The sequence below is a fragment of the Streptomyces sp. NPDC058758 genome (assembly GCF_042746075.1).
In the GTDB taxonomy this organism is placed as follows: Bacteria; Actinomycetota; Actinomycetes; order Streptomycetales; family Streptomycetaceae; genus Streptomyces.
Genome location: NZ_JBHYPS010000006.1, coordinates 1 through 55,549, shown reverse-complemented (window position 1 = coordinate 55,549; position 55,549 = coordinate 1). Strand labels below are relative to the sequence as shown.

The 55,549-nt window shown below is 74.1% G+C and carries 51 protein-coding genes (1 of these 51 cut by a window edge); 19 read left to right on the top strand and 32 right to left on the bottom strand.

Annotated elements, in window-relative coordinates; all coding sequences use genetic code 11:
* A protein-coding gene (locus tag ACFW6A_RS10040) for a hypothetical protein (protein ID WP_386639757.1) crosses the window boundary here: on the top strand, positions 1–494 show its 3' portion. 106 nt of this gene lie to the left of the window's left edge; only the last 494 of its 600 coding nucleotides appear in the window; the start codon falls outside the window, past its left edge; its stop codon occupies positions 492–494.
* Positions 495–580: 86 nt separating this feature from the next.
* Here the strand turns inward: ACFW6A_RS10040 and ACFW6A_RS10035 are convergent, their stop codons facing one another.
* The 8 genes from ACFW6A_RS10035 to ACFW6A_RS10000 all read right to left on the bottom strand — a co-directional run bounded on the left by ACFW6A_RS10035 (position 581) and on the right by ACFW6A_RS10000 (position 7,904).
* On the bottom strand, positions 581–1,930 hold the full coding sequence (locus tag ACFW6A_RS10035) for a nucleobase:cation symporter-2 family protein (RefSeq protein WP_351850738.1): 1,350 nt from the start codon (positions 1,928–1,930) through the stop codon (positions 581–583).
* A gap of 392 nt (positions 1,931–2,322) precedes the next feature.
* Entirely contained in the window at positions 2,323–3,714 is a 1,392-nt protein-coding gene (locus tag ACFW6A_RS10030) for an 8-oxoguanine deaminase (protein WP_351850165.1), read from the bottom strand.
* Positions 3,715–3,762: 48 nt separating this feature from the next.
* The gene (locus ACFW6A_RS10025; protein ID WP_386639752.1) at positions 3,763–5,181 is read right to left on the bottom strand and encodes a nucleobase:cation symporter-2 family protein; all 1,419 of its coding nucleotides are present in this window, start codon (positions 5,179–5,181) and stop codon (positions 3,763–3,765) included.
* Between the two features lie 93 nt (positions 5,182–5,274).
* Positions 5,275–6,198 (bottom strand): factor-independent urate hydroxylase, encoded by a 924-nt coding sequence (gene pucL / locus ACFW6A_RS10020; protein ID WP_351850160.1) that lies wholly within the window; start codon positions 6,196–6,198, stop codon positions 5,275–5,277.
* Between the two features lie 5 nt (positions 6,199–6,203).
* A complete protein-coding gene (gene uraH, locus ACFW6A_RS10015; protein WP_351850158.1) occupies positions 6,204–6,611 on the bottom strand; it encodes a hydroxyisourate hydrolase in 408 nt (135 codons plus the stop codon).
* Positions 6,608–7,123 carry a 2-oxo-4-hydroxy-4-carboxy-5-ureidoimidazoline decarboxylase gene (gene uraD, locus ACFW6A_RS10010; protein WP_351850156.1) on the bottom strand — a complete coding sequence of 172 codons (516 nt, stop codon included), beginning with the start codon at positions 7,121–7,123 and terminating at the stop codon, positions 6,608–6,610. The genes uraH and uraD overlap by 4 nt, the downstream gene beginning before the upstream one ends.
* 155 nt (positions 7,124–7,278) lie before the next feature.
* Complete coding sequence (locus tag ACFW6A_RS10005) at positions 7,279–7,599, bottom strand: helix-turn-helix domain-containing protein (protein WP_386485271.1); 321 nt, start codon at positions 7,597–7,599, stop codon at positions 7,279–7,281.
* Between the two features lie 44 nt (positions 7,600–7,643).
* On the bottom strand, positions 7,644–7,904 hold the full coding sequence (locus ACFW6A_RS10000; protein ID WP_351850168.1) for a hypothetical protein: 261 nt from the start codon (positions 7,902–7,904) through the stop codon (positions 7,644–7,646).
* Between the two features lie 140 nt (positions 7,905–8,044).
* Between ACFW6A_RS10000 and ACFW6A_RS09995 the strand changes: the two genes are divergently transcribed.
* From ACFW6A_RS09995 to ACFW6A_RS09980, 4 genes are all read left to right on the top strand, one after another.
* Positions 8,045–8,878: a TIM barrel protein gene (locus ACFW6A_RS09995; RefSeq protein WP_386639749.1), complete on the top strand. Its 834-nt coding sequence runs from the start codon at positions 8,045–8,047 to the stop codon at positions 8,876–8,878.
* Positions 8,879–8,922: 44 nt separating this feature from the next.
* A complete protein-coding gene (locus ACFW6A_RS09990) occupies positions 8,923–9,813 on the top strand; it encodes a 2-hydroxy-3-oxopropionate reductase (RefSeq protein WP_386639746.1) in 891 nt (296 codons plus the stop codon).
* Positions 9,814–10,002: 189 nt separating this feature from the next.
* Positions 10,003–11,460, top strand: a complete 1,458-nt coding sequence (locus tag ACFW6A_RS09985; protein ID WP_351850152.1) for a catalase — start codon at positions 10,003–10,005, stop codon at positions 11,458–11,460.
* 521 nt (positions 11,461–11,981) lie between these two features.
* A complete protein-coding gene (locus ACFW6A_RS09980) occupies positions 11,982–12,641 on the top strand; it encodes an HNH endonuclease (RefSeq protein WP_386639742.1) in 660 nt (219 codons plus the stop codon).
* Here ACFW6A_RS09980 and ACFW6A_RS09975 read toward each other — a convergent pair.
* Positions 12,577–13,779, bottom strand: a complete 1,203-nt coding sequence (locus tag ACFW6A_RS09975) for an MFS transporter (RefSeq protein WP_386639997.1) — start codon at positions 13,777–13,779, stop codon at positions 12,577–12,579. The two genes, ACFW6A_RS09980 and ACFW6A_RS09975, sit on opposite strands and share 65 nt — an antisense overlap.
* Before the next feature lie 213 nt (positions 13,780–13,992).
* Between ACFW6A_RS09975 and ACFW6A_RS09970 the strand changes: the two genes are divergently transcribed.
* A complete protein-coding gene (locus tag ACFW6A_RS09970; protein ID WP_351850148.1) occupies positions 13,993–14,985 on the top strand; it encodes an ArsR family transcriptional regulator in 993 nt (330 codons plus the stop codon).
* Here ACFW6A_RS09970 and ACFW6A_RS09965 read toward each other — a convergent pair.
* Both ACFW6A_RS09965 and gcl read right to left on the bottom strand, forming a co-directional pair.
* A complete protein-coding gene (locus tag ACFW6A_RS09965; protein ID WP_351850147.1) occupies positions 14,982–15,386 on the bottom strand; it encodes a hypothetical protein in 405 nt (134 codons plus the stop codon). The two genes, ACFW6A_RS09970 and ACFW6A_RS09965, sit on opposite strands and share 4 nt — an antisense overlap.
* 112 nt (positions 15,387–15,498) lie before the next feature.
* Entirely contained in the window at positions 15,499–17,286 is a 1,788-nt protein-coding gene (gcl, locus tag ACFW6A_RS09960; RefSeq protein WP_386478772.1) for a glyoxylate carboligase, read from the bottom strand.
* 254 nt (positions 17,287–17,540) lie between these two features.
* Here gcl and ACFW6A_RS09955 point away from each other — a divergent pair, with 254 nt between their 5' ends.
* From ACFW6A_RS09955 to ACFW6A_RS09945, 3 genes are all read left to right on the top strand, one after another.
* Positions 17,541–18,632: a hypothetical protein gene (locus tag ACFW6A_RS09955; protein WP_386639738.1), complete on the top strand. Its 1,092-nt coding sequence runs from the start codon at positions 17,541–17,543 to the stop codon at positions 18,630–18,632.
* Between the two features lie 91 nt (positions 18,633–18,723).
* Positions 18,724–19,485: a TIGR04222 domain-containing membrane protein gene (locus ACFW6A_RS09950; RefSeq protein ID WP_386639735.1), complete on the top strand. Its 762-nt coding sequence runs from the start codon at positions 18,724–18,726 to the stop codon at positions 19,483–19,485.
* A gap of 18 nt (positions 19,486–19,503) precedes the next feature.
* On the top strand, positions 19,504–20,097 hold the full coding sequence (locus tag ACFW6A_RS09945; protein WP_386639732.1) for a GNAT family N-acetyltransferase: 594 nt from the start codon (positions 19,504–19,506) through the stop codon (positions 20,095–20,097).
* On the opposite strand, the gene ACFW6A_RS09940 is transcribed toward ACFW6A_RS09945, so the two are convergent.
* Positions 20,094–21,689: an AMP-binding protein gene (locus tag ACFW6A_RS09940; protein WP_351850137.1), complete on the bottom strand. Its 1,596-nt coding sequence runs from the start codon at positions 21,687–21,689 to the stop codon at positions 20,094–20,096. The two genes, ACFW6A_RS09945 and ACFW6A_RS09940, sit on opposite strands and share 4 nt — an antisense overlap.
* Positions 21,686–23,368 carry an AMP-binding protein gene (locus ACFW6A_RS09935; RefSeq protein WP_351850136.1) on the bottom strand — a complete coding sequence of 561 codons (1,683 nt, stop codon included), beginning with the start codon at positions 23,366–23,368 and terminating at the stop codon, positions 21,686–21,688. Before ACFW6A_RS09935 ends, ACFW6A_RS09940 begins: the two co-directional genes overlap by 4 nt.
* 96 nt (positions 23,369–23,464) lie before the next feature.
* On the opposite strand from ACFW6A_RS09935, the gene ACFW6A_RS09930 reads away from it, so the two are divergent.
* A complete protein-coding gene (locus ACFW6A_RS09930; protein WP_351850134.1) occupies positions 23,465–24,286 on the top strand; it encodes a LuxR C-terminal-related transcriptional regulator in 822 nt (273 codons plus the stop codon).
* A gap of 32 nt (positions 24,287–24,318) precedes the next feature.
* On the opposite strand, the gene ACFW6A_RS09925 is transcribed toward ACFW6A_RS09930, so the two are convergent.
* From ACFW6A_RS09925 to ACFW6A_RS09895, 7 genes are all read right to left on the bottom strand, one after another.
* Positions 24,319–25,431 (bottom strand): winged helix DNA-binding domain-containing protein, encoded by a 1,113-nt coding sequence (locus tag ACFW6A_RS09925; protein ID WP_351850132.1) that lies wholly within the window; start codon positions 25,429–25,431, stop codon positions 24,319–24,321.
* Positions 25,432–25,502: 71 nt separating this feature from the next.
* A complete protein-coding gene (locus ACFW6A_RS09920) occupies positions 25,503–26,153 on the bottom strand; it encodes a potassium-transporting ATPase subunit C (protein ID WP_351850130.1) in 651 nt (216 codons plus the stop codon).
* 5 nt (positions 26,154–26,158) lie between these two features.
* Positions 26,159–28,264, bottom strand: a complete 2,106-nt coding sequence (gene kdpB, locus ACFW6A_RS09915) for a potassium-transporting ATPase subunit KdpB (protein ID WP_351850129.1) — start codon at positions 28,262–28,264, stop codon at positions 26,159–26,161.
* Positions 28,261–29,925 (bottom strand): potassium-transporting ATPase subunit KdpA, encoded by a 1,665-nt coding sequence (kdpA, locus tag ACFW6A_RS09910; protein ID WP_351850127.1) that lies wholly within the window; start codon positions 29,923–29,925, stop codon positions 28,261–28,263. The genes kdpB and kdpA overlap by 4 nt, the downstream gene beginning before the upstream one ends.
* 8 nt (positions 29,926–29,933) lie before the next feature.
* Positions 29,934–30,023 carry a K(+)-transporting ATPase subunit F gene (gene kdpF / locus ACFW6A_RS09905; RefSeq protein ID WP_123452475.1) on the bottom strand — a complete coding sequence of 30 codons (90 nt, stop codon included), beginning with the start codon at positions 30,021–30,023 and terminating at the stop codon, positions 29,934–29,936.
* A 327-nt stretch (positions 30,024–30,350) separates the two neighbouring features.
* On the bottom strand, positions 30,351–31,634 hold the full coding sequence (locus ACFW6A_RS09900; protein ID WP_386639728.1) for an NAD(P)/FAD-dependent oxidoreductase: 1,284 nt from the start codon (positions 31,632–31,634) through the stop codon (positions 30,351–30,353).
* A gap of 158 nt (positions 31,635–31,792) precedes the next feature.
* Entirely contained in the window at positions 31,793–32,941 is a 1,149-nt protein-coding gene (locus tag ACFW6A_RS09895; protein WP_351850123.1) for a helix-turn-helix domain-containing protein, read from the bottom strand.
* Between the two features lie 277 nt (positions 32,942–33,218).
* On the opposite strand from ACFW6A_RS09895, the gene ACFW6A_RS09890 reads away from it, so the two are divergent.
* From ACFW6A_RS09890 to ACFW6A_RS09880, 3 genes are all read left to right on the top strand, one after another.
* Entirely contained in the window at positions 33,219–33,611 is a 393-nt protein-coding gene (locus ACFW6A_RS09890; protein ID WP_386478755.1) for a molybdopterin-binding protein, read from the top strand.
* A gap of 41 nt (positions 33,612–33,652) precedes the next feature.
* Positions 33,653–34,438 carry a molybdate ABC transporter substrate-binding protein gene (gene modA / locus ACFW6A_RS09885; protein WP_351850120.1) on the top strand — a complete coding sequence of 262 codons (786 nt, stop codon included), beginning with the start codon at positions 33,653–33,655 and terminating at the stop codon, positions 34,436–34,438.
* A gap of 110 nt (positions 34,439–34,548) precedes the next feature.
* On the top strand, positions 34,549–36,480 hold the full coding sequence (locus tag ACFW6A_RS09880; protein ID WP_386639723.1) for an ABC transporter permease: 1,932 nt from the start codon (positions 34,549–34,551) through the stop codon (positions 36,478–36,480).
* A gap of 9 nt (positions 36,481–36,489) precedes the next feature.
* On the opposite strand, the gene ACFW6A_RS09875 is transcribed toward ACFW6A_RS09880, so the two are convergent.
* Complete coding sequence (locus ACFW6A_RS09875) at positions 36,490–38,688, bottom strand: RICIN domain-containing protein (RefSeq protein ID WP_386639720.1); 2,199 nt, start codon at positions 38,686–38,688, stop codon at positions 36,490–36,492.
* Between the two features lie 251 nt (positions 38,689–38,939).
* On the opposite strand from ACFW6A_RS09875, the gene ACFW6A_RS09870 reads away from it, so the two are divergent.
* Positions 38,940–39,944 (top strand): LacI family DNA-binding transcriptional regulator, encoded by a 1,005-nt coding sequence (locus tag ACFW6A_RS09870; RefSeq protein WP_386639717.1) that lies wholly within the window; start codon positions 38,940–38,942, stop codon positions 39,942–39,944.
* A 2-nt stretch (positions 39,945–39,946) separates the two neighbouring features.
* On the opposite strand, the gene ACFW6A_RS09865 is transcribed toward ACFW6A_RS09870, so the two are convergent.
* From ACFW6A_RS09865 to ACFW6A_RS09845, 5 genes are all read right to left on the bottom strand, one after another.
* The gene (locus ACFW6A_RS09865; protein ID WP_351850116.1) at positions 39,947–40,831 is read right to left on the bottom strand and encodes a YhjD/YihY/BrkB family envelope integrity protein; all 885 of its coding nucleotides are present in this window, start codon (positions 40,829–40,831) and stop codon (positions 39,947–39,949) included.
* A gap of 129 nt (positions 40,832–40,960) precedes the next feature.
* Entirely contained in the window at positions 40,961–41,752 is a 792-nt protein-coding gene (locus ACFW6A_RS09860) for a DUF4239 domain-containing protein (protein WP_351850115.1), read from the bottom strand.
* Positions 41,753–41,938: 186 nt separating this feature from the next.
* The gene (locus tag ACFW6A_RS09855) at positions 41,939–42,814 is read right to left on the bottom strand and encodes an alpha/beta fold hydrolase (RefSeq protein ID WP_351850114.1); all 876 of its coding nucleotides are present in this window, start codon (positions 42,812–42,814) and stop codon (positions 41,939–41,941) included.
* 314 nt (positions 42,815–43,128) lie between these two features.
* The gene (locus tag ACFW6A_RS09850; RefSeq protein WP_351850112.1) at positions 43,129–44,073 is read right to left on the bottom strand and encodes a M56 family metallopeptidase; all 945 of its coding nucleotides are present in this window, start codon (positions 44,071–44,073) and stop codon (positions 43,129–43,131) included.
* Positions 44,074–44,077: 4 nt separating this feature from the next.
* Positions 44,078–44,515 carry a BlaI/MecI/CopY family transcriptional regulator gene (locus ACFW6A_RS09845; RefSeq protein ID WP_351850111.1) on the bottom strand — a complete coding sequence of 146 codons (438 nt, stop codon included), beginning with the start codon at positions 44,513–44,515 and terminating at the stop codon, positions 44,078–44,080.
* Between the two features lie 169 nt (positions 44,516–44,684).
* On the opposite strand from ACFW6A_RS09845, the gene ACFW6A_RS09840 reads away from it, so the two are divergent.
* A complete protein-coding gene (locus tag ACFW6A_RS09840; protein ID WP_351850110.1) occupies positions 44,685–44,894 on the top strand; it encodes a twin-arginine translocase TatA/TatE family subunit in 210 nt (69 codons plus the stop codon).
* A gap of 79 nt (positions 44,895–44,973) precedes the next feature.
* Here ACFW6A_RS09840 and ACFW6A_RS09835 read toward each other — a convergent pair whose 3' ends face one another.
* Positions 44,974–45,594, bottom strand: coding sequence for a TetR/AcrR family transcriptional regulator (locus ACFW6A_RS09835; RefSeq protein ID WP_386478735.1), 621 nt, complete (start codon positions 45,592–45,594; stop codon positions 44,974–44,976).
* A 113-nt stretch (positions 45,595–45,707) separates the two neighbouring features.
* Positions 45,708–46,958, bottom strand: coding sequence for an amino acid deaminase/aldolase (locus ACFW6A_RS09830; RefSeq protein ID WP_351850108.1), 1,251 nt, complete (start codon positions 46,956–46,958; stop codon positions 45,708–45,710).
* A gap of 205 nt (positions 46,959–47,163) precedes the next feature.
* Between ACFW6A_RS09830 and ACFW6A_RS09825 the strand changes: the two genes are divergently transcribed.
* The 3 genes from ACFW6A_RS09825 (at position 47,164) to ACFW6A_RS09815 (ending at position 50,985) form a co-directional block, all read left to right on the top strand.
* The gene (locus tag ACFW6A_RS09825) at positions 47,164–48,501 is read left to right on the top strand and encodes a D-arabinono-1,4-lactone oxidase (protein ID WP_351850106.1); all 1,338 of its coding nucleotides are present in this window, start codon (positions 47,164–47,166) and stop codon (positions 48,499–48,501) included.
* Positions 48,502–48,556: 55 nt separating this feature from the next.
* On the top strand, positions 48,557–49,648 hold the full coding sequence (gene corA / locus ACFW6A_RS09820; protein WP_351850104.1) for a magnesium/cobalt transporter CorA: 1,092 nt from the start codon (positions 48,557–48,559) through the stop codon (positions 49,646–49,648).
* Positions 49,649–49,770: 122 nt separating this feature from the next.
* On the top strand, positions 49,771–50,985 hold the full coding sequence (locus tag ACFW6A_RS09815) for a sensor histidine kinase (protein WP_351850103.1): 1,215 nt from the start codon (positions 49,771–49,773) through the stop codon (positions 50,983–50,985).
* On the opposite strand, the gene ACFW6A_RS09810 is transcribed toward ACFW6A_RS09815, so the two are convergent.
* The 4 genes from ACFW6A_RS09810 to ACFW6A_RS09795 all read right to left on the bottom strand — a co-directional run bounded on the left by ACFW6A_RS09810 (position 50,986) and on the right by ACFW6A_RS09795 (position 54,442).
* Positions 50,986–51,591 (bottom strand): TetR/AcrR family transcriptional regulator, encoded by a 606-nt coding sequence (locus tag ACFW6A_RS09810; protein ID WP_351850101.1) that lies wholly within the window; start codon positions 51,589–51,591, stop codon positions 50,986–50,988. It lies immediately after the preceding gene.
* A gap of 44 nt (positions 51,592–51,635) precedes the next feature.
* Positions 51,636–52,400, bottom strand: coding sequence for an SDR family NAD(P)-dependent oxidoreductase (locus ACFW6A_RS09805; RefSeq protein WP_386639708.1), 765 nt, complete (start codon positions 52,398–52,400; stop codon positions 51,636–51,638).
* Positions 52,401–52,477: 77 nt separating this feature from the next.
* Positions 52,478–53,449 (bottom strand): NAD-dependent epimerase/dehydratase family protein, encoded by a 972-nt coding sequence (locus ACFW6A_RS09800; protein ID WP_386639705.1) that lies wholly within the window; start codon positions 53,447–53,449, stop codon positions 52,478–52,480.
* A gap of 45 nt (positions 53,450–53,494) precedes the next feature.
* Entirely contained in the window at positions 53,495–54,442 is a 948-nt protein-coding gene (locus ACFW6A_RS09795; RefSeq protein WP_386639702.1) for a ScbA/BarX family gamma-butyrolactone biosynthesis protein, read from the bottom strand.
* A gap of 127 nt (positions 54,443–54,569) precedes the next feature.
* Between ACFW6A_RS09795 and ACFW6A_RS09790 the strand changes: the two genes are divergently transcribed.
* Positions 54,570–55,250, top strand: a complete 681-nt coding sequence (locus ACFW6A_RS09790; protein ID WP_351850094.1) for a ScbR family autoregulator-binding transcription factor — start codon at positions 54,570–54,572, stop codon at positions 55,248–55,250.
* Positions 55,251–55,549 lie beyond the last annotated feature (299 nt).

The window sequence follows — 55,549 nt, the reverse complement described above, 5'->3', positions numbered from 1 at the left end:
ATCCGCGGCGGTACGCGCCCGCGCCGCTGCGGCTGTACCTGCTGGCACGGGTGGAGTCGGTGGAGCGGACGCCGGAGTTCGCGGCGGCCTCCTCGGCCCTGGCCCGGACGCACAGGACCGCCGCCGTCGGGGTGCTCGCCGAGGGGCGGCGGGCCGCCGTGCTCGCGGCGATCCGGGCCGAGCCGATCCTGGTGCCGCGGCTGCCCGCGGCCGAGCTGGAGCGGCGGGCGGCCCGCCACCGGCACCTGCTGACCGCCCGCGGCCCGGGCGGAGGGGACGCGCCGGCACCGGCCAGCTCGCTCGTGCGCTGGCAGGTGGGCTATCTGCGGCAGGCGCTGGTCCGGTACGAGACGCTGCTCGACGGGCTGTACGGCGACACCGGCCGCCGGGAGGCCGAACGGCTGCTGCGGCGCAGGCTGTACGAGGCGATCGCCGCCGCCTATCCGGCGCTGGCCCGCGAGTGCGCCCGGCGGATCGCGCTGGAGTGGCGGTGAGGGCGCGGGCGCCCCGGGGGACGGCGGTGCCCCGGGCCCCGCGCGGTGCGCGGGGCCCGGGGCGGGCGGGGCGGGTGCGGCGGGTCCTAGTGGACGTGGGCCGCCTTGGCGCCGCGGGTCTCCGAGATCTCGTCGCCCGGCTCCATCGGCGCGGTCACCTCGTCGTCGTCCGCGCGGCGGCCGAAGTGGTTGAAGACCACGTTGAGCAGGACGGCGGCCACGCAGCCGGTGGAGATGCCGGAGTCCAGGATGATCTGGGCGGTCTCCGGGAAGGCGTGGTAGAAGTCCGGCTTGGTGATCGGGATGATGCCGACCGCGATCGAGACGGCCACGATGAGGACGTTGTTGTCCTTCTCCAGGCCGGCCTTGACCAGGGTCTGGATGCCGCTGGCCGCGACCGAGCCGAAGAGGACGACGCCGGCGCCGCCGAGGACCGGGCGGGGCACGACCGAGATCAGCGAGGCCATCACCGGCGACAGGCCCATCAGGACCAGCAGGCCGCCGCCGCAGGCGACGACGAAGCGGCTGCGGATCCGGGTCATGGCGACCAGGCCGACGTTCTGGGCGAAGGCGCTGCACATGAAGCCGTTGAAGAGCGGGCTGAGCGCCGAGCCGAGGGTGTCGGCGCGCAGGCCGGCCGCGATGGTCTTCTCGTCCGCGGGCCGCTCGACGATCTCGCCCAGCGCCAGCATGTCGGCGGTGGACTCGGTCATCGAGACCAGCATGACCACGCACATCGAGACGATCGCGGCGAGGGCGAACTGCGGGGCGCCGAAGTGGAAGGGGCTCGGGAAGCCGACGATGTCCGCCTCGGTCACCGGGGAGAAGTCGGTGACGCCGAAGGGTATGGCGATCAGCGTGCCGAGGACCAGGCCGACGAGGACCGCGATCTGCTTGAGGAAGCCGCGGGTGAAGCGGCGCAGCAGCAGGACGACGGCCAGGGTGACGGCGGCCAGGGCGAGGAACTTGCCCGAACCGTAGTCGTCCGCCGCCGGGTTGGGGCCCTGGGCCCAGCCGAAGGCGACCGGCAGCAGCGAGATGCCGATGAGGGTGATCACGGTGCCGGTGACGACCGGCGGGAAGAACCGCACCAGCCGGGAGAACCACGGCGCGGCGAGGAAGCCGAGGAGACCGGCGACGATGATCGCGCCGAAGATGATCGGCAGGGCGTCGGCCTTGTCCTCCGTCGTGTCGACGATGGCGAGCATCGGGGCCACGCCCGCGAAGGTGACGCCGTTGACGAAGGGGAGCTTGGCGCCGATCTTCCAGACGCCGAGGGTCTGGAGGAAGGTCGCGAGGCCGGCGGTGAAGAGGCTGGCGCCGGTCAGGAAGGTCAGCTCGGTGCCGGAGAGGCCGACGGCCGCTCCGACGATCAGCGGCGGGGCCACCACGCCCGCGTACATCGCGGCCACGTGCTGGAGGCCGCTGGTGAACATCTTCAGTGGGGGCAGGGTCTCGTCGACCGGATGCTTGGTCCGGCCTTCCGGGGCGGTGCCTGCGTCTTGTGCATTGCGAACCTGGGGCTCGTCGGCCACGGCGGTTCCTCCGGTCGGGTACACGTCGGCGGTGACGCGGGTGTCAGGGAGGTGGTGCGATGCGGTGCGAAGTGCAGGAGGTGCGGCTCGGAACGGGGTGGTGCGGTGCGCCGGAGGAAGGGGTGCGGCGCGGGGGCGGGGCGCCCGGTGGGGGTGCGGGAACGCCTCGCCGTCCCGGGGGCGCCGTGCGACTGGTGCGCACGGCGCCTCCCGGTCGGGCTGCCGCGGACCCCGCTCGGGTCCGCGGCGACCGGTCGAGGGCCGTCCCCCTCGACCGGACTCCGGGGGGAGGGTCAGCCCTGGGCCGCGATGCGGGCCAGGCGCTGCGCCTCCGCGCGCGCGTCACGCGCGATCTGCTCCTCGTCGGCGAAGAGCAGTCGGTTGTTCTCGACGATCTGCTTGCCGTTGACGAAGGAGGCGGTGACCGGGGCCGCCGCGCCGAAGACGATGGCGGTGACCGGGTCGGCGATGGACGAGTGGCCGAGGCCGTCGATCTTCCAGAGGACGAAGTCGGCGAGCTTGCCGGCCTCCAGGGAGCCGATGTTGTCGGCGCGGCCGAGGACCTGCGCGCCGCCGTAGGTGCCGAGGCGCAGGGCCTGGCGGGCGTTGAGCGCGGCCTCGCGGTGGGCGCCGAGGCGGTTGACGAGCAGGGCGTTGCGCAGTTCGGTGTGGAGCTCGCCGGACTCGTTGGAGGCGGTGCCGTCGACGCCGAGGCCGACCGGGACGCCCGCCCGCAGCATGTCGGGGACGCGGGCGATGCCGGCGGCGAGGCGGGCGTTCGACGACGGGCAGTGCGCGACGCCGGTCTTGGTGCGGGCGAAGGCGGCGATGTCGGAGTCGTTCATGTGGACGCAGTGCGCCATCCACACGTCCTCGCCGAGGAAGCCGGTCGACTCGAAGTAGTCGGTCGGGCCCATGCCGAAGAGCTCGTGGCAGAACTTCTCCTCCTCCACGGTCTCCGAGCCGTGGGTGTGCATGCGCACGCCGAGGCGGCGGCCGAGGGCGGCGCCCTCGCGGAGCAGCTCGGTGGAGATGGAGAAGGGCGAACAGGGGGCGACGGCGACCTGCGTCATCGAGTCGAAGGAGGCGTCGTGGTGCTTCTTCACCGTCTCCTCGGTCGCGGCGAGCGCGCCCTCGGTGGTCTCGACGGCGAAGTCCGGCGGCAGGCCGCCGTCCTTCTCGCTGCGGTCCATGGAGCCGCGGGCCAGCGTGAAGCGCACGCCCATGTCGGAGGCGGCGCCGATGATGGCACCGGACAGGTCGCCGGAGCCCTTCGGGAAGACGTAGTGGTGGTCCATGGCGGTGGTGACGCCGCCGCGGGCCATCATGGCGAGCGAGCCCTGGGCGGCGACGCGGACCATGGCCTCGTCGATCCGCGCCCACGTGGGGTAGAGCGCGACCAGCCAGTTGAACAGGTTGTGGTCGGTCGCGAGGCCCCGGGTGATCCACTGGTAGAAGTGGTGGTGGGTGTTGACCAGGCCCGGGGTGATCAGGTGGCCGGTGGCGTCGATCCGCCGGACCACGTTCTCCAGGTTCTCGGGGGCCTTGCCGGCGCCGAGGGACTCGATCTTGTTGTCGGCGACGACGAGGTGGCCGGAGGCGTACTCGGTGTCGTGCGCGTCGACGGTCGCGATCGCCGCGTTCTCGATGACGATGCGCTGGGGGGCTGCCGAAGGTGCTGCCATGGCGGTGCTTCCTTCATTCCTCATGGGTGGGGTGGGCACGGCAGGACCCTAGGAGGATTTGAGTGCCGGGGCCGCGTGACGGCTCCGGGTGCCGAGATGGTGGAAGAACAGGTTCAGCAGGACGGCGACGAGCGCGCCCGCGCTGATGCCGGAGCCGAGCACCGTCTGCGCCCAGGCGGGGAACCCGGCGTAGAAGGTGGGCGCGGCGAGCGGGATGATGCCCGCGCCGAGCGCGACGGCCACCAGGATGATGTTGGAGCTGTCGTCGAGTCCGGCCTCGGAGAGGGTCCGGATGCCGCTGACCGCGATGGAGCCGAAGAGGACGATGCCGGCGCCGCCAAGGACGGGCATCGGGACCATGGAGACGACCGCTCCGAGGACCGGGAAGGCGCCGAGCACCAGGAGGGCGCCGCCGGCGACGGCGACCACGTAGCGGGAGCGGACCCGGGTGAGCGAGACGACGCCGACGTTCTGCGCGAAGGCGGAGGTGGGGAAGCCGCCGAAGACGGGGCCGAGCAGGGTGGCGATGCCGTCGGTGCGCAGGCCCCGGGTGATGGTCTTCCCGTCGCTGGGTCGCTCGCAGATCTCGCCGAGGGCGAGCATCCCGGCGCTGGACTCGGTCATGAGGACCAGCATCACGATGCACAGGGAGAGGATCGCGGCGGGCTGGAACTCGGGGGTGCCGAAGGCGAAGGGGGACGGGAGGGCGGCGACGGGCGCCTCGCGCAGGGCGGAGAAGTCCGCCATGCCGAAGGGGATCGCGGCGAGGGTGCCGATGAGCAGGCCGAGGAGCAGCGCGATCTGCTTGACGAAGCCGCGGCCGAAGCGCTGGAAGAGCAGGACGACGACCAGGGTGAAGCCGGCGAGCGCGAGGTACTTCATGGCGCCGAAGTCGGCGGCGGTCTTGTCGCCGCCCTGGGCCCAGCCGACGGGCACGGGCATCAGGGTGACGCCGATCAGGGTGATGACGACGCCGGTGACGAGCGGCGGGAAGAAGCGCAGCAGCCGGCCGAAGAAGGGGCCGACGGCGAGGCAGAAGGCGCCGGCGACCATGACCGCGCCGTAGATGGCGGGGAGCTGGTGGCCGGGGGCGCTCGTCTCGGCGATGGCCAGCATGGGGGCGATGCCCGCGGAGGAGGCGGCGTTGACGAACGGGAGCCGGTTGCCGGCGAGGTTCCGGACGCCGAGGGTCTGCAGGATGGTGGCGAGACCGGCGATCAGGAGGCTGGCGGCGATGAGCCGGGTCATCCCGGCCGCGTCCAGGCCGACGGCCTGGCCGATGATGAGCGGAGGGGTGACGACGCCGGCGTACATGGCGGCGATGTGCTGGAGCGCCGCGGGGACGAGCCGCGAGGCGGGGAGTTTCTCGTCCACCGGATGGCAGGCGGCCTGGGACGGGGCCGCGGTGGACGACGGGGTGGAACACGGGCCTTCGGCGGATGCCGGCCCCTTTGCGGGCAGTGCCATGCTGGGTTCCCTCCGGTCTGGTGCCGGGTCCCCGCCCGACTGCGGGCGGGCGGGGACCGGGTCACTCAGTGCCGCTCAGAGATGTGGTGCCACTCAGAGGTTGGTCATGTCGACCGGGATCAGCGCCTCGGCGCCGTCACGCAGGACCGTGGCCTCGATGAGGCCGTACATGCGGTCCGCGGCGTAGTAGACCTCGTTGTCGTTCTTCAGCCCGAAGGGCTCCAGGTCCACCAGGAAGTGGTGCTTGTTCGGGAGCGAGAAGCGCACCTCGTCGATCTCCGCGCGGTGGTTGATGATCCGCGTGGCCATCTGGTAGAGGGTCTGCTGGAGGGAGTACGAGTACGTCTCCGCGAAGGCTTCCAGCATGTGCTTCTTGGTCTGCTCGTAGGACCGCTCCCAGTTGGGCATGCGCTGGTCGTCGTCGGTCCAGTTGAACCGCCAGCGGCCGGACACCTGGGTGGCCAGGATGCGGTCGTACGCCTCCTGGAGGGTGGTGTACTGGTCCTTGATGTAGCCCCAGAACTCCGAGTTGGTGGAGTTCATGACGACGAGGTCCTTGAGGCCGGAGATGACCTCCCACTTCGCGCCGTCGTAGGTGATCTGGGTGACCCGGGTCTCCTGGCCCTTGCGGGCGAAGGAGTGGTTGACCTCGTCGGCGCCGATGAACTTGGAGTTGGCGTCCGAGGAGGCGATGCGCTCCCAGGCGTACTCCTCGATCCGGATCCGGGCGCGCTTGATCGGCTCCTGGCTCGTCACGAAGTGGCGGGCGAGGTGGATGCCGAACTGCTCGGCGGACTCGATGCCGTACTCCTTGGCGAACGCGAAGACGGTGTTCTTCGTCGTGTCGGTGGGGAGGCAGTTGGCGTTGGAGCCGGTGAGGTGGACGTCGCTGAGGTCGCCGGAGAGGGCGACGGAGACGTTCAGGTCCTTGATGTGGTGGGTGGCGCCGTCCCGCGTGATCTTGACGACGCGGTTCTCTGCTTTGCCGTACTGGTTCTGGCCGAGAATCGTGGGCATGTCTGCTAGCTCCCTCGGTAAACGGAGTAGCCGAACGGGTTGAGCAGCAGCGGTACGTGGTAGTGCTGGCCCGGGACGACGGCGAACGTGATCGCCACCTCCGGGAAGAAAGCACCGGCCGTACCGCTGTCCCGATTCGCGGGGGCGTCCTGCTGCGCCTCGGCTTGCTGGTTCTGCTTGCTCAGGAAGTACGCCTCGGTCTCGAAGTCGAGGCGTACGTGGGTGGTGCCGACCGGCAGGGCCGGAAGGTCCTTGCACCGTCCGTCGGCGTCGGTGGCCGAGCCGCCGAGCGTGACCCAGGCGGCGTCGGAGCCGGCGCGGGCGGCGAGGGTGATCGCCACGCCCTCCGCGGGGCGTCCGATGCTGGTGTCCAGGATGTGGGTGGACACCGAGGCCGTGGTGTCGGTGCTCATGCGGCGCTCTCTTCCTCTGCGAGACGGGTGAGCCGGATGCGGTTGATCTTGCCCAGTTCGGTGCGGACGATCTCGCGCTCCCGTTCGGGCGTGTTGCCGATCCGCTCCCGGACCGCGTCGCGCATCTGCTCGCCGGTCCTGCCGGTGGCGCAGATGAGGAACACGTGGCCGAACTTCTCCTGGTAGGCCAGGTTCAGTTCGAGCATCTCGGCCTTGAGTTCGGCGGAGGAGCCGGCCATCCCGCTCTGCTCGCGGGTGGAGGTGGCGTCCCCTTCCTTCGGGCGACCGATCGGCGGGTGGCCCGCCATCGCCTCGGCCAGGTCCTCGGCGGTCAGTTCGGCCATGGCGGCGTCGCTGGCGAGGAAGAGGGCTTCGGCGGTGGCGTACGGGCGCTGGGCGAGGACCTTGCTCCCCCACGCCGAACTGGTGCACACCTCGTGGAGCGCGGCGAGAGCCTCGCTGTCCGCCGAGGTGTTGAACCGGGCGAGGCCCGGTGTCGTACCTGAAGTCACGGGAAGCCTCCGTGGCTGTTTTTCGCTGTGCGTCGGACGGGCTGCGGATAGCTAACGCCCTCGGCAACACCACGTCAACACTTTGTTGAAAACTCGGTGACACAAAAGCCGTCGTCCCGACATGCGGACGACGGCTTGTGGCAATTCTTGATCAACTAGGCGTTCTTGGAGGCGTTTTCCCTGTTCAGGTAGTTGTAGACGGTGAAGCGGCTGACACCCAGCGCACCCGCCACCGTCTCCACTCCGTGGCGCACGGAGAAGGCCCCGCGCGCCTCCAGGAGCCGCACGACCTCCTGTTTGGCCTTGCGGTCGAGTGCGGACAGCGGCACCCCGTGCCGCCGCTCCATCGCCGCGAGGATGTGGTCCAGGGAGTCCGACAGCTGCGGCAGCCGCACGGCGAGGATGTCCTCGCCCTCCCAGGACAGGACGACGTCGTCCGCCGCCGCCTGCGCAGGCTCCAGCACTTCCGCGCCCATCGCGTCGACCAGCGGCTTCACCGCCGCCGCCAAGGGGTGCTCGGTCACTTCGCGTCCTCCCCGCCCTCACCGATCACGTTGACCTGGAGCGAGACCCGGGTGGCACCGGCGTCGAGCGCCTTGCGCAGCAGCTCGTCGACGGCGGTGAGGACGGCGTCGGCGCCGCCTTCCGCGGTGTTGCCGAAGGGGCCGACGTCGACGGCGTCCAGTTCGGCCGACTGGATGACCTCACGGGCCACGACCGCGTGCGCCGGCGCCTCGTCGAGGTCGAACGGCTCGGTCGTGAACTCCACTCTCAAACGCACCATGCCCCCACGCTACGGCCCTGACCGGGCCCTGGGGAGCCCCGGAGTGGGAGGGAGCCCTTGACAAGCGGCGCCACGGACTTGCAACATTCCGTCAGACAGAAAACGACTTCCGCAATACGGAAGGAGCGCCGCCCCTCATGGGATACTCGGACCAGCGCTTCGATGTGAACCTGTCGATCCTCTTCACGGAACTCCCGCTCCTGGAGCGCCCCGCGGCCGCCGCCGCGGCCGGCTTCACCGCGGTCGAGCTGTGGTGGCCCTGGATCGACACCGCCACCCCCGAGCAGAGTGAGCTCGACGCCCTCAGGAAGGCCCTCGAGGACGCCGGCACCCAGCTGGTGGGCCTGAACTTCTACGCCGGACAGCTCCCCGGCCCGGACCGCGGTGCGGTCTCGGTCCCGGGCGAGGAGTCCGACCGCTTCAAGGCCAACATCGACATCGCCGCGGACTTCGCCGCCTCGGTCGGCTGCAAGGCGCTCAACGCGCTCTACGGCAACCGCGTCGAGGGCGTCGACCCGGAGGCCCAGGACGCCCTCGCCCTGGAGAACCTGGTCCTGGCCGCCCGCGCCGCCGACCGCGTCGGCGCGATCCTGCTGATCGAGACCCTGAACAAGCCGGAGTCGCCGCTCTACCCGCTGGTGAGCGCCCCCTCCGCGATCGAGGTCGTCGACAAGGTGAACGAGGCCACCGGGCTCGGCAACGCCAAGTTCCTCCTCGACATCTACCACCTGGCCATGAACGGCGAGGACGTCAGCGCGGTGATCGCCGAGTACGCGGCGAAGACCGGTCACGTCCAGATCGCGGACATGCCGGGCCGCGGCGCCCCGGGCACCGGCGAGCTCCCCCTGGAGCAGCTCCTCGACGAGCTGAGGAAGGCCGGTTACGACGGCTGGGTCGGCCTGGAGTACAAGGCCGCCGACGCCGCCGCGTCCTTCGAGTGGCTCGCCGCAGAGGCCCGCCCGGCCCGCTGACGCAGGCTCCCTCCCCGTATCACCTTGTTTTGAGAGGCACCCTCATGAGCAACCTCCCCAAGATCGCGTGGATCGGCCTCGGCATCATGGGCTCCCCCATGTCCGAGAACCTGATCAAGGCCGGCTACTCGGTCACCGGCTTCACCCTGGAGCAGGACAAGCTGGAGCGCCTGGCCGCCGCCGGCGGCACCGCGGCCGGCTCGATCGCCGAGGCCGTCAAGGACGCCGACGTGGTCATCACGATGGTGCCCGCCTCCCCGCAGGTCGAGGCCATCTCCTACGGCCCCGAGGGCATCCTGGAGAACGCCAATCAGGGCGCGCTGATCATCGACATGTCGTCGATCACCCCGCAGACCTCCGTCGACCTGGCCAAGAACGCCAAGGAGAAGGGCATCCGCGTCATCGACGCGCCCGTCTCCGGCGGCGAGGCCGGCGCCATCGAGGCCGTGCTCTCCATCATGGTCGGCGGCGAGCAGGCCGACTTCGACGAGGCCCTCCCGATCCTGGAGGCCCTCGGCAAGGTCATCGTCCTCTGCGGCCCGCACGGCTCCGGCCAGACGGTCAAGGCGGCCAACCAGCTCATCGTCGCCGTGAACATCCAGGCGTGCGCCGAGGCCGTGGTCTTCCTGGAGAAGTCCGGCGTGGACCTGAACGCCGCCCTGGACGTCCTCAACGGCGGTCTGGCCGGCTCGACCGTGCTGACCCGCAAGAAGGACAACTTCCTGAACCGGGACTTCAAGCCCGGCTTCCGGATCGACCTGCACCACAAGGACATGGGCATCGTGACCGACGCCGCCCGCAACGTCGGCGCGGCCCTCCCGGTCGGCGCCGTGGTCGCCCAGCTCGTCGCCTCGCTGCGCGCGCAGGGTGACGGCGGCCTGGACCACTCGGCCCTGCTCCGCGCCGTCGAGCGTCTCTCCGGCGCGCAGGTCTGACCTGCCGCCCCGCCTCGGCGGGGCCCCAGATTTCCGGTCGGCGGCGGTGCTGACACCTGTCCTGTCGCGCCCAGGCGCCGCCGCCGACCGGAACACCACACTTCAATTTCAACAAACTGTTGACGTCGTGTTCCGAGCGAACCTACGCTCCACGGCATCGTCAGCAGCATCATGTAGGGAAAGGCCACCATGTCGAAGCGCGTGCTTACGACCGAGTCCGGCGCCCCCGTCGCCGACAACCAGAACTCCGCCACCGCCGGCGTCGGTGGCCCGCTCCTCCTCCAGGACCAGCACCTCCTGGAGAAGCTCGCGCGCTTCAACCGTGAGCGGATCCCGGAGCGCGTGGTGCACGCCCGCGGCTCCGGCGCGTACGGCTACTTCGAGGTGACCGACGACGTCACCGCCTACACCAAGGCGAACTTCCTCGGCGAGGTGGGCAAGAAGACGGAGCTGTTCATCCGCTTCTCCACCGTGGCCGACTCGCTGGGCGGCGCGGACGCGGTCCGCGACCCGCGCGGCTTCGCGGTGAAGTTCTACACCGAGGAGGGCAACTACGACCTCGTCGGCAACAACACCCCGGTGTTCTTCATCAAGGACCCGATCAAGTTCCCCGACTTCATCCACTCCCAGAAGCGCGACCCCTTCACGGGCAAGCAGGAGCCGGACAACGTCTGGGACTTCTGGGCGCACGCCCCCGAGGCCACCCACCAGATCACCTGGCTCATGGGCGACCGCGGCATCCCGGCCTCGTACCGTCACATGAACGGCTACGGCTCGCACACCTACCAGTGGACCAACGAGGCGGGCGAGGCCTTCTTCGTCAAGTACCACTTCAAGACGAACCAGGGCGTCCGCTCCCTCTCCTCCGACCAGGCCGCCGAGCTCGTCGGCAAGGACGCCAACTCGCACCAGACCGACCTGCTCCAGGCCATCGAGCGCGGCGTGAACCCCTCCTGGACCCTGTACGTGCAGGTCATGCCGGCCGCCGAGGCCGCCGAGTACCGCTTCAACCCGTTCGACCTCACCAAGGTGTGGCCGCACGCCGACTACCCGCTCCAGCGCGTGGGCCGCATGGTCCTCGACCGGAACCCGGACAACGTCTTCGCCGAGGTCGAGCAGGCCGCGTTCTCCCCGAACAACTTCGTCCCGGGCATCGGCCCCTCGCCGGACAAGATGCTCCAGGGCCGCCTCTTCGCCTACGCGGACGCCCACCGCTACCGCCTCGGCGTCAACCACACCCAGCTCCCGGTGAACGCCCCCAGGGCGACGGTCGCCGAGAACTACGGCCGCGACGGCGCCATGGCGACCCGCAACGGCTCGCGGTACGACAAGAACTACGAGCCCAACTCGTACCAGGGCCCGGCCCAGACCGACACGCCGCTCTCCGCGCCGCTCGCGATCCACGGCTGGACCGGCACCCACGCAGCCCCGCAGCACACCAAGGACGACGACTTCTTCCAGGCCGGCGAGCTGTACCGCCTGATGTCGGAGGAGGAGAAGGGCCGTCTGATCGCCAACATCGCCGGCGGTCTGTCCCAGGTGTCCCGCGAGGACGTCATCGAGAAGAACCTCGCCCACTTCGCCGCGGCCGACGCCGAGTACGGCAAGCGGGTGGAGGAGGCCGTCCGCGCCCTGCGCGAGGACTAGTCTCCCCGGATCCTCCACGGATCCCCAGACCGCGTACGGCATCTGACGGGAGGTCAATGCCGTACGCCGTCCGGAACACCGGCCCGGATGAGGGGTGGCCGGTGTTCATGGACAGCGTGAGACCGCGGCGGCTGCGAGCCAGTGCGGTGGCCAGGACGCCCGGCCCCCCTTCCAGACCTGAAGGAAGGGACCGGCCGAAGCGTCCGCCGCAGCCGCCGCGGTCCCCACGCCCTCCCCGCACGCGGGAGGCACCACAGACCCCGCCCGGCGGCGCGAACGTCCTGTCGCGCCAGCCTCGTGCCGCCGGGCGGACACCAGACGAGAGCGCGGAACCAGGTTTACGGTCCCTGGTTCCGCGCTCTTTTCCATGCCCCGGCACCCCCGGCACCTCTCCCCCGGCGCCCCGGCACCCCGGCACCCCGGCAGCGCATCGTTTCTGCGGTGAAGATCCGCACCCGCTCGGCGGAGCGCACCGCGATGCGGGCCCCGTGCGCCCCGGGCACGGCGCTATGCAGCGGTACGTGATCAAGAACCTGATGCGCGGGCTGGTCCCGCTCGCCCTCGTCCTGTCCCCGCTCGCCGCCCCCGCCGCCTCCGCAGGCGTCCAGCTCTTCCCCGACGCGCTCGCCGAACTGACCGAGGCCGCAGAGGACCCGGCCGGATACCGGGAGGCGGCGTTCCCGCACTGGGACGAGGGCCTCGACGCGGCCGACGGCTGCGACACCCGCGCCGAGGTGCTGCTCGCGGAGGCCGTCGAGGCGCCCGCCACCGGCGGCGGCTGCGCGCTCACGGGCGGCCGGTGGACCTCGTACTACGACGGCCAGAGCGTCACCGACCCGGCGCTGCTCCGCGTCGACCACCTCGTCCCCCTGGCGGAGGCGTGGGCCTCGGGGGCGTCCGGCTGGACCGCGGCCCGGCGGGCGAAGTACGCCAACGACCAGGGGGCGGCCGCCACCCTGACCGCCGTCACCGCCCGCAGCCTGCGGGCCAAGGCCGGTCAGGACCCGGCGGAATGGGTGCCCGACGGCAACGCCGCCTACTGCCGCTACGTCGGCGAGTGGGTGGGCACCAAGCTGCGCTGGGGGCTCACGGTGGACAAGGACGAGATGGAGGCGCTCAAGCTGTTCGCCGACGGGCCGTGCGAGGAGACCGTGGTGCAGCGCTCGACAGCCCCGCGGTGAGGGCGGCGGTTACGGCGAGCGAGGCCGCCGCGAGGAGGGCCATCGCCGTCGCCGGCGAGGTGAGCTGGGCGAGTCCGCCCGCCAGGGCCGCGGCCAGGCCCTGGCAGGCGAGCATCCCGGAGCCGTGCAGGCCGAGCGCGTGCCCGCTCGACTCCTCCGGGACGAGCGCGAGCAGCCGCTCCTGGTACAGCAGGCTCGCGCCGTAACCGACCGCGGAGACGGCCACGGCCGCCGCCGCTGCCGCCGGCGGCAGCCCCGTGCCGAACGCGAAGAGCAGGTACGGGGCCGCCAGCAGGGCCTGGAGGGGCGCGGCGAGCCGCGCCCGCAGCCGCTCCGGCACGAACCGGCCGACGGCGGTGTCCCCCGCCAGCATGCCCACGGCGGCGCAGGCGAAGAGCAGGCCGGCGCGGTCGGGGGCGTACGCGACGAAGAGCGCCTCGCAGCCGACGACCAGCCCGTTCGGCACCCACAGCGCGAGGTACAGCAGCCGGCGGGGGCGGTCGGCGAGCAGCCGGGCGTTGGTGCGCCAGGTCTCGGCGGGCGAGGGGCGCCCGGCGGCGCGGGGCGGGCGGGCGGTGAGCCCGAAGCGGTAGAGGAGCGCGGCGAGCAGGTAGAGGGCGGCGCCGGCGAGGAGGGTGCCGCGCGGGGAGAGCACGGCCAGGAGCACGCCGCCGGCGGCGAAGCCGGCGATCTGGCAGAGGCCGACGGCCATGTTCATCACCGCGCGCCCGAGCAGGTACCGCTCGCGGGGCACGATCTCGCCGAGCAGCCCGAGCCGCACTCCCCCGCCGAGCGAGCCGACGACCCCGAGCACGGCGAGGAGCCCGAAGGCGGCGCCGAGCGGCATCCCGGGGACGGCCTGGAAGGCCGTGCCCGCCGCGAAGACGACCGCGACGACGGCGAGCGCGGTACGGGGCGGCAGCCGGTCGGCCGCGGACAGCAGCGTGGTGGCGCCGAGCAGTTGCGCCAGCGAGGGACCGAACATCGCGAGCGCGCTGAGCAGCGGGGACCCGGTGGACCGGAACACGAGCGTGGCCAGCCCGAGCCCGGCCACGGTCTGCGCGGCGACCTGCGCGGAACCGGCGAGGAAGAGCGGCGCGAACTCGGGCGTCCGGAGCAGGTCGCGGTAGCGGGGCACGGCGAAGCCCCCGGACAGGGGCGGGGAAAGGGACATGCCGGAAGTCTGGGGACCCCCCGCCCCCGCCGGTACTGTTTCGCCCGAGGGCGAAAGGTCACGGGCACGGGCACGGGCGCGCACGCGCGTGGACGCGGAAGGGCCGGGCACGGAAGGGCGTGCAGGCCAGGGGCCTTGAGGCGAGCGGGCTTGGGGTGAGAGGCGGGAGGGCGGGGCATGGGGTGGTGGCGGATCGGGGCGGACACGCTCGCCGGGGGGAGGTTCGTCGTCTCGCCGCTCGCCGAGACCGTCGCGGCGCTGAAGGCGCTGCGCGCGGAGCGGGCCGGGCATCCGGGTGAGCGCGGGTGGCTGGCGGAGCACCTGCCGGCGTACCGGGCGCGGATCGCGGCGGAGCCGCTGGACGGGCTGCTGCTGCGGGCGGCGATCAGCCCCACCTGGAACGCGGACTTCCTGACGCCCACCCCGCCGGGCGACGGCGAGCGGTGCTTCGAGGAGGAGGTGGCGGTGGTCCGCGCGACCGCACCGGCCGTCGCCCTCGCCGACCTGGAGGTGTCGCTCGCCGGTCCCGTACCGGAGCCGCTGGCGTCGGCGCGCGATCTGCCGGGGCGGCTCGCGGAGCTCCTGGAGTGGGTGTGGCGGGAGACGGTGCTGCCGGAGTGGCCGCGCCGGCGGCGGGTGATGGAGGCCGACGTGACGGCCAGGACCGCGCGGCTGGCGCGGGACGGCTGGGCGGCGACGCTGGACGAGCTGTGCCCGGGCAGGACCCGCTGGCTGGGCGACGGCCGGATCCAGGTCAACGCCCGTGACTATCCGCCGCGTTCGGTCGACGGCGGCCGGCTGCTGCTGGTGCCGGTGACGCCGGCGACGGGCTGGGTGTCCTGGGACGTGTCGCGGGAGGGGGACGAGCGGTACGCGATCGTCTATCCCTGCGCGGGAGTTCTGGCGGACGGGGCGGGCCCGGCGGTGCCCCGGGCGCTGGCCGCGCTCCTGGGAACGGCCCGGGCGGGCGTGCTGACGCGTCTCGAAACGCCTCTGTCCACCAGTCAGCTGGTCGCGCTGACCGGGCAGGGCCTGGGTTCGGTGGGACGCCACCTGAAGGTGCTGCACGACGCCGGCCTGGTGCGGCGCGCGCGGGCGGGGCGCTCGGTGCTGTACGAGTGGACGGAGGCGGGGGCCGTTCTCGTGCGGGCGCGGGCGGACGGGTCCTAGAAGCCGGCCCAGGCGCGGAGGCGTTCGCCGGGGACGACGTCGTGCGGGAGGGCCGCGAGGGCGGCGGCGTCGACGCGCACGCCCCGGCGGGCGAGGAGTCCGGCGAGGGCTCCCCAGTGGGCGGCCTCGGCCTGCTCGCGGGTCTCGCCGTCGCGGGGCTCGTCGGGGCCGACGACCGTGCGGGCGGTCTCCGCCACGGATTCCACCGTGAGGAAGTCCCTGATCGCGGCGTCGCCCACGACGCTCTCGGCCCAGCCCCGGTCGTCGAGGAGGACGAGGGTGCGGCCGTCGGGGAGTTCGGCCTCCAGGCGGGCCGACACGTCCAGCTGCCGGTCGGTGGTGCGGGCCGGGTTCAGCTCGACGTGGGTGACCAGGCGGGTCACGGCGGGGGCGGTGGTCATGGCGGGGCTCCTCACCCGGGCGGGGGCTCCAGCCTAACGACGGGCCCGCCCGCCCCCGTCACGTGGACGACGGGGGCGGGCGGGAGCCGGGTGGGCCCGGAGGGGCCGGGGGTCAGACCGCGAGCGGCCTGATCGCGGTGGGCGCGTGGCCCGGCTCGGTGGCCAGGTCCTCGAACTCGGTGACGTCGCTCATGTCGACGGTCTTGCTCATCGCGATGTTGGTGATGCGCTCCAGGATCGCCTCGACGACGACCGGGACCTGGAACTCGACGGCCATCTTCTTGGCCTGCTCCAGGGCCTCGCCCAGCTTGGCCGGGTCCTCGACGCGGATCGCCTTGACGCCGAGGCCCTCGGCGACCTTGACGTGGTCGACGCCGTAGACGCCGATCTCGGGGGTGTTGATGTTCTCGAACTCCAGGTTGACCTCGAAGTTGATGCCGAGGCCGCCCTGCGCCTGCCGGATGAGGCCGAGGTAGGCGTTGTTCACGAGGACGTGGACGTAGGGGACCTTGTGCTGGGCGGCGACCGCCAGCTCCTCGATCATGAACTGGAAGTCGTAGTCGCCGGAGAGCGCGACGACCGGGGTCTCCGGGTCGGCGGTGGCGGCGCCGATGGCGGCGGGGATGGTCCAGCCGAGCGGGCCGGCCTGGCCGCAGTTGATCCAGTGGCGCGGCTTGTAGACGTGCAGGAACTGCGCGGCGGCGATCTGGGAGAGGCCGATGGTGGTGACGTACCGGGTCTCCGGGCCGAAGGCCTTGTTCATCTCCTCGTAGACGCGCTGCGGCTTGATCGGCACGTTGTCGAAGTGCGTGCGGCGCTGGAGGGTGGCCTTGCGCTCCTGCGCGGAGGCGGCCCAGGCGGTGAAGTCGGGGAGCCTGCCCTCGGCCTTCCACTCCTTGGCGATGGCGACGAAGAGCTCCAGGGCGGCCTTGGCGTCGGAGGCGACGCCGTAGTCCGGGGCGAAGATCTTGCCGAGCTGGGTGGGCTCGATGTCGACGTGGACGAACTTCCGGCCCTTGGTGTACGCCTCCAGGTTGTACCCGGTGTGGCGGTTGGCCCAGCGGTTGCCGATGCCGATGACGGTGTCGGACTCCAGGAAGGTCGCGTTGCCGTAGCGGTGCGCGGTCTGGACGCCGACCATGCCGGCGGCGAGCTCGTGGTCGTCGGGGATGGCGCCCCAGCCCATGAGGGTGGAGATGACCGGGATGTTCGTCAGCTCGGCGAACTCGACGAGGAGGTCGGTGGCGTCGGCGTTGATGATGCCGCCGCCGGCGACGATCAGCGGGCGCTCGGCCTCCAGGAGGAAGCTCAGCGCCTTCTCGGCCTGGGCGCGGGTGGCCGCCGGCTTGTAGACCGGCAGCGGCTCGTAGGTCTCGGGGTCGAACTCGATCTCGGTGAGCTGGACGTCGATCGGCAGGTCGATGAGGACCGGGCCGGGACGGCCGGAGCGCATCAGGTGGAAGGCCTGCTGGAAGACGCCGGGGACCTGCGCGGCCTCCAGGACGGTGGTGGCCGCCTTGGTGACGGGCTTGGCGATCGCGGCGATGTCGACGGCCTGGAAGTCCTCCTTGTGGAGCTTCGAGACCGGGGCCTGGCCGGTGATGCACAGGATCGGGATGGAGTCGGCGATCGCCGAGTACAGGCCGGTGATCATGTCGGTGCCGGCGGGGCCGGAGGTGCCGATGCAGACACCGATGTTGCCGGCCTTGGCCCGGGTGTAGCCCTCGGCCATGTGGGAGGCGCCCTCGACGTGGCGGGCCAGCGTGTGGCTGATGCCGCCGACGTTCTTGAGCTCGCGGTAGAAGGGGTTGATCGCCGCGCCGGGCACGCCGAACGCGTTGGTGACGCCTTCGCGCTTGAGGATCTCAACGGCCGCTGCGGCGGCGGTCATACGAGGCATGGGAGTGCTCCTGCTTCGGCCGGTCGGTCGCAGGAACCGGGCGGGCCGCCCGATCCTGTTTCCGTAATGCGGAAGAACTGTTCTGCTATACGGAAGCAATGTAGGTCGGGGCCGGGAAGCCGTCAAGGGACCGCCCGCCAGACGGGCACCGGCGACCCCCTGAGAACCCCTGCGCGCCCCTCCCGATGGCCGAAGTCGCACCCCCGCGCGGCCGGATTGGTGGACGATGGGCGGACGGGAAGAGGGGGTTCGGTGTGGGTGAGTCGGTCTCGGTGCGCTGCCCGGAGTGCCGCCGGAGTCATACGTACGCGGCCCCCGTCTTCCCCTGCGCCTGCGGCAGCCCGGTCGCCGCACCGCTGCTCCCGGACGCGCCCGCCGAACCGATCCGGCACCGGACCTGGCGGGACGGCTGGGTCACCGTGCGCTGCGCCGCCTGCGGCCGCGAGGACGAGTGGCCCCAGCCGGAGCTGGGCTGCGCCTGCGGGGCGGTGCTGCGGATCGCGGTCGCCCCGGCCGGGGACCCGCCGGGGCTGCGGACCGCGGTCCCCGGGCCGGCCGCCGCGCCCGAGGAGGGGTACGGCTCCGAGGGGCACGGCCCCGCGGCGTACGCACCGGACGGCTCCGCCGGCCCCGGGCCCCTCGCCGACCCGGCCGTCCCCCTCACCGCCCCGGCGGACCCGGCCCCCGAGGAGGAACGCGGCGGACCCGGCGTCGCCGGAGACGGTGACGGCCACCCACCCGGCGACCGGAGCCCCGGCGGCCGGCCGGAGGACGGGGGCACCGAGGGGCGGCCCGGCGACGGAAGCACCGGTGCACGGCCCGGCGACGGAGGCTTCGGTGAGCGGCCCGCCGCGCCCGCCGCGCCCGTCTCGGACTGGTTCGGGGCGTCGCCGCGGTCCTTCGCCGAGCGCTACCCCGCGCACATCCCGCTGCCGCCGACCGCGCCGCGGCCCGCCCCGGCGCGGGGCGCGTTCCGGCCGGTGACGATCAGGACGGCGCGGGACGCGGTCGCCGCGGCGGCGTCGTACCTGCACTGGCTCGGCTTCCGGGAGATCGTGCAGCCGGAGGACCGGCACTCCTCCGGGGTGGACCTGCGCGGGCCCGGGCTCGTCGCCCAGGTCGACCCCAGCACCCGGCCCGCCGGGCTGCGGGCCGTGGAGTGCCTGTGGCTGAACGGCCTCAGCGCCTCCGCCGTCGGCATCTTCTTCTCGCTCGCCGGATACACCCCCGAGGCCCGGTCCCGCGCCGCCGAGATAGGGCTGCCGCTCTTCGTCCTCGACCTCACCGGCACACCGCAGCCCGTGAACAACGCGGCCGACGAACTGACCTCGGGCGGCGCCGTCTGACCCGCACCGGACCGTCCGTGCGAACGGATCCGGCCATCCACGCGTGATGATCACGCTCCCCCGGGCAGAAACACCCTGGGGGGTGGACGGCATGGGGACGGGGACGTGGTGGTGCGCGGCGGCGGCCTGCGCCGCCTGGGCCGAACTGCTGCTGGCGGCGGCGCTGCTGCGCGCCCGCGGCGCCGTCACGGGCTCCGCGGACGCGGCGACCGGGCCGGAGGCGCTGGCCCTGCTGCGGGGCGGACCGCGGGCCGCGGTGACGGTCGCGCTGGTCGCGCTGCACCAGCGCGGGGCGGTCGCGGCGGGACGCAAGCACACGATTCGGGCCAACGGCGGACCGGGCAGGACCCGGGACCCCGTCCAGCTCGGCGTCCACCGCTCGCTGCGCAACGCCCTGGCGCTGCGGGCGCTCGTCCTGCGCCCCGAGGCGCGCCGCGCGGTCGACGGCCTGCGGGCCGAGCTGGGGCGGGCGGGGCTGCTGCGCCCGCCGGGGCGCCGCCGCGCCGCCCGGCTGCTGCTGGCCGCGGCTCCCGTCACGCTCGCCGCCGGGCTCCTCGCGGGCGCCGCCGCGGGGGACGGGCCGGGGCCCGCGCTCGTCCTGGCCGCCGGGGTGCCGGTCCTCCCGGCCGCCGTCGCGCTGTGGCGGCTGCCGCCCGCCACCCGGGCCGCCCGGCGGCTCCTGTCCGAGCTGCGGGACCGGCACCCGCTGCCCGCGCACCGGTGCGAGGTGACGGACGGCCGCCTGGTCCGGCTGTACGTGGCGCTGTACGGGGACCCCGCGCTGGCCCTGTTCCTGCCGCGCTTCTCCCGCGACGGAGGCCTGTTCGACCGCCGGCCGCCCGACGGGCACTGAGCCGGGGCATACTGGCGTATGCGCATCAGAGTGGCCGCACCGGCCGAACTCCCGCTGCTCCGGTCCATCGAACGCGCGGCGGGCGAACCCTTCCGCGCCCTCGGGATGACGGCGATCGCCGACGACGAGCCCCTGCCGCTGGACGTGCTGGAGGGGTACCGCTCGGCGGGCCGGGCGTGGGTGGCGGTCGACGGGGCCGACCGGCCCGTCGGGTACCTGCTCGCGGACACCGTCGACGGCGCCGCCCACATCGAGCAGGTCTCCGTCCACCCGGACGCGGCCCGCCGGGGCGTCGGCCGGGCGCTGATCGAGCACCTGGCCGAGACCGCCCGGGAGCAGGGCCTGACGGCCCTGACCCTGACGACCTTCGCCCGGGTCCCGTGGAACGCCCCCTACTACGCCCGGCTCGGCTTCCGCCCCCTCGCCGACACCGACCCGGCCCTGACCGACGGCCTGCGCGCCATCAGCCGCGCCGAGGCCGCCCACGGCCTGGCCGCCTGGCCCCGCGTCTGCATGCGCCGCGAGCTGGAACGGCCGGCCGAGCCGGTGGAGCCCGCCGCGCCCGTGGAGGCCGCCGGGCCCGCCGCGGTCACCGAGCCGGCCGCGCCCTAGGAGCCGTACCGCTCGCGCAGTTCCACCTTGCGGACCTTGCCGCTGACCGTCATGGGGAACTCGGTGAGGATCTCCACGCGGCGGGGGACCTTGTAGTGGGCGAGGCGGTCGCGGCAGAAGGCGGTGAGTTCGTCGAGGGTGGGCGGGTCGGCCGGGTCGCGCGGGATCACGCAGGCCAGGATCTCCTCGCCGTACCGCTCGTCGGGGACGCCGACGACCTGCACGTCGGCGATCTTGGGGTGGCCGTACAGGAACTCCTCGATCTCGCGCGGGTACACGTTCTCGCCGCCCCTGATGATCATGTCCTTGATGCGGCCGACGATCTGGACGTAACCGTCCTCGCGGAGCACGGCCAGGTCGCCGGTGTGCATCCAGCGGCCCGCGTCGACGACCTCGGCGGTCCTGGCGGGCTCGTCCCAGTAGCCGAGCATCACGCTGTAGCCGCGGGTGCACAGCTCGCCCGCGGTGCCGCGCGGCACGGTCAGGCCGGTGGCCGGGTCGACCACCTTCACCTCGATGTGCGGCAGGGCCCGGCCGACGGTGCCGGTGCGCCGTTCCAGGTCGTCGTCGCGGCGGGTCTGGGTGGAGACCGGCGAGGTCTCCGTCATGCCGTAGCAGATCGACACCTCCGCCATGTTCATCTCGGCGACCACCCGCTTCATCACCTCCACCGGACACGGCGAGCCCGCCATGATGCCGGTGCGCAGCGTGGAGAGGTCGTAGGCGGCGAAGTCGGGGAGGTTCAGCTCCGCGATGAACATGGTCGGGACGCCGTAGAGGGAGGTGCAGCGCTCCTCCTGGACGGCCCGGAGGGTCGCGGCCGGGTCGAAGGACGGGGCCGGGATGACGATGCAGGCGCCGTGCGAGGTGGCCGCCAGATTGCCCATGACCATGCCGAAGCAGTGGTAGAAGGGCACCGGCACGCAGATCCGGTCCCGCTCGGTGTAGGCGATCATCTCGCCCACGAAGTAGCCGTTGTTGAGGATGTTGTGGTGGGAGAGGGTGGCGCCCTTCGGGAAGCCGGTGGTGCCCGAGGTGTACTGGATGTTGACCGGTTCGTCGGCGGAGAGGGGTTCGGGGACGTGTCCGCCGGAGGGGCGGGCCGTGAAGGCGTCCCAGCTCGCGTCGCCGAAGTACACCGCCTCCCTCAGCTCCGGGCACTCCCCGCGCACCTCCTCGACCATCGCGCGGTAGTCGCTGGTCTTGTGCGCGAGCGAGGCGAAGAGCATCGAGATCCCCGACTGGCGCAGCACGAAGGCGAGTTCGTGGGCGCGGTAGGCGGGGTTGATGGTGACCATGACGGCGCCGACGCGGGCGGTGGCGTACTGGACGAGGACCCACTCGGCCCGGTTCACCGCCCAGATGCCGACCCGGTCGCCCTTGCGGACGCCGCTGCCGAGGAGCGCGTCCGCGATCCGGTCGACGTCGGCGCCGAACTCGGCGTAGGTCCAGCGGCGTCCGGCGGCCACGTCGACCAGGGCCTCGCGGTCGGGCCAGGCGGCGACGGCCCGGTCGAGGTTGGCGCCGATGGTGTCGCCGAGGAGCGGGGTGTCCGCCGCCCCGTGGGCGTACGAGGGTTCCGTGCCGGTCACGAGAGGTCTCCTTCGGTGAACTCCGGCCCCGTGGAGGCCCCTTCGGCGGTGAGGCGGCGCAGCTCGACCCGCCGGATCTTGCCGGACACGGTCTTGGGCAGCTCGGCGAACTCGATGCGGCGGACCCGCTTGTACGGGGCGAGCACGGCCCGCGAGTGGGCGAAGAGGGCCCGCGCGGTCTCCGCGTCCGGCTTGAAGCCCTCGGCGAGGACGACGTACGCCTTCGGGACGGCGAGCCGCAGCGGGTCGGGCGCGGGGACGACGGCGGCCTCGGCGACGGCCTCGTGCTCCAGGAGCGCGCTCTCCAGCTCGAAGGGGCTGATCTTGTAGTCGGACGCCTTGAAGACGTCGTCGGCCCGGCCCACGTAGTGGATGTAGCCGTCCTCGTCGCGGGTGCCGATGTCGCCGGTGCGGTAGTAGCCGCCGGCCATCGCCTCGGCCGTCTTGTCCGGGTCGCCGTGGTAGCCGGTCATGAGGCCCACCGGGTGGGTGGACAGGTCGAGGCAGATCTCGCCCTCCGCCGCGTCGGGCCGGCCGGTCACCGGGTCGACGAGGGTGACGGCGTAGCCGGGGCTGGGGCGGCCCATCGAGCCCTCCTTGAGCCGCTGGCCGGGGCTGTTGGAGACCTGGACGGCGGTCTCGGTCTGGCCGAAGCCGTCGCGGATGGTGACGCCCCAGGCGCGCCGCACCGCTTCGATGACCTCCGGGTTCAGCGGCTCGCCGGCGGCGACGACCTCGCGCGGCGGGGTGGCCAGCCGGCCGAGGTCGGACTGGATGAGCATCCGCCACACGGTGGGCGGGGCGCAGAAGGACGTGACGCCGTGGCGGTCCATCTCGGCCATCAGCCGGCCCGCGTCGAAGCGGGTGTAGTTGTGGATGAAGACGGTCGCCTCGGCGTTCCAGGGGGCGAAGAGGTTGGACCAGGCGTGCTTGGCCCAGCCGGGCGAGGAGATGTTGAGGTGCACGTCGCCGGGCTTGAGGCCGATCCAGTACATGGTCGCCAGGTGGCCCACCGGGTAGGAGGTGTGGCTCTGCTCGACGAGCTTGGGGCGGGCGGTGGTGCCGGAGGTGAAGTAGAGCATCAGGGTGTCGTGGGCGAGGGTGACGCCGTCGGGCTCGAAGACGTCCGGCTCGCGGGCGGAGTGCTCGTACCCCAGCCAGTTCACCCCGTCGCCGCCGATCGAGATGCGGGTGTAGTCGCCGGGCACGTCGGCGAACTTGGCGGTGTCCTCGGAGCGGACGATCACGTGGCGGGCCCGGCCGCGCTCGACCCGGTCGCGGAGGTCGGCGGGGCCGAGGAGCGGGGTGGCGGGGATGACGACGGCGCGCAGCTTCATCGCGGCGAGCATGGTCTCCCACAGCTCGGTCTGGTTGCCCAGCATCACGATGATCCGGTCCCCGGCGCGGACGCCCTGGGCGCGCAGCCAGTTCGCGACCCGGTTGGAGCGGGCGGACATCTCCGCGAAGCTCACCTTCGTCTCGGAGCCGTCCTCCTCGACGATGTGCAGGGCGGTGCGGTCGTTGCCCTCGGCGATGACGTCGAACCACTCCAGCGCCCAGTTGAACCGCTCGGGGCGGGGCCAGGCGAAGCCGCCGTAGGCCGCCGCGTAGTCCTCGCGGTGCCGGAGCAGGAAGTCCCGGGCGGCCCGGAACTCCTCGGTCGCGCTGGTAGCCGTCATGTGTCCTCCTCGTTGCGGGACCGGTCCCGCCCATCGTGTAATCGGTGACCCGGATCTCACTACCCCCGTTCGGGGGTGAAGGAGTGGTGTTCTTCCGTGTCCGAGCGGATCGAAGCGGTGGAGCTGCGCGCCGCGCTGGTGCGGCTGCGGCGCGGCAGCGGGCTGCCCGTGGTCTTCGGCGGCCTGGTGCAGGACGGCGGGCTGCCGCTGCGGATCGCCGAGCTGCACGGAACGGTGACGCCGGCGCTCCGGGGCCTGACCGTCTCCCCCGGCAACGGCCTGGGCGGGAAGTGCCTGGCGCTGGCCCGGCCCTGCGCGGTCACCGACTACCCGGTGGCCCGGCACATCACCCACGAGTACGACCTGCCGGTGTCGGCGGAGGGCCTGCGGTCGGTGGTCGCGGTGCCGGTGGTCGTCCGCCGGCAGGTGCGCGGAGTGCTGTACGGGGCGCTGCGGGACGCGCTGCCGCTCGGCGACCGGGTCCTCGACGCGGCGGTGGCGGCGGCCCGGGACGTGGAGCAGGCGCTGGTGGTGCGGGACGAGGCGCGGCGCCCGGTGGAGCCGGCGGAGGCGCCGGGCCCGTCGTGGGAGGAGGTGCGGCGCGCCCACGGGGAGCTGCGCGCGCTGGCCCCGCGGGTGGGCGACGCGGAGCTGCGGGCCCGGCTGCTCGCCGTCTGCGGGCGCCTGGAGTCCGCGGCCGGCGTCCCGGCGCCGGTGCCCGGCGTGACGCTGACCCCGCGCGAGACGGACGTCCTGGCGGCGGTCGCCTCGGGCGCGACGAACGCGGCGGCGGCCCAGCGGCTCGGGCTGCGCCCGGAGACCGTCAAGGGCTACCTGCGCTCGGCGATGCGGAAACTGGGCGCGCACACGCGTCTGGAGGCGGTGGTGGCGGCCCGCCGGGCGGGCGCGCTGCCGTAGGCGCCGCCGCGCCCTCCCGGCCCCGGTGCCGGTCACTCCCCGGTGCGGAAGGCCAGGTCGTAGGCGTCCCCCTCGGGGACGGTGAGGCTCAGGACGCGTTCGGCCTCGGTGGTGATCCCGGCGCGGTCGGCCCGGCCGATCCGGCCGAAGGGCGCGACGGTGAGGGTCACCCGCTTCCCGGTCTCCTCCAGGTACCAGAGTCCGGCGACGGACCCGTCGAGGAGGAGGACGCGGTGGGCCTGGTTGCCGGTCCAGGTACGGCCCCGGTACGCGTCGGGCACGAAGCGGCGCCGGTCGGCGTGCGAGAGCAGCAGGTTGTCGAACTCGGGCAGCAGGCGGGGCGGAGCCGGGACGGAGGCGTCCGGGCGGGGCGCGTCGGGCAGGTCGAAGAGCTCGGTGCCGTCCTCGTCCCGGAGGACGAGCAGCCGGGGCCGCAGCCGCTCGAAGACGGGCCGCAGCCGGGTCACCCCGCACCAGGTCTGCATGTCCTTGACGGAGGCGGGTCCGAAGGCGCCGAGGTAGCGCAGCACGGTCTCGTCGGCGTCGGCGGGCCCGTGCGTCCGGCCGCCGAACCACACGTCGGTGGTGGTCAGCGCGACCTGCCCGCTCCTGCCCCACAGCCCGCGCGGGGTGACCTGGACGAGCGGCAGCAGGCACCGCACGTACATGACCAGGGCCTCGGGGTCGGCGTCCGGCCACTCCGCCAGCAGCCGCTCGCGGATCCGCCCGGGCGTACGGGGCTCCGCCTCGACGAAGTCGCGGGCGAGCGCGCCGAGCCGGTCCAGGTCGACGCCGGCGCCGGCGAGCTTCCGGCCGGAGAGGGCGGTGCCCCGGTCGAGGGCGCCCGGCTGGGCGAAGGCGCGCAGGGCGACGGCGTCGCGGGCGGTGTGGGTGTGGACGGTGGAGCGCAGGGTGGCGATCCGGGCGACGGCCCGGGACTCCATGAGGGCGGACAGGGCCTCGGGCCGGAAGCCGTCGAGGCGGGCCGCGAGGGCGTAGTACGGCGGCTTGGTGTTCTGCGCCTGGAGCCCCAGCAGGTGGTGCACGGCCTCCTCGGGTCCGAGCGGCGAGGGCGTGAGCAGCAGCTGGCGGGCGAGGGTGGCGCGGCCGAGGGCGCGGCGCGAGACCGGGGGGAGCGAGTCCATGCGGCGACGCTACAAGCCCATGAGGACGGTTTCCGTCCTCATGGGCGTGCGGCTCGGGGGGGGCGGGTCGGTCAGGTGCCGTCCGTCAGGTCCTTGAGCGCGGTGTTGAGGGCGAGGACGTTGACGCGGGGTTCGCCGATGAAGCCGAGGATCCGGTCGTCGGTGTGGTCGGCGACCAGCTTCTCGACCGTCGCGACGTCGAGTTCGTTGCGTTCGGCGACGCGGTGGACCTGGAGCTTCGCGTACTCCGGGGAGATGTGCGGGTCGAGGCCGGAGCCGGAGGAGGTGACGGCGTCGGCGGGGACGTCGGAGGGCTTCACCCGGTGGTCGGCGGTGGAGTTGTCCTTGACGACGGCGGCCTTGGCGTCCGTCACCCACCGGATCAGGCCGGCGTTGTCGCCGGAGCGGTTGGTGGCTCCGGACAGGATGATCGAGTACCGGGTGTTGACGCTGTTGGTGCCCAGGCCGTGGGAGGGGCGGGGCTGGAACCAGCGCAGGTCCGGGGCGTCTCCGTCGAGGTAGGTCTGGCCGATGAGTTCGGAGCCGACGACCTTCCCGCTCGCGTCCTTGATCTCGGAGCCGTTCGCCCTTCCGGGGAAGGCGAGTTGGGCGATGCCGGTGACGGCGAGCGGGTAGAGGACGCCGCAGACGAGGGTGAGGACGAGGAGGGCGCGCAGGCCCGCCCAGAGGACGCGGCCGGTGTTCGCCGCTGCGTTGTTCATCGTGGTCAGCCGATTCCGGGGACGAGGGTGAGGAGCATGTCGATGAGCTTGATGCCGGCGAACGGGGCGACCAGGCCGCCGAGTCCGTAGATCCCGAGGTTGCGCCGCAGCATCGAGTCGGCGCTCGACGGGCGGTAGCGCACGCCCTTCAGCGCCAGCGGGACGAGGGCGATGATGATCAGCGCGTTGAAGATCACGGCGGAGAGGATCGCGGACTCGGGCGAGTGCAGGCCCATGATGTTGAGCTTGTCGAGGCTCGGGTAGGCGACGGCGAACATCGCGGGGATGATCGCGAAGTACTTCGCGACGTCGTTGGCGATCGAGAAGGTCGTCAGGGCTCCCCGGGTGATGAGGAGTTGCTTGCCGATCTCGACGATCTCGATGAGCTTGGTCGGGTCGGAGTCGAGGTCGACCATGTTGCCGGCCTCCTTCGCGGCCGACGTGCCCGTGTTCATCGCCACGCCCACGTCCGCCTGCGCGAGGGCCGGGGCGTCGTTGGTGCCGTCGCCGGTCATCGCGACGAGCTTGCCGCCGGCCTGCTCGCGCTTGATGAGGGCCATCTTGTCCTCGGGGGTGGCCTCGGCGAGGAAGTCGTCGACGCCGGCCTCCTCGGCGATGGCCTTCGCGGTCAGCGGGTTGTCACCGGTGATCATGATCGTCTTGATGCCCATGCGGCGCAGCTCGTCGAAGCGCTCCCGCATGCCCTCCTTGACGACGTCCTTGAGGTGGACGACGCCGAGGACCCGCGCGCCCTTGTCGTCGCGCACCGCCACGAGCAGCGGCGTGCCGCCGGCCTGGGAGATACGGTCCGTGAGCGCCTGCGCGTCCTCGGCGACGCTGCCGCCCTGCTCCTTCACCCACGCGACGACCGAACCGGTCGCGCCCTTGCGCACCTTGCGGCCGTCCACGTCGACGCCCGACATGCGGGTCTGGGCGGTGAACCCGATCCAGTCGGCGCCGGACAGTTCGCCCCGGTGGCGCTCGCGCAGGCCGTACTTCTCCTTCGCGAGGACGACGATCGAGCGGCCTTCCGGCGTCTCGTCCGCGAGGGAGGAGAGCTGGGCGGCGTCGGCGACCTCGGCCTCGGTGGTTCCGCGCACGGGGACGAACTCCGAGGCCTGGCGGTTGCCGAGGGTGATCGTGCCGGTCTTGTCGAGCAGCAGCGTGGACACGTCGCCGGCCGCCTCGACCGCGCGGCCCGACATGGCCAGCACGTTGCGCTGGACGAGCCGGTCCATGCCGGCGATGCCGATCGCGGAGAGCAGCGCGCCGATCGTGGTCGGGATGAGGCAGACGAGGAGGGCGGTGAGGACGATCAGGGAGGTCTGCTGGTCGGCCCCGGCGTAGATCGCGAAGGGCTTGAGCGTGACGACGGCGAGCAGGAAGACGACGGTGAGGGAGGCCAGCAGGATGTTGAGGGCGATCTCGTTCGGCGTCTTCTGCCTCGCCGCGCCCTCGACCAGGCCGATCATCCGGTCGATGAAGGTCTCGCCGGGCCTCGTCGTGATCCTGACGACGACGCGGTCGGAGAGGACCTTGGTGCCGCCGGTGACCGCGCACCGGTCGCCGCCGGACTCGCGGATCACGGGCGCGGACTCGCCGGTGATCGCGGACTCGTCCACGCTCGCCACGCCCTCGACTACGTCCCCGTCGCCCGGGATGACGTCCCCGGCCTCGCAGACCACCAGGTCGCCGACGCGCAGTCCGGTCCCGGGGACCCGTTCCTCGCCCGTCCTCGTCAGCCGGCGGGCGATCGTGTCGGTCCTGGCCTTGCGCAGGGTGTCGGCCTGGGCCTTGCCCCGGCCCTCGGCCACCGCCTCCGCCAGGTTGGCGAAGACCGTGGTCAGCCACAGCCAGGCGGTGATCGCCCAGCCGAACCAGTCGCCCGGATTCTTGATCGCCAGTGCGGTGGTGACCACCGAGCCGACCAGCACCACGAACATCACCGGCGACTTGACCATCACGCGCGGGTCGAGCTTCCTGAGCGCGTCCGGGAAGGACGCGAGCAGCTGCTGGGGGTCGAACAGGCCGCCGCCGACGCGTCCGGCCCCGGCCGGCCGGCCGGCGGGCTCCCCGGTCTTCGGGGGGCGGGTGGGAGTGGTGGTGCTCATGCTGCGAGCCCTTCGGCGAGCGGTCCCAGCGCGAGGGCCGGGAAGTAGGTGAGACCGGCGATGATCATGATCGTGCCGACCAGCAGGCCGGTGAACAGCGGCTTCTCGGTCCGCAGCGTGCCCGCCGTCTCCGGCACGGGCTGCTGCTCGGCCAGCGAGCCGGCCAGCGCGAGGACGAACACCATCGGCAGGAAGCGGCCCAGCAGCATCGCGATGCCGATCGTGGTGTTGAACCACTGCGTGTCGGCGTTCAGGCCCGCGAACGCCGAACCGTTGTTGTTCGCGCCCGAGGTGAAGGCGTACAGGATCTCGGAGAAGCCGTGCGCGCCCGAGTTCGTCATCGAGTGCGCCGGGGTGTCCAGGACGAACGAGGCGGCCGTGAAGCAGAGCACGAGTGCCGGGGTGACCAGGAGGTAGCAGGCGGCGAACTTGATCTCCCGCGTGCCGATCTTCTTGCCCAGGTACTCCGGCGTGCGCCCGACCATCAGTCCGGCGAGGAACACCGCGATGACCGCCATGATCAGCATGCCGTACAGGCCCGAGCCGACACCGCCGGGCGCGATCTCGCCGAGCTGCATGCCCAGCATCGTGATGCCGCCGCCGAAACCGGTGTACGAGGAGTGGAAGGAGTTCACCGCGCCCGTCGAGGTCAGCGTGGTGGCCACCGCGAAGAGCGACGAGCCGGCGATCCCGAAGCGGGTCTCCTTGCCCTCCATCGCCCCGCCCGCGACCTCGAACGCCGGGCCCCTGCCCGCGAACTCGGTCCACATCATCAGCGCGGTGAACCCGATCCAGATCACCGCCATCGTGCCGAGGATCGCGTACCCCTGCCGGAGCGATCCGACCATCCGGCCGAAGGTCCGCGTCAGCGCGAACGGGATGACCAGGATCAGATAGATCTCGAAGAGGTTGGAGAGCCCGTTGGGGTTCTCGAAGGGGTGGGAGGAGTTGGCGTTGAAGTAGCCGCCGCCGTTGGTGCCCAGCTCCTTGATGACCTCCTGCGAGGCCACCGCTCCGCCGTTCCACTGCTGCGTGCCGCCGCCGAACTGCCCGACCTCGTGGATCCCGGAGAAGTTCTGGATCGCCCCGCAGGCGACCAGCACCAGGGCGCCGGCCACCGCCATCGGCAGCAGGATCCGCACGACGCCCCGCACCAGATCCGCCCAGAAGTTGCCCAGTTCACCGGTACGGGACCGGGCGAAACCCCGCACGAGGGCGACCGCGACCGTCATGCCGACGGCCGCCGACACGAAGTTCTGCACCGCCAGGCCACCGGTCTGCACGACGTGGCCCATCGCCTGCTCGCCGTAGTACGACTGCCAGTTGGTGTTGGCCACGAACGACGCCGCCGTGTTGAACGCCTGGTCCGGATCGATCGACACGAACCCCAGCGACCCCGGCAGCACCCCCTGCACCCGCTGGAGCAGGTACAGGAACAGCACGCTCACCGCGGAGAAGGCGAGGACCCCGCGCAGATAGGCGGGCCAGCGCATCTCCACCGACGGATGCGCGCCGATCGCCCTGTAGACCCACTTCTCGGGCCGCAGGTGCTTCTTCGAGGAGTACACGCGCGCCATGTGGTCGCCCAGCGGCCGGTACGACAGGCCCAGGGCGACGACCAGCGCCAGAAGCTGGAGGATCCCAGCGAGAACAGGACTCATGGCCGTGCTCAGAACCTCTCCGGCTTGACCAGCGCGAGGACGAGGTAACCCAGCAGGGCGGCGGCCACCAGCAGGCCGACGACGTTTTCGGCACTCACAGCTTCGCCACCCCCTTGGCGATGAAGGCCACCAGCGCGAAGACCGCGACCGTGGTGACGACGAAGGCCACGTCGGCCATCGTGAACTCCCGGAGAAGAAGGAAAGGCGGATTCTCTGACGAGATGAGGAAACAGCCTTTCCGGCCGCCCGCCGCCGCCGTTGACGCCGCTCTGACGCCCGGGGCGCCCCTCTTGACGCGTCCCCTACGCGAGGCGCTCGCGCAGCGGGCCGGCCCCGGGGACGCCCGGGCGGACGGCGAGGCCGAGGGCGTGGCGCAGGTGCGCCCCGTGGTCGTGGAGGGAGGCGCGGGCGGCGGCCCCGGGGCATCACGCCGCGGGCCGGGACCTCCGGGTCCGGTGGCGGAGGTTGACCACGACCGCCCGGGTCACGGAGCGCGGGTCGAGGAAGCCGAGCGGGCCGATCAGCCGGGAGGCGAAGAGGTACATGTGGCGGGCGGCCGCCGCGTCCCGGGCGGCGGCGGCGAACATGAGGCGCTCGATCGGGTTGAAGGGGCGGGAGCGGGCGAAGTCGACGGCCAGCCGCTGGTGGGGGCGGAGCCGGCGGCGGTGGACGCGGGCGTAGGCCGCCAGGGAGCGGTCGAGGTCGCCGTGGCCCGCCGCGGCGGGGGCCACTTCTCCGGCCAGCCAGTCCGCCGTCTGGAGCGCCCAGCCGCAGCCGACGCCCCACAGGGGGTCGCCGGTGAGGGCGGCGTCTCCGACGAGGGCGATGCCGGGGGCGGTGGGCTCCCGGGTGACCAGGGGGTAGTCGACGGTGCCGATGATCTTCGAGACGCGTTCGGCGGAGTCGATGGGGGGCGCCTCGGGCAGGGCGCGGACGAAGGCCTCGAAGCTGCCCTCCAGGTCCTCCCGGAAGGCGGGGAGGCGCTTCTTGTCGGGGAGGACGGCGAGGACCGTGACGCCGTCGTCGTTGGGGAAGGAGTAGGCCATGTCGGGTTCGAGGAACCAGGTCTGGCCGATGCCGCCGGGCAGCGGCAGGCCGCGGTAGTGCGCGAGGTAGCCGAAGCGGCCGTTCTCGTACCGCCGGGTGGGGATGCCGGCGAGTCCGGCGACGGCCGAGTCCTTGCCGTCGGCGCCGACCACCAGCCGGGCGCGCAGCTCCCGCTCGCCCTCCGGGGTGGTGACGCGGACGCCGGCGGTCCGGCCGCCCTCCCGGAGCAGCCCGGTGAGCCGGTGGCCGAGGAGCAGGTCGACGCCGGGGGTCCGGGCGGCGTGGGACCTGATGAGCGGGTCGAGGGTGGAGCGGCGGACGTTGTACGCGTACGGGAGTTCGGGGCCGCCCGGCGCCGCCTTCGGCACGATCCAGCCCCAGCGGGTGTACCAGCGGGCTTCGTTGCGGACGGCTCCGGCCTTCTCCAGGTCCGGGAGGAGGCCGAGTTCGTCGAGCACCGGGTGGGCGCAGGCCGTGAGGGCGTGGGTGCAGAGCACCTTGTACGCGCCGGGGTCGGAGCGGCGCTCCAGCAGGGCGACGCGCACCCCCCGGCGGGCGAGCAGGATCGCCGCCGCGCAGCCCGCGAGGCCGGCCCCCGCGATGACGACGTCGTAGGTGCCGTCCGGCTGCCGTCCGGACGGTGCGGTGTCGGGCTCGGTCATGCGCTGATCGCCCCCTGGGTGTGTGAAGTGTTCCCACTCCTGTCAGGGGCATGACCGTGCTGTCAAGGGCCGGGGGCCGCTCCGTCGTCGCCCCGGCCGCCCGGACGGAACCGGCCGGGGCCCCCGCGACGCGCCCCGGCCGCGCCGGGCGGCGCCCGTCAGCGGCAGAGCAGCGCCGCGCGCAGGTCGGCCCTGTGGTCGAGGCGGGACAGGTCCCGCCCGGTCAGCGCCTCGATCCGCCCGACGCGGTAGTGGACCGTGTTGACGTGCACGCCCAGGGCCCCGGCGGTCCGCGCCCACGAGCAGTCGTGCGCCAGGAACGCCTCCAGCGTGTCCAGGAGCATCGCCCCCGCCCCCCGTCCGGTGCCGAGCAGCGGCCCGAGGACCGTCACGCGGTACACCTCCCGCACCTCGGCGGGCACCCCCGCGAGGAGCGCCCCCAGCCCGTCGAGGTCCCCGAGGCCCGCGACCCGGGGCGCCGCCGGTCCCGCGGCCCGCGCCGCGGCCAGGGCGTGCCGGGCCTGGGCCAGGGCGGCGGCCAGCCGCTCCGGGGCGTCGACGGGCCCGCTCACCCCGGCGTACGGCACGGCGCCGGGCCGGCAGGCGGGCAGCAGCGGCCACACCTCGCCGAGCAGGGCCCGTACGTCGTACCCGGCGTCCGGGTCGCGGGCGACGACCGCGGTCGCCTCCCCGCCGCTCCCGCCGGCGACCGCGTGGGCGGCGGACGGCAGATGGGCCAGCGCCTCGGCGAGCGCGGCGGCCGCCTCGCCCGGCCCGCCGGACGGCGCCAGGGCCGCCGCGACGACGGTGTACGCGGGCGCCTCGGCCAGACCGCAGGCGGCGAGGGCGGTCCGCAGCCGGGCGGCGTCGGCGACCGGAGCGTCCACGGCGGCGGCGAGTTCACCCGCGGCGTCCGCGCGGGCGGCGCGCCGCCGGTCGTCGAGGCGGCGGTGCCGGCCGAGGAGCTCGGCCGTCTCCCGGAGGGCGCCCGGCGGCACCCGCTCCGGCTCCGGCAGGTGGAGGTGCCAGGCGTCGAAGACCGTGCCGTCGCCGTCGACGCGCACGGTGGCGCCGAGCCCGGCGCGCAGCAGCTCCGCGGCACGCGGGGCGGGGAGTTCGGCCCGGGCGGTGGCGGTGCGGGCGAGGGTGCGGCCGCTGGCGGTCAGCAGGTGGCAGGCGGGCGTGCCGAGAGGGGCGAGGGCCCGGTCCAGCAGCTCGGCGACCGGGGCGCCGGTGTCGAGGGCGCGGTCGAGCTCGACGCGGACGCGGGCGGGCAGCGCGTCGCGGAGGAGGGGGTCGACGTGCATACGGGGGCTCCTAGCGCGGTCGCGGGACGGGCCCGGGTCCGCATGCGCGAGGGGGATGCGGGTCGGCACATCGTAAATGCGCGGCGGCAGGAGCAGAACGGCTCTGGACCGCCCCTCCGGCCGAGGGCGCCGTCCGGGGCGCCGGGGGCCGGTTCGTCCGAGGGGTGAGACCGGGGGCGGGTTCCGCTCATCGCTTCCTCCAGCCACCTCGCATGCGCCATGGAGGGTCCCACAAGCTTGTTGCAGATGAGAGGAGAACGGCCCTAGCGTGTCGCACATGCAGTCCTACACCATCGGGCAGGCCGCCCGTCTGCTGGGCGTCAGCCCGGACACGGCCCGGCGCTGGGCCGACGCGGGCCGGATCGAGACCCACCGCGACGAGAGCGGCCGGCGCGTGATCGACGGCCGGTCGCTGGCGGCCTTCTCCACGGAACTCGCGCAGAGCGACGAGGAGGAGGACGCCTCCTACACCTCGGCCCGCAACGCGTTCCCGGGGATCGTCACGGCGATCAAGCTCGGTGACGTCGCGGCCCAGGTCACCATCCAGGCCGGTCCGCACCGCCTCGTCTCCCTGCTGACCCGGGAGGCCGTGGAGGAGCTGGGACTGGAAGTCGGCATGCGGGCCACCGCCCGCGTGAAGTCGACCAGCGTGCACATCGACCGCACCTGAGCCCTCGTCCGTCTTCCGCCCCGCCAAGGAGCACCGACCCCATGTCACGCGCCCTCGCCCCCGCCGGACGCCGCGCCGCCGGCGCCGTCCTCACCGCCGCCCTCCTGCTGCCGCTCGCCGCCTGCGGCGACGGCTCCGAGGACAAGGCCGCCGGCCCGGCCGGCACGAAGCTGACCGTGCTCGCCGCCGCCTCGCTCACCGACGTCTTCGAGACGGCCGGCGCCGCGTACGAGAAGTCCCACCCGGGCACGGAGCTCACCTTCTCCTTCGCCGGCTCCCAGGAGCTCGTCGCCCAGGTCTCCCAGGGCTCGCCCGCCGACGTCCTGGTCACCGCCGACACCAAGAGCATGGACAAGGCGAAGGCCGACACCGGCACCCCGACGGTCATCGCGAAGAACCGGCTCGTCATCGCCACCGGCGAGGGCAACCCGCACCGGATCGACGACCTGAGGGACCTCGCCGACCCGAAGCTGAAGGTCGTCCTCGCCGCCCCCGAGGTACCGGCCGGCAAGTACAGCGAGCAGATCCTGGAGAAGCAGGGCGTCACGGTGAGGCCGGTCTCCCAGGAGCCCAGCGTCCGCGCCGTGCTCGGCAAGGTCGAGATGGGCGAGGCCGACGCCGGGCTCGTCTACAGGACCGACGCCCGGAGCGCGCAGGACAAGGTCGACGCCGTCGAGATCCCCGACGACCGGAACGCGATCGCCCAGTACCCGGCCGCCACGCTGAAGGGCTCCGGGAACGCCGGGGCCGCCACCGCGTTCGTCGCCTGGCTCTCCTCTCCCGAGGCCCAGGGGATCCTCCGGGACGCCGGCTTCCAGAAGCCCTAGCCGACCGGGACCCCACCGCTCGTGAGGGGCCGGCCGTCCCGGGGGAACGGTCGGCCCCTCCCGCCCCCGCCCCACCCCTCGGAAACCGCGACGCGTCCTCGGGAACCACGATGAAACGAACCGGCGCACCCGCCTCCGGCGCCCGCCCCCCGCTCGCGCTGGCCCTGCCCGCGCTGCTCGGCGTGGCCTTCCTGGCCCTGCCCCTGGCCGGCATCCTCGTCCGCACCGAATGGGGCGAGCTGGCCGGCCACCTGACCTCGCCGGGCACCGTCGAGGCGCTCAGGCTGTCCCTGGTGGTGTCCTTCTGGGCGCTGGGCCTCTCCCTGCTGCTCGGGGTGCCGCTGGCCTGGCTGCTGGCCCGGGTGCCGTTCCGCGGCAAGGCCTTCGTCCGCTCCCTGGTGCTGCTGCCCATGGTCCTGCCGCCGACCGTCGGCGGCGTCGCGCTGCTCCTCGCCTTCGGCCGGCGCGGCCTCCTCGGCCCCTGGCTCCACTCGGCCCTCGGCGTCACCCTCCCCTTCCACACCTCCGGCGCCGTCCTCGCCGCCACCTTCGTCGCCATGCCCTTCCTCGTCATCAGCCTGGAGGGCGCGCTCGGCGGACTGCGGCCCCGGTACGAGGAGACCGCGGCCTCCCTCGGCGCCTCACCCCTCCGGGTCTTCTTCACGGTGACCCTGCCGATGGTGGCGCCCGGGGTGATCGCGGGCGCGGCCCTGACCTGGGCGCGGGCGCTGGGCGAGTTCGGCGCCACCATCACCTTCGCCGGGAACCTGCCCGGCACGACCCAGACGCTGCCGCTCCGGGTCTATCTGCTGCTCCAGGAGGAGCCCGAGGCCGCCACCTCGGTCTCGCTGCTGCTGCTCGCCATCGCGATGGGCGTGCTCATCGCGCTGCGCGGCCGGTGGACGGGCCTCCCGGCCGAGCGGCGGCGGCCGGGCGCCGCGCCCGCCGAGGAGCCGGCCCCGGCGGAGCCGCCGTCCGCCGCCGCCCCGCCCGCCCCGTCCGGCGGACGCTGGCCGCTGCACGCCGAGGTCACCGGCTTCACCGCCCTCACCCTCGACGCCGACCCCGGCACCACCATCGCCGTCGTCGGACCCAACGGCGCCGGGAAGACCACCCTGCTGCGCGCCCTGCTGGGCCTCACCCCCCGGGCGCACGCGACGCTCACCCTCGGCGGCACGGACGTCACGGCCCTGCCGCCGCACCGGCGCCGGGTCGCCTGGGTGCCGCAGGACGGTGCCCTCTTCCCGCACCTGACGGCCCTCGCCAACACCGCCTACGGGCTCCGCGCCCAGGGCGTCCCGCGCGCCGGGGCCCGCCGCGAGGCCCGGGCGTGGCTCGACCGGCTCGGCGTCGGCCACCTCGCCCACCGCAGGCCCGCGCAGCTCTCCGGCGGCCAGGCGCAGCGCGTGGCACTGGCCCGGGCGCTCGCCGCCCGGCCCCGGCTGCTGGTCCTCGACGAACCGCTCGCCGCGCTCGACCAGACGACCCGGGCCCACGTCCGGCACACGCTGCGCACCCATCTGGCCGGCTTCGGCGGCGTCTGCCTGCTCGTCACCCACGACCCGGTGGAGGCGGTCTCGCTGGCCGACCGGGTCCTCGTCCTGGACGGGGGCCGAGCCCTCCAGGACGCCTCGCCCACCGAGGTCACCCGGCACCCCCGCTCCCCCTGGGTGGCCCGGATGCTCGGCCGCAACGCCTGGCCCGGCACCGCCACCCCCGAGGGGCTCGCCCTCGACGGCGGCGGCACCCTGGTCGCGGCCGAGCCCCCGCCGCCGGGCACCCCGGCGCTGGCGATCGTCGCGCCCGAGGCGGTGTCCGTGCACCGCGAGCGGCCCGCCGGCAGCCCCCGGAACGTCTGGCCCGGGACCGTACGGGAGATCACCGCCAGCGGCAGCCGGCTGCGGGTCCTGGTCACCTCCGCCGAGGCGCCCGACCTGGTCGCCGAGATCACCCCGCGGGCCGCGGCCGAGCTGGGCCTGGCCGACGGGGTGTCCGTGTGGACGAGCGTGAAGGCGACGGAGACGACGGTCGTCGTCCTCTGAGCCCCCGTCTCAGCCGATCGTCCAGCGCTGGCGGGTGGTCCCGGTGTCCGGCTGCTGGGTGACCTGGGCCCCGTTCCCCGAGGACGCAGTGGTCAGGAGGAGGCCGCTGCGGACGGAGGCGAGGGTGGAGGTGCCGTCGGGGAGCGCGGTGAGGGTCCACCGCTGGTTGGCGCCGCCGTGGCAGGTCCACTGGACGATCCGGGCGCCGGCGGCGATGGAGCCGTTCTCGACGTCGGCGCACTTGCCGGAGGAGGCGCTGCGCAGCTCGTAGGCGCCGTCGGTCTGCCGGGTCAGGGTCCACTTCTGGTTGGCGCCGCCGTTCGGGGTCCAGGTGACGAGCCCGGTGCCGTCGGCGGTGCTGCTGTCGGGGACGTCGAGGGCCTTGCCCCCGGTGGTGAGGGTGACGGTCCGCGGGGCGTCGCCGACCGGGGTGAGGGAGAGGGACTGCTCGGCGGCCGTGCGGCCGCCGCCGACCGGGCTGCCGGTGGTGTCGGTCCAGCTGCGGGCGGGGGTGGTCTCGGCCGGCCGGCCGGGGGCGGCGGAGAGGCCGAGGACGAGGCCGCTGTGCCGGTTGACCAGCTTGACGGTGCCGGTGGGGGCGTTGTCGGCGGCGGAGGCGCCGGGGACGACCCACCAGTCCTGTCCGACGCCGGAGGCCGCCGCCGTGACCGTCGGTTTCGTGCCCCACGCGCGCGTGGCGGCGCCGGTGGAGGCGACGCCGAGGAGGCCGCCGGTGGCGGCGTTGGCGATGCGGTAGGAGCCGTCGCCCTTCGCGGTGAAGGTCCAGTGCTCCAGCGCCGAGCCGGTGGGGGCCGCCGTGGACGTGGTGGCGGAGCCGCCGGACACCTGGGCGAGGACGCGGCCGCCGGCGCCGATCCGGTAGGCGCGGCCGGTGTCGACCGGGGCGGCGGGCTCGTTCGTCCCGATGCTCAGGTTGACGTACTCGCCGCTCGCGCCGCCGGAGCAGCCGAAGGAGCAGTAGGCGCGAAAGTCCTTGCCGACGATCCCCGAGCCGGTCCTGCTGCCGCTGTCGAGGAACCAGCGGTACCAGGACGCGGTCCGGTAGGAGCCGGTGTCGCCGAGGCGGAACCACTTCTGGGTGGTGAGGTCGGCGGTGGCGTACAGCTCCTGCGGGGCGTTGCCGCTCTGGTCGACGGCCTGCGGCTCGCCGACGTACAGGCCGAGGTGGGCGTTGTAGGTGATGTCCATGACGAAGAGCGGGGAGGTGGCGGGGGTCAGGCCGGCCGCGACCTGCTGGGCCACGGAGCCGCCGTTCGCCGGGTCGTACTCCTTCGCGGGCGGCACGTAGCCGGTGGTGGAGCCGGAGCCGACCGGGACCATGGTGGACTCGCGGCCGCCGACGCCGGGCTGGGACCAGGCGCCGTCGTACCACTTGCGCCAGGTGCCGGGCGCCATCTTGCCGGAGATCGGGGCGCGGGCGACGTGGCCGTAGAAGGCGGCCCAGCCGCCGCCCTTGTTGACGATCCGGGAGCCGTAGAAGGCGTAGAAGTAGCCGGAGGCGGTGTCGGCGAAGAGCCGGGGGTCGCCGGTGCCGTAGTGGTAGGTCTGCTGGGGGAAGGCGGCGGTGTCGCCGCGCTTCGTGCTGTACGGCGAGGTGATGACGTGGTCCTTGACGGTCCACGTCCGGCCCTGGTCCTTCGAGACCGCGTAGTCGATGCCGTCGTAGTGGACGCCGTCGGCGAAGGGCTGCGGGGTGAACTCGTTGTGGACGAGGCCGTACCAGTCGCCGGTGTCCGGGTCGACCCACAGGCCGGTCAGGTCGCAGTAGTTGCGGTGGGCGTAGCCGCTGCCGGCCGGGGCGGGGGTGGACTCCACGCCGGTGGGGCTGTTGTTGCAGCGCCAGGTGGTGTCGTCGTTGCGGTCGGCGGGGTTCGCCGGGTTCACGGCGTCGCTGATGGCGGCGGAGCGGTTGGCGGAATCGAAGTCGGTGCCGGTGTAGAAGGTCCACTTGCGGGGGTCGTTCGCCCCGTACAGGGCGTGGGCCTGCTGGTAGTAGAAGGTGCCGTCCTTGTCGACGTACGGGCTGGCGGGGGTGTCGTCGGGGCGGTTCCACGTGCCCTTGGCGCCGACGGTGACGGTGTAGGCGGCGGTGGTGGCGGTGGTCTCCGGGGCGACCGCGGCCGGTGGGGCGGCGGCGAGGGCCGAGCCGCCGGTCACGGCGAGGGCCGCCGCGGCGAGCGTGCTCACGAATCTGCTGCGCGGAAGGTGCACGGGTACTCCCTGGGTGGCGGAGCCGGGCGCTGGTGGCACGGACCCTAGAGCGCATTTGACCGGTAAAACAAGAGGGGCGACTCCGCCGGATCCCTTGTTCCGCAAGGGAGTTGACCGTCCGGACGGCCCTCGGGGCGCGGCCACCGGCGCCTTGACCGCAGGTGGGGGCCCGGTTACGTTGCGAGCCGAGCGGGAACGGCGGGCGGGGCGGGTACGACGGGGGCGTCATGGTCACCATGCAGGACGTGGCGGAGCGGGCGGGCGTCACCAAGCAGACCGTCTCGAACGTCGTCACGGGACGGGTGGCGGTGCGCCCGGCGACGGAGGCGCGGGTCCGCGCCGCGATCGCCGAACTCGGCTACGTCCCCAATCTGGTGGCCCGCTCCCTCGCCACCGGCAGCAGCCGCACCGTCGGCCTCTTCGTGCCGACCGTCTCGGCGCCGTTCTACGCGGACGTGGTCGAGGAGGTCGAGGACGCCCTGGAGGAGCGCGGGTACCGGCTGCTGCTGTGCACCACCCGCCTCGACGGGGAGCGGGCCCGGCGCCATCTGACCGCGCTCGCCAGCCGCTCCGTGGACGCCCTGCTGATCGCCGGGGACCAGGACCTGACCGGCCATCTGCCGCTGCTCGCGGACGCCCGCTTCCCCGTGGTGCTGTGCGCCTGGGAGGCGGCCCTGCCGGACGGCTTCCCGGTCGTCACCGTCGACTACGAGCACGGCGGCCACCTCGCCGGCCGGCACCTGCGGGCGCTCGGGCACGAGCGGGCCCTCGTCCTCGCGAGCCCCGCGCACGCCGTCCGCGCGGCCGGCTTCCTGCGGGCCTTCCGCGAGGACGGCGTCGCGCTGCCGGCCGACGCCGTGCGCACGGCGGCCGAACCCACCTTCCGCGGGGGTCTCGTGGCGGCGCTCGACGCCCTGCGGGACCGGCCGGACACCACGGCGCTCTTCGCCACCCACGACGTCCTGGCGGTCGCCGCGGTGGAGGCCGCCCGGTCGCTCGGCCGCACCGTCCCCGACGACCTGTCCGTGGTCGCCCACGACGACACCCCCGCCGGCCTCCTCTCCGGCACCGCCCTCACCAGCGTGGTCCTCCCCAAGCGGGAGATGGCCCGTCAGGCCGTCGACCTCGCCCTCGGCGCCGCCGCCCCGCCCGGCGGCCGCCCCCGGCCGCTGCTGCCCACCCTGGTCCCGGGGGACAGCACCGCGCGCGCGGGCGGCCGGCCCGGGGCCTGACGTCACCCGTCGGGCGCCCTCTCCCGCGGCGCAGCCGGAGCGGCGCCCGCCGGGTGGATCCGGCCGGTGCCGAGGAGGTCGCGGAGCGGGGGTTCGCGGGCGAGCACGGCTCCGATGGTGAAGGCGAAGGTCAGGGCGGCGCAGACGACGATGAGCCAGGACAGCAGGGTGAGGACCAGGCCGAGGGAGCCGTACTCGGCGAGGGCCCGGTTGAGCGCGCCGGGCATGTAGAGGCGGGCGGTGACGCCGAGCACGGTGGAGGCGAAGGCGCCCAGCAGGGCGCCGGGCAGCAGCGGCAGCCAGGGCACGCGCTTGGCGAGCAGCAGGTGCTGGGTCCAGAGCCAGACGCCGGTGGAGACGACGAAGAGGAGCGGGAGGCCGAGCCAGCCGCCGGCGCCGAAGCCGTCGCGGATCGGCGCCTGGAGGAAGACGACGAGGAGCAGGGCGAGCAGCCAGACCGCCCACCGCCAGGCGGCGATCCGGGTGCCGGCCTTCGGCAGGCCCCAGGCGCGCTCGCAGACGCGGGCCATGGCGCGGCTGAAACTGGTGGCGGAGATCAGGGCGATCAGGGCGCCGACGGCTCCGGTGGTCTCCCGCACTTCCTCGGCGGCGGACTGGTCGAGGACCTTCTGGAGCTCCTGGGCGGAGGCTCCGGTGAGGCCGAAGACGGAGCGCAGGGACTCGCGGAGCTGATCGCGGACGGAGGCGGGGGCGAAGGCGGCGACGGCGAAGAGGAGCGGGACGGCGGCGAGGAAGGCCTGGGCGGCGAGGCGGGTGCCGGCGTCGAGGAGGCTGCTGTCGACGAGCCGCTCGGTCAGCTCGGTCACGACCGGGAAGCGCCGTTCGGCGCCGGCCCGGAGGCTCCGCACCCGCTGCTTCCACGACATCGCGCCTCCCGCCCCGCCTCGCCGGTCTCCCCGCCGCGTGCGGGAGGCCCGCCGCCCGCGCGGACGCTCCCCGCCATGAGACGGCACCGGCGGCCGCCCGGCCACTCGGCGACACCCGGACGGGGCCCTTCACGGCCCCCAGTAGCGGGCGAGCGCGCCTTCCCTGAACGGGGCGGGACTGACGCTCAGCTCCCCGGCGAAGGGCCGGTCCAGGACCAGCACGAGCAGCAGGCTGAAGCCGATCAGCGCGGCGACCGAGGCGACGAACAGCACCTGGATCCGCAGCCGCCGCATCCCGTACAGGAAGGTCAGCGGGACGAGGACGAGTGCGCCGCCGAAGGCCAGCACCTGGAGCAGCGGGGGCAGTTCCTGCTGGGCCATGGTGATCCGGGCGCGGCGCTGGGCGGCGACGTCGTTGAGGTGGCCGACCGCCTCCTCGTAGAAGACCTCCTCGCGCGGGGTCCTCGGGTCGTAGGCCTGGAGCACCTCGAAGGCCTTCACGAGGCTGCGCTCGGTGGCGCCGTACTGCGGCCGTCCCTCCCGCATCAGGGGCCACTGCCGCTCGACGACGGTGTGGACGTAGTCGCTCAGGGCGGTGTCGAGGTCGGCGCGGACGGGCGGCGGGAAGGCGGCGGCGTCCCGGGCGATGAGGGCGAGGTCGGTGGCCTCGGCGGCGACGATCGTCTGGGTGCTCTCCAGCTGGGTCCAGAGGGTGACGATGACGAACGCGAGGATGATCCCGTAGATCGCGCCGAACATCCCGAGGGTGACGCCGACCATGTCGTTGTGCTCCCCGTCGGCGAGCGACGGATGGCGGCGGCGGAGCAGCACGCTGCCCGCGACGGCGAACGCGACCGTCCCGCCGACGAGGACGACGGCCAGGGAGAAGGAGCTGAGGTGGTTGAGCAGCCAGAGCGACATGGGCGCGGAGTCTAGGCACCCGGCGCACCCGCCCCGGACCGTCCCACGGGCGCACGCCCCCGGCGCACGGCACGAGTACACCCCATCGGGTGACCCCGCCCAACGCCCCGTCGACCGCCGCGGGGAGTACGGCGGTCACGGGGACGACCGGGCCGGCGGGGCCCGGCCCGGTCGGGCGGGCCGGGGTCAGTTCAGCCGGGTGAGCAGGTCGGCGAAGAGCGCGGGCCGGCTGACGTAGCCGACGTGCGAGGTGGGCAGGGTGTGGACGTCGAAGGGGCGGTCGGGGGTGAGGGCGTCGGCCGCGCTGATCATGTGGTCCTGCACGGCCGGGGTGAGGCTGCGGTCGGCCGCGAGGCGGACGTAGGTGTGGGGCACGCGGCGCCACGCCTCGGGGCGGATCACCGCGGCGGGTTCCATGACGCCGTGGTTCTCGTCCGCGTCGAGGGAGTCGAGGAAGTGCCGGAAGAGGGGGTCGGGGGCGTCGGCCATGACGGCGGCCTTGAGCGCGGCGAAGGTCTCGGGGTCGGCGTGGGCGCGGCGCCAGTCGAGGCGGACGACGCCGGGGTCGCCGCCCGGCGCCCCGTACGGGACGGCGATCCGGGCGACGGCCGCGTCGAGCAGGCTCTCGTCGACGACGCCCCACGGCTCGGTGAGCATCGCCGGATCGGCGAGGCAGAGCGCCGACAGGTAGACGGCGCGGTGGACGAGGTCCGGGGCGGCGTTGACGACGGCGGTGAGGGTGAGGCCGCCGAGGCTGTTGGCGGCGAGGACGACCGGACCGTGCGCGGCGAGCCGGCGCAGCACGCCGACGACGTGCCGGACGTTGTCGGCGAGGGTGACGCCGTCCATCGGTGAGCTCTCGCGGGCCAGGGCGGTCTCGCGGTCGCGGCCGTGCCCGTGGTAGGCGGCGGGGCCGGTGGCCGAGTCGCCGTGACCGGGCAGGTCGACGGCGTACGAGCGCCGGCCGCGCAGGGCCAGCTCGTTCCGGAGCGGGATCCAGGCACGGGCGTTGCTGGAGCCGCCGTGCACGAACACGAAGGTGGGGCGCGCGTCGATGCGCATGAGGGGTTCCTCGTCATCCTGAGGCGTAACGGTGGACACGTGGACCTCGGGACCGGCGGACGCCGGGGCGGCCCGTGACACGACGGCGCACGGGCACGGGGCGACGGGGCACGCGCCGGAGCGCGCGCCCGCGTGAGGGGCCGGAACCGCGGTCAGCGCGCGGAACGGAGCCGGATCGCCCGGAAGTTCTGGATGACGGAACACATGCGGCCGAGCCTAGACGCCCCCGCCGCCCCGCCCCACCGGTTTTCCCGCCGGCCCCGTGGCCGGGGCGCGTCCGCCGCAACGAACCGGCCCGGCCCGGCGGGGCCTCCCTAGAGCGGGGTCGCGGCCCTGAGGACGGCGTAGAGGGTGACCGCCGAGTTGGCGGAGGAGAGGGCCGAGACGGCCACGCCGAAGACGGCGCCCCACAGGGCGAGGCCGACGGCGGTGAAGAGCGGCGGGCAGGCGCGGGGGGCCGGGGGCGGCGGCGCGAGGAGGGCCGCGACCCGGCGGGGCACGGGTCCCGCGACGGCGAAGGCCGGCAGGGTCGCGGGGCCCGCGCCGCCGGAGGCCAGGGCCGCCCGGCCGATGGCCCGCGCCACCACCCGCCGGCTGCCGACCCGTCCCGCCGCCTCCTCGTCCGCCCAGCGCTCGGCGGAGTAGGCGACGGCCGTGCGCAGCGGGCGCAGGAAGGGGTTGGCGGCGGCGGCCAGCCGGGCGACGAGCAGCAGCCGGTCGTGCCGGCCGGCCAGGTGGGCCCGTTCGTGGGCGAAGAGGGCCCGCCGTTCGGCGGGGCCCAGCCGGGCGAGCATGCCCCGGCTGACCACCACCCGGCCCCGGCCGCGGCGCGCGGCGGCCGGGAGGGCGTACGCGTACGGCTCCGGGTCCGGCAGGACCGCGACCGGGGTGTCCGGCAGCCCGGCGAGGGCGCGGGCTGCCCGCCGGCGGACGCGCAGGTGGCGCAGCAGCACCCGGGCGCAGACCGCGACCAGCGCGAGGAGCGCGGGGATCGCCGCCCGGCCCGCGAGTTCGTCGTACGGCAGGGCGGCCCGCACCTCCGGGTCCGACCAGGCGTCCGGGAGCGGGTTGCCGGGCAGCTGGGCGGTGCCGACGACCATGAGGAGGGCGAGGCAGAGCGTGCTGCACACGGCGAGCACGGCGGCGACGGCGGTCAGCAGGCGGGTCGCGGTGCGCGGGTGGAGGTGGTGTTCGGCCAGGCGGGCGACGGGCCAGGCCGTCAGCGGCAGCACGAGCGGCAGGAAGACGAAGACCCCCACGGCGTCAGCCCTCCCCCGCCGGCCGGTCCCCCTCCGCCGCGTCCTCCGCCTCCACGCGGGCGAGCAGGTCCCTCAGGAGCTGTTCGTCGGAGGCGGGCAGGGTGGTGACGAAGCGGGTGAGGACGGCCTCCCGGTCGCCCTCGCCGTCGAGCAGCCTGCGCATGCGGAGGGCGGCGAGCCCGGCCTCGTCGGCGACGGCGGTCCACTCGAAGGAGCGGCCGGCGCGTTCGCGGGCGACGGCGCCCTTGGCGTGGAGGCGGGTGAGGATGGTGATGACGGTGGTGTAGGCGAGTCCGCCGCCGAGCCGTTCCCGCACCAGGCCGGCGGTGACCGGCCCCCCGGCGGCGCGCACCGCCGCGAGGACCTGTGCCTCCAGCTCGCCCTGGCCGCGCCGGCGCACCGCCCCGGCGGGCTCCGCCCCCTCGGCGTCCCGCTTCTTCATCCGTCGTCCGCCTTCCCGTTCCCGGCCGCTCGTCCGGGCCACCCGGGTGCCGTTCATCGTTCGGGGGGGCGACCCTACCCGGTCCTTCTACGTCCCTGTAGATTGGCCGGGTCCGGCCCCGCCGGGACCCGGCCCGTCCGCCCCGCCCGACCCCGCCAGGAGTGCCCCCATGTTCGGTCTGAGCGAGATCGCGATCCTGCTGGTCGTCGTCGCCCTGGTGGTCGGCGCGAAGAAGCTGCCGGAGCTGGCGCGCAACGCCGGCAAGGCGTCCCGGATCCTCAAGGCGGAGGCGCGGGAGATGAAGGCCGACGGGGCCCGCCGGGAGCCGGCGGCCACCTACACGGTCAAGGAGACGCCGGCCGCCGCCGAGGACCGCTGACCGGCGGCCCCGCGCCGCCCGGCCCGTCCCGTCCCGGACAGCGGGCCCTCGGGCCCCTGGTTGCCCGGACGGCAGGTCCTCAGGCCCCCGGTTCCCCGGGCGCGGGGAGCGGTGCGGCGACCGAGGCCAGGTAGCGGGCGTACTCGTCGAGCGCGGCCAGTGCCTGCGCGTCGTCGCGGTCGACCAGCCAGGCGAGGGTGAGCCCGTCGAGGACGCCGAGGCCGTGACGGGCGAGGACCGCCGGGTCCACGGTCCAGGCGAGGCCGGCCGCCCGGGCCATCGACTCCAGGTGGGCGCGGTTCACGTCCAGGTAGTGCCGGTACTGGCGGCGGGCCAGGTCGGCCAGGCCCGGCCGGCGGAGCGCGTACTGGGTGACCTCGTACGTGACCAGGTGCTCGGCCGGGCGGGCCAGGACCTGCTCCCAGTAGGCGTGGAGGACCGTGCGGATCCGCTCGAAGGGCGTGGCGCCCGCCGCGTGCGCGAGGCCGGCCGGCGGGAGGTTCCGTTCCATGATCCGCTCGATGACGGTCTGGAGGAGCTCCTCCTTGGAGCGGAAGCAGTAGTGGAAGGCGCCGAGCGGCACCCCCGCCTCGGCGACCACGGCGCGGGTGGTGGTCTCGGCGACGCCGTCGCGGATCATGACCCGGATCGCCGCCTCCGCCAGCTGCTCGCGGCGCTCGGCGGCGGAGAGTCGGGGCATGGGGCGGGCTCCTCGGGACGGGGGTGCGGTCGGGGCGCGGGGCCGGGTCACCGTACCGCGGCGGGCGGCCCGGGGGCCCGGCGACGGGAAGGGGCGGGCGCGCCCCGGAGCCGCTACAGGAAGGCCATGCCCTCGCCGCGGTAGGTGGGGACGGCGTCGACGACCCGGTCGTGCTCGACGAGGTGGAGGGTGTCGACGCGCTCGCACAGCTCGCCCGCCTTGGCGTGCCGGAACCAGACGCGGTCGCCGATCCGGAGGCTGTCGGCGGCGGGTCCGGCGAGCGGGGTCTGCACCTCTCCCGCCCCCTCGGCGCCGAGCAGCCGCAGGCCGGCCGGGTGGACGGGGACGGGGAGCCGGTCGGGGCCGGGGGCGCCGGAGGCGGTCCAGCCGCCGCCGAGGACGGTGACGTGGCCCGGGGCCGGGCGGCGCACGACGGCCAGCGCGAAGTAGGCGGCGGGCAGCGGGGCGAAGCCCCGGTAGTGGTCGAAGAGGGCGGGGGCGTAGATCCCGGAGCCGGCGCCGAGTTCGGTGACGGCCTCTTCGGCGGAGGTGGTCTCCAGGCTGCCGGTGCCGCCGCCGTTGACGAACTCCAGCGGGGCCACCTCGCGGACGGCGCGGACGGCGGCGGCGCGGCGGGCGCGCAGCTCGCGGGCGGAGAGCCGCTGGACGGCGCGGACGGCGGTGCGCATCGGGCGCGGCTGGGCCGGCTGGTCGTCGCCGACGCCGGCGATCTGCCCCTCGTACGCCATCACGCCGACGAGCCGCAGGCGCGGGCGGGCGACGACGGCGCGGGCCAGGGCCGCCGCCTGGCCGGGCGCGTGCAGCGGTGAGCGGCGCATGCCGAGGTGGACCCGGCCGCCGAGCAGCCGGAGGGAGGCGTCGAGGTCGAGGCAGACGCGCACCGGCGGGCCGGAGGGGCCGATCGCGGCGGTGAGGAGGTCGAGCTGTTCGAGCGAGTCGACCATGACGGTGACCCGGGCGGCGGCGTCCTCGTCGGCGGCGAGGCGGCGCAGCGCGTCGGTGTCGGCGGTGGGGTAGCCGACGAGGACGTCGGCGGCGGGGTCGTGGGCGGCGAGCCAGAGGGCCTCGGGGAGGGTGAAGGCGAGGACGCCGGAGAAGCCGGGGCGGTCCAGGACCTCGCCGATGAGGGCGCGGCAGCGGAGCGACTTGCTGGCGAGGCGGATGGGCTTGCCGCCGGCGCGGCGGGCCATCTGGGCGGCGTTGGCGCGCAGGGCGCCGAGGTCGACGACGGCGAAGGGCGGCTGGAGTCCGGCGGTCGCCTTCTCCAGGTCGGCGAAGCCGGCGGGGCGCGGGGCGGGCGCGGCGGCTGCGGCCGCTGCGGCGTCGGGGCGGGCGCTTGCCATGGTGGGCGGCCTTTCGTGACCTCGTCGGGGAAGGCGCGGGCTTCTCCGGGACCGGTGGCGACGCCGTCACGGTCTCTTGGTCGCCCGTCCAAGTCAACCCTCCGGGACCCTTGACTTGGACGGACGTCCAAGTCCACCCTTCCGGACAACGAGAACCGGCGGTAACCCAGGACCACCGCCCGCCGACCCGAAGGGACCGCCCGGCATGAGCAGCAGCGAGCACGGCACGGACACCGTCTGGCGCAACTGGGCCGGGAACGAGGAGGCCCGCCCCCGGCGGGTGCTGCGCCCGGCGGACACCGGGGCCGTCGCGGCGGCCGTCAAGGACGCGGTGCGGGACGGGCTGCGGGTCAAGGGGGTCGGCTCGGGCCACTCCTTCAGCGGCGTCGCCGTCGCACCGGACGTCCAGCTCCGCCTCGACCTGCTCGACGCGGTGGACGCGGTCGACCCGGAGACCGGGCTCGTCACCGTCGGCGCGGGCATGCCGCTGTGGAAGCTGAACCCGCTGCTCGCCTCGCACGGCCTCGCGCTGGAGAACATGGGCGACATCGACCGGCAGACGGTCTCCGGCGCGATCTCCACCGGCACCCACGGCTCCGGCGTCCGCTTCGGCGGCATCGCCACCCAGGTGCGCGCGCTCGAACTCGTCCTCGCCGACGGGTCGGTGACGGTCTGTTCGCCGCAGGAGCGGCCCGAGCTGTTCGCGGCGGCCCGGGTCGGGCTCGGGGCGCTCGGGATCATCACCAGGGTCACCCTCCAGACCGTCCCGCTCTACGCCCTGCACGCCCGGGACGCGTCCATGCCGGTCGCGGAGACCCTCGGCCGGATCGATGAACTGGTCGAGGAGAACGACCACTTCGAGTTCTTCTGGTTCCCGCACAGCGAGACCACGCTCACCCGCCGCTTCCGCCGGCTCCCAGGCGACACCCCCCTCTCCCCCGTCGGCGCGTTCTCCCGCCGTCTCGACGAGGCCGTGAGCGGTCCGGGCTTCGAGGCGCTGAACCGGCTCGGCACCCGCGTGCCCCGTCTGGTGCCGCCGATCACCCGCTTCGCCGCGCGCGCGATGTCCTCCCGGAGCTGGACCGACCACGCGTACCGCGTCTTCGCCTCGGCGCGCGACGTCCGCTTCCACGAGGGCGAGTTCGCGATCCCGCGCGAGCACGCGGCCGAGGCGCTGCGGGAGCTGCGCGCGTGGGTCGACGCCCACGGGGAGCCGGTGTCGTTCCCCCTGGAGGTCCGCTTCACGGCCGCCGACGACGTCTGGCTCTCCACCGCGCAGGGCCGGGAGAGCTGCTACATCGCCTTCCACCAGTACCACCGGATGCCGTACCGCCGGTACTTCGACGCCTGCGGGCGGATCCTCGGCTCCTACGGCGGCCGGCCGCACTGGGGCAAGATGCACGGCCTCGGCGCGGACGAGCTGCGTCCCCGCTACGAGCGGTTCGACGACTTCGTGGCCCTCCGGGACTCCCTCGACCCGTCCGGGGTGCTCTCCAACCCGTACCTCGACCGGGTCCTCGGCGCACCTCCCGCCAGGGGCTGATCCCCGGCCCCGGGCGGTGGCACACTGGCCCCCGGTCTGCCGAAGGAGTACCGCCGTGTCCGTCATCCAGCGCCTGCGCACCGCCGTCCGCCGGACCTACCGGCGGACGGTGGACCTGAGCCATCCGGCGCGCTCGCCGCTCGGCAGCGCGGTCGTCAACTGCGTGGTGTACGTCGACGGGGTGCGCCGGACGGTCCGCGGCACGACGGCGGAGGACGCGCTGCGGCAGGTCCGCCGCACCGGGGACGGCTTCGTGTGGATCGGCCTGCACGAGCCGACGGAGAAGGAGCTGACGGTGCTCGCCGAGCTCTTCGGCCTGCACCCGCTGGCGGTCGAGGACGCCGTCCACGCCCATCAGCGGCCGAAGGTCGAGGAGTACGACGGCGTGCTGTTCGCCGTCCTGAAGACGGTCCGGTACGTCGAGCACGAGGAGCTGACCGCCACCAGCGAGGTGGTGGACACCGGCGAGCTGATGGCCTTCGTCGGGCCCGACTTCGTGATCACCATCCGGCACGGCGGGCACGGCTCCCTCGGGCCGCTGCGCGAGGCCCTGGAGGCGGTGCCCGAGCAGCTGGCCAAGGGTCCCTCTGCGGTGCTGCACGCGATGGCGGACCACGTGGTGGACGACTACCTCGCCGTCGCGGACTCGGTGCAGACCGACCTCGACGCGATCGAGAACGCCGTCTTCTCCGACCGGACGGACCGGCGCGACGCGGGACGGATCTACCAGCTCAAGCGGGAGCTGCTGGAACTGCGCCGGGCCGTCGCCCCGCTGGCCCGCCCGCTGACGGCGCTCGCCACGCGGCCCATGCCGCTGGTGGACCCGGAGATCCGGGCGTACTTCCGGGACGTCACCGACCACCTCGCGCGGGTGACCGAGCAGGTCGCCTCCTACGACACCCTGCTCGACTCGGTGCTCCAGGCCCATCTGGCGCAGGTCACCGTCGCGCAGAACGAGGACATGCGGAAGATCACCGCCTGGGCCGCGATCGTCGCCGTGCCGACGATGGTGTGCGGGGTCTACGGCATGAACTTCGAGCACATGCCGGAGCTGCGCTGGACCTACGGCTACCCGGTGGTCCTCGGGGTGATCGCGGTGGCCTGCTACGTCATCCACCGGGGCTTCCGGCGCAACGGCTGGCTGTAGGGGGAGCGGGTGCGACCCGCCCGCGGTCCGCGCGCCCACGCCGGGCCGAGCGCGCCCCGGCCTGGGGATATGAGAGGTTTGCTCCGTTCATCCGATCAGCGGGCGGAGAGGTACGGCACGGCATGGCGCGGTGGGACGGCACGGAGGGGGCGGGCCCGGAGGAGGAGGCGCGGGCGGCGGACGACGAGGCCCGCTGGTTCCGGGTCCTGCTGCACGCGGGCTTCTTCCTGCTGCTCGGCTCCTCGCTGACCCGCTTCCTCATGCGGCACACCGGCGAGGGGATCGCCCCCTGGGTGGTCACCTTCGCCGCCGCCCTCGCCGCGCTGTACGTGGCCGAGCCCGCGCTCTCCCCCGACCGGACCCGCCGGCACCTGTGGCTCGGGGCCTGCTCGGGCGTCTGGATCGCGCTGGTCTTCCTGGCGCCGAGCTTCGCCTGGTGCTCGATCCCCCTCTTCTACCTCGGGCTGCGCCACCTGCGGCCGCCGGTGGCGGCGGGCTTCGTCGGACTGCTCACGGTCGTCTCGGTCACCGCCCAGCTGCGGCTGGCCGGGCGCTTCGAGTTCGACCTCCTGCTCGCCCCGCCCGCCGTCGCCGCCATCTGCGTCGCCGTCTTCGTCCGCATGGACCAGCAGACCCGGCGGCAGCGCGCGCTCATCGCGGACCTCGTCCGCACCCGCCGCGAACTCGCCGCCACAGAGCGGCGCGAGGGCACCCTCGCCGAGCGGCAGCGGCTCTCCATGGAGATCCACGACACCCTCGCCCAGGGCCTGTCCAGCCAGCAGATGCTGCTCCAGGCCGCCGACCGCACCTGGCGGTCGGACCCCGACACGGCCCACCGGCACGTGCGCGCCGCGACCGCGATCGCCGAGCACAACCTCACCGAGGCCCGCCGCTTCGTCCACGACCTCGCCCCCGCCGACCTCGCCGGCGGCGGCGGCCTGGACGAGGCCCTGCGCACCCTGGCCCGGCGGGAGTCCACGGACGGCCTCGCCGTCCGCTGCCACATCGAGGGCGCCCCCGCCCGGCGGCTGCCCGACCGGGTCCAGTCGGCGCTCCTGCGGATCGCGCAGGGCGCGCTGGCGAACGTGCGGGAGCACGCGGACGCCCGTACCGCCGCGCTCACCCTCACCTACCTCGACGACCAGGTCGTCCTCGACGTCGCCGACGACGGCCGGGGCTTCGACCCGGCGGCCGCCCGCGACGGCGACGGCGTGCGCGGCCACGGCCTCCCGGCCATCCGCACCCGGGCCCGTCAGCTCGGCGGCACCCTCACCGTCGAGTCGGCGCCCGGCGAGGGCACGGTCCTGTCGGCGGCCGTCCCGCTCGGCGGGGCCTGATCAGACCTCGGGCGGCCCGCCCGGGTAGGCGACCCGGGCGGTGATGCGGGCGATCCGCCGCGCCGACTCCCCGGGCTCGGCGACCGGCTGGACGATGTGGCTCACGGTGAGCCGGACGATGGTCTCGACGGCGAGCCCCCGCGACTCCTCGTCCACGTCGGGCCAGGCCTCGACCGCGTACGCGTCGAGCAGGGCCATCGCGGTGCCGAAGACGGGGTCGGTGCGCGTGGTCAGGTACGTGAGGAGGTCGGCGTCCTCGCCGCCGCGCGCGGCCAGCAGCACGCTCTTGATCAGCGGGTTGTCGACGGCCTGCTGGAGCGTGTAGCCCACCCCGGCGCGCGCGGCCCGCTCCAGGTGCCCCCGGTGCGCGTCCAGCTCCCCCTGGATCCCCACGAGGAACCGTTCCAGCTCCCGCTGGACGAGCGCCCCGCCGATCGCCTCCTTCGACCCGAACTCGTTGTAGAGCGTCTGGCGGCTGATCCCCGCGGCCCGGGCGATGGCCGTCATGCGCAGCATGCCCCACCCGTCGGCCGCGACGAGCTCGTAGGCGGCGTCGAGCACCTGCTCGCGCAGCAGGGACCGGACGCTCTCACGGAAACTGGTCATGGTGCCCCCACCTTAGGCGGTGCTCCCGCGGATCGGACCGGGCCTCACAGCCCCGAGCCCCCGCCGGCCTCCAGGTACTGGCCGGTGATCCAGCGGGCGTCGTCGGAGACCAGGAAGGCGACGACGTCCGCGATGTCGCCGGGGGTGCCGATCCGGCCGAGGACGGCGTGGGCGGCGAGCGCCGCCGCGGCCTCCGGGGTGGCCCGGTGGCGGGCGTTCATGTCGGTGGCGACGAAGCCGGGGGCGACCGTGTTGACGGTGATCCCGCGCGGGCCCAGCTCCTTGGCGAGGGCCAGGGTCATGGTGTCGAGGGCGCCCTTCGTCATGGCGTAGGTGACGGACTCGGGATAGGCGTGCCGGGAGGTCAGCGAGGAGATGTTGACGATCCGGCCGCCCTCCCGGAAGCGGTCGAGGCCGCGCTGGACGAGGAAGAGCGGCGCCTTCACGTTGACCGCGAAGAGCCGGTCGAAGACCTCGGGGGTGAGCTGGTGGAGCCGGCCGGAGCCGCTGGCGCCGGCGTTGTTGACCAGGATGTCGACCTCGGGTCCTGCGCCGGCCCCGGCGAGCCCCCGGTCGAGGGCCGCGTAGAAGGTGTCGACGGCGTCGGGGCGGTCGAGCCGGGCGCCGAAGGCGAAGGCCCGTCCGCCCGCCGCCACGACGGACTCCACGGTGGTGGCGGCGGCGCCCTCGTCGCTGCCGTAGTGGACGGCGACGAGGGCGCCGTCGCGGCCCAGCCGCTCGGCGATCCCCCGCCCGATGCCCCGGCTCGCCCCGGTGACGATCGCGGTCCTGCCTGCCAGTCGGGCCATGGGATGTGTCCTGCCTCGTGCCGTGGGTGGGTGCGTGGGTGCGGGGGTGCGGAAGGGGCCGCGGGACGCGGGGGGGCTCAGCCGCGGGCGGCGAGCAGTTCCCGGTACCAGGCCAGGTGGCGGGGGAAGGCGGCGGTGAAGGCGGGGCCCGGGCCGCGGCCGAAATCGGTCCAGGGGCGCTCGTCGGCGAACCAGTGGTCGACGCCGAACAGCTCCAGGTGGTGGGCGGCGACCGGGTTCCCGGCGAGCAGGGCGCGGGCCTCGGCGAGCTCCACGGCGGGGCCCCGGGCGGCCCGCACCGCCTCGGGCAGCAGCGGCTCGACGGCGGCGAGGAGTTCGGCGTCGGAGACCGGGTCGGGGTGGGCCACGCCGTACGCGCCGGGCCGGGTGGCCGGCGAGAGGGCGGCGCCCAGCAGGGCGCCCGCCAGGCTGTCCACCTCGACGAGCGAGTGGAGCGAGCCGGCGTCGGCGAGCGGCCCGGGCAGCGCGGCCAGCAGCTTCAGCAGCCCGGGGACGACCTGCCGGTCCCCGGTGCCGTAGACGAGGTGGGGCCGGAGCACGGTGCCGCCGGCGTCCAGGACGTACCGCTCCCCCGCGGCCCGGGACCGGCTGGTCGCGGAGCCCGGGGCGAGCGGGAGGCCGGCGGGGTCGGCGGCCCGGAAGGGGCCCCGGCCGTGCACCGAGGCGGTGCTGAGGGCGACGATCCGCCGGACGCCGGCCCGCGCGGCGGCGGCCGCGAGGTCCCGGGCGCCGTGCTCGTTGACGGACCGCAGCTCCTCCTCCTCGCCGCCGATCGCGGAGGCGCAGTGGACGACGGCGTCGACGCCCTCGCAGGCCCGGCGCAGGCTCGCGGCGTCGCGGAGGTCGCCGCGGACCGTCTCGACGACCGGTCCGCCGGGTCCGGCGGCGCGCGCCGCGGCGGCGTCGGCCGCTTCCGGGCTCCGGACGAGCAGGCGCACGTGGTCGAGGTCGGGGTGGGCCGCGGCCGCGGCGGCGACCCGGCCGCCGATGAAGCCGGTGGCGCCGGTGACGAGGAGGCGGGTTCCCATGGGTTCTTCCGGTCGGTGCGGGCGGTGGCGGGGCGGGGCGGGCGGTCAGCCGGCGGCGAGGACGGCGGGGGTGCGCGAGGCCGCCGGGACGCGCGTCGGCGAGGTGAGCGTGCAGTCGAGGACGGCGGCGCCGCCCTGGTGGGCCAGGATCTGGACCGTGACGGCGTTCCGGTCGAACCCGGTCAGGACCTCGGCCTCGAACCAGCAGGGCTCGTCCAGCTCCGCGTAGCGGTGGAAACGGGCGTCGAGACCGACGGGCAGCAGCGCGGGGTCGCCCGTGGCGGCCACGGCGGCCTGGCGGGCGGCTTCCAGCAGGAGCATCCCGGGGACGTGGTCGTTCGCGCGGCGGAAGAGGGTGGGGTGGGTGGTGTCCACCCGCAGCCTCCAGCGGTCCGGGGTGTCGCCGGGGGCGAGGACCACGTCCTTCTCCCGGTCGCGGCCGACGGTGTGCGGGGGCAGGGCGGGCAGCAGCGGGACGGGACGGTCCGCCGCGGCGAGCCTGGCGCCCCGCATCCTGCGGTAGGCGGGGGCCGAGGTGCAGTTGATGCCGCCCCCGCCGGAGGCGATCCGGCGGCCGTCGCGGCGCAGGACGAGGGAGGTGCGCATCTCGCGCAGTCCGCGCCCCCGGGTGCGTATGTCCGAGCAGAGGAGGTCGACGGTGATCTCCGCCGGCCTTCCGTCACGGGCCAGTTCCCCGGCGTCGGCGCTGTAGGCGAGGTCCCACATGACGAACTGATCGTCCTCGGGTACCCCGAATTCCGCGTGGCAGACCAGCATGGTTGCCTGTCGCATGGTTTCGGCGATCAGGAGCGGGTCGTACCGGTCCCCCGTCCGCGGTACGAAATACGGGTGGGCGGCGGGCCAGCGCGCCGTCACGGAGAACCGGTTCTCCGTGACGCGGGCCCAATCGACGGGAAGGATGTCGGCGGGATCGGCACGGTGAACGAATTCTCCGGGGACGGGAGTTGACAGCCCTTGAAAGTTCTGATCCATGACTCCCCTTGCATCACCCATCGAGCTTCGCCGAGTTAGGCCGCGCGTAGAATACGTACAACCCGGTTTTCTTTTCAATGCTTCACGTCACAGGGTGAGCACGGACAGCGAGACAGCAGGAGGCACCTTGGCGCAGCAAGCGCGGGCGATCAGGACACGGCGGCTCATTCTCGATTCGGCGGCGGCGGTCTTCGCGGAGCGCGGTTACGAGCGGGCGACGATCGGAGAAATCCTGGCGCGCGCCGGGGTGACGAAGGGCGCGCTCTATTTCCACTTTGCTTCCAAGGAAGAACTCGCCCTCGGAGTGCTCGGCGCCCAGCTGCTCGACGAGCCCCTGACCCCGCAGGACGTGAAGCTCCAGGAGCTGGTGGACCAGGGCTTCCTCCTCGCCCACCGGCTGCAGACCGACTCGCTCGTCCAGGCGAGCGTGGCGCTCGCCCTCGACAGCGGCGCCGCGGGCGTGGACCGCGCGGCGCCGTTCCAGGCGTGGGTGGACCAGGTCGCGGAGGCCCTCACGGTCGCCAAGGCGCGGGGCGAGATCCTGCCCCACGTGAAGGTGCTGGACACCGCGGAGCTCTTCTCCGGCGCGTTCGCGGGCATCCAGACCATGTCACAGGTGGTTTGCGACCGCGACGACCTGACCCATCGCGTGGTCGTGCTGCTCCAGCACGTGCTGCCCAGCATCAGCACCCCGGCGGTGCTGACCGGGCTCGACATGTCCCAGGAGCGGGCGCGGCGGCTGGCGGCCGAGTACGAGGAGTCCCGGCGGCGCCGCGAGGAGGCCGACACCGCGGATGCGGAGAGTTAGGAAAAACCAACCGCTCGGTCTCGTAGAGCGCCCCGACGGCAGTCCGCCGTCGGGGCGCTCTGGCGTCATGGCACTGAGTGTGTTTTGCTGAGGGTACTCAGTGCCATATACGGTGCCGTGGACGGTTCCGGGTGCCACAAGCCAGGTGCCGCGAGGACGTCCGGTGCCACCAGCATTTCCAGGGAGCTCAAGACCATGGGCAAGGACTTCGACCTGTACCGGACCTCCGAGGAGCACGAGATGCTCCGGGAGTCGGTGCGTGCGCTGGCGGAGGCGAAGATCGCTCCGTTCGCGGCGGC

Bases quoted from the DNA above. Each gene is read 5' to 3' on its own strand.
- ACFW6A_RS09950 (WP_386639735.1), top strand. From the start codon at position 18,724: ATGGGGACGGGGACGTGGTGGTGCGCGGCGGCGGCCTGCGCCGCCTGG.
- modA (WP_351850120.1), top strand. From the start codon at position 33,653: ATGTCACGCGCCCTCGCCCCCGCCGGACGCCGCGCCGCCGGCGCCGTC.
- ACFW6A_RS09825 (WP_351850106.1), top strand. From the start codon at position 47,164: ATGAGCAGCAGCGAGCACGGCACGGACACCGTCTGGCGCAACTGGGCC.
- ACFW6A_RS10030 (WP_351850165.1), bottom strand. From the start codon at position 3,714: ATGGCAGCACCTTCGGCAGCCCCCCAGCGCATCGTCATCGAGAACGCG.
- uraH (WP_351850158.1), bottom strand. From the start codon at position 6,611: ATGAGCACCGACACCACGGCCTCGGTGTCCACCCACATCCTGGACACC.
- ACFW6A_RS10035 (WP_351850738.1), bottom strand. From the start codon at position 1,930: ATGTTCACCAGCGGCCTCCAGCACGTGGCCGCGATGTACGCGGGCGTG.
- ACFW6A_RS09805 (WP_386639708.1), bottom strand. From the start codon at position 52,400: ATGGCCCGACTGGCAGGCAGGACCGCGATCGTCACCGGGGCGAGCCGG.
- ACFW6A_RS09865 (WP_351850116.1), bottom strand. From the start codon at position 40,831: ATGTCGTGGAAGCAGCGGGTGCGGAGCCTCCGGGCCGGCGCCGAACGG.
- ACFW6A_RS09945 (WP_386639732.1), top strand. From the start codon at position 19,504: ATGCGCATCAGAGTGGCCGCACCGGCCGAACTCCCGCTGCTCCGGTCC.
- ACFW6A_RS09845 (WP_351850111.1), bottom strand. From the start codon at position 44,515: ATGAAGAAGCGGGACGCCGAGGGGGCGGAGCCCGCCGGGGCGGTGCGC.
- ACFW6A_RS09810 (WP_351850101.1), bottom strand. From the start codon at position 51,591: ATGACCAGTTTCCGTGAGAGCGTCCGGTCCCTGCTGCGCGAGCAGGTG.
- kdpA (WP_351850127.1), bottom strand. From the start codon at position 29,925: ATGAGTCCTGTTCTCGCTGGGATCCTCCAGCTTCTGGCGCTGGTCGTC.
- ACFW6A_RS10005 (WP_386485271.1), bottom strand. From the start codon at position 7,599: ATGGGCGCGGAAGTGCTGGAGCCTGCGCAGGCGGCGGCGGACGACGTC.
- ACFW6A_RS09880 (WP_386639723.1), top strand. From the start codon at position 34,549: ATGAAACGAACCGGCGCACCCGCCTCCGGCGCCCGCCCCCCGCTCGCG.
- ACFW6A_RS09855 (WP_351850114.1), bottom strand. From the start codon at position 42,814: ATGCGCATCGACGCGCGCCCCACCTTCGTGTTCGTGCACGGCGGCTCC.
- ACFW6A_RS09835 (WP_386478735.1), bottom strand. From the start codon at position 45,594: ATGCCCCGACTCTCCGCCGCCGAGCGCCGCGAGCAGCTGGCGGAGGCG.
- pucL (WP_351850160.1), bottom strand. From the start codon at position 6,198: ATGCCCACGATTCTCGGCCAGAACCAGTACGGCAAAGCAGAGAACCGC.
- ACFW6A_RS10025 (WP_386639752.1), bottom strand. From the start codon at position 5,181: ATGGCACTGCCCGCAAAGGGGCCGGCATCCGCCGAAGGCCCGTGTTCC.
- ACFW6A_RS09895 (WP_351850123.1), bottom strand. From the start codon at position 32,941: ATGCACGTCGACCCCCTCCTCCGCGACGCGCTGCCCGCCCGCGTCCGC.
- ACFW6A_RS09985 (WP_351850152.1), top strand. From the start codon at position 10,003: ATGTCGAAGCGCGTGCTTACGACCGAGTCCGGCGCCCCCGTCGCCGAC.
- kdpB (WP_351850129.1), bottom strand. From the start codon at position 28,264: ATGAGCACCACCACTCCCACCCGCCCCCCGAAGACCGGGGAGCCCGCC.
- ACFW6A_RS09990 (WP_386639746.1), top strand. From the start codon at position 8,923: ATGAGCAACCTCCCCAAGATCGCGTGGATCGGCCTCGGCATCATGGGC.
- ACFW6A_RS09890 (WP_386478755.1), top strand. From the start codon at position 33,219: ATGCAGTCCTACACCATCGGGCAGGCCGCCCGTCTGCTGGGCGTCAGC.
- ACFW6A_RS09900 (WP_386639728.1), bottom strand. From the start codon at position 31,634: ATGACCGAGCCCGACACCGCACCGTCCGGACGGCAGCCGGACGGCACC.
- ACFW6A_RS09920 (WP_351850130.1), bottom strand. From the start codon at position 26,153: ATGAACAACGCAGCGGCGAACACCGGCCGCGTCCTCTGGGCGGGCCTG.
- ACFW6A_RS09995 (WP_386639749.1), top strand. From the start codon at position 8,045: ATGGGATACTCGGACCAGCGCTTCGATGTGAACCTGTCGATCCTCTTC.
- ACFW6A_RS09840 (WP_351850110.1), top strand. From the start codon at position 44,685: ATGTTCGGTCTGAGCGAGATCGCGATCCTGCTGGTCGTCGTCGCCCTG.
- gcl (WP_386478772.1), bottom strand. From the start codon at position 17,286: ATGCCTCGTATGACCGCCGCCGCAGCGGCCGTTGAGATCCTCAAGCGC.
- ACFW6A_RS09935 (WP_351850136.1), bottom strand. From the start codon at position 23,368: ATGACGGCTACCAGCGCGACCGAGGAGTTCCGGGCCGCCCGGGACTTC.
- ACFW6A_RS09970 (WP_351850148.1), top strand. From the start codon at position 13,993: ATGGGGTGGTGGCGGATCGGGGCGGACACGCTCGCCGGGGGGAGGTTC.
- ACFW6A_RS09815 (WP_351850103.1), top strand. From the start codon at position 49,771: ATGGCGCGGTGGGACGGCACGGAGGGGGCGGGCCCGGAGGAGGAGGCG.
- ACFW6A_RS09800 (WP_386639705.1), bottom strand. From the start codon at position 53,449: ATGGGAACCCGCCTCCTCGTCACCGGCGCCACCGGCTTCATCGGCGGC.
- ACFW6A_RS09860 (WP_351850115.1), bottom strand. From the start codon at position 41,752: ATGTCGCTCTGGCTGCTCAACCACCTCAGCTCCTTCTCCCTGGCCGTC.
- ACFW6A_RS09965 (WP_351850147.1), bottom strand. From the start codon at position 15,386: ATGACCACCGCCCCCGCCGTGACCCGCCTGGTCACCCACGTCGAGCTG.
- ACFW6A_RS09795 (WP_386639702.1), bottom strand. From the start codon at position 54,442: ATGGATCAGAACTTTCAAGGGCTGTCAACTCCCGTCCCCGGAGAATTC.
- ACFW6A_RS09870 (WP_386639717.1), top strand. From the start codon at position 38,940: ATGGTCACCATGCAGGACGTGGCGGAGCGGGCGGGCGTCACCAAGCAG.
- ACFW6A_RS09925 (WP_351850132.1), bottom strand. From the start codon at position 25,431: ATGGACTCGCTCCCCCCGGTCTCGCGCCGCGCCCTCGGCCGCGCCACC.
- ACFW6A_RS09830 (WP_351850108.1), bottom strand. From the start codon at position 46,958: ATGGCAAGCGCCCGCCCCGACGCCGCAGCGGCCGCAGCCGCCGCGCCC.